Here is a 57,671-nt window from a genome sequence, read left to right on the forward strand (position 1 = left end):
CACTGATGCCAAGTCCATGTCCAAGACGATGCGGGAAGTATTCTCCAAACCCTGCATCTTTAATGACATTGCGTGCTGCAAGATCTATATCCATGCATTTTGCTCCAGGCTTTGATGCATCAAGAGCCGCAAGCTGTGCCTTTAATACAGTGTCATATATATTTTTTTGGTCATCATTAATATCGCAATATGCTACCGTTCTTGTTATATCTGAACAATATCCGTCAACGACAACCCCTAAATCAAACAGAACTAAATCTCCTTTTTTGATCTTCGTACTGCCTGGGTTTCCATGTGGAGATGCTCCGTTTTTACCTGTTAGCACCATTGTTGAAAAGGACATTTTGCCAATGCCTTTTTTCTTCAGTTCATATTCAATTGCAGCCAAAACTTCCATTTCTGTTTTGCCTTCTGCAATCTCACTGCAGCCAACCTCAATCGCGTAATCTGCCCATTTACAAGCTTCACGGATTTTTGCAAGCTCTTGCTCTGATTTCACCATTCTTACTTCATTGAGCTTTTCCTCTGCAGGAAGGAAGTCAACAACTGCTGGGAAATATTGCTTTAAAGCTTCATAACGCTGAACGTTCATATGCTCCTTTTCAACGGCAATCCTTTTTGCTGAAGCTTTTTTTGCTACCTTTTCTTGAATTGCTTCCCAAGGATTATCGGTATCGCTGTAGCCGATGATGTCATATTGCCAGCCAGCATTTCTTGCATCATTTTGCTCCATTGCTGGACAGACAAGGATAGGCTCTTCCTTCGGAAAAAGAATAAGAGCTAATAGACGTTCATGCGGGTCACTGTAAAATCCGCTTAAATAAAAAATATTATCTGTTGATGTCAAGAAAGCAAAATCAATCGCTTCCTGTTCCATCCATGTTGAAATTTCCTTTAATTGTCTTTCCAAGGAATTATTCCTCCTTTATATACAAGCATTTACTATTAAATATCACTAATAAGATTATCAACAACTCCATTGCTTGTAAACCTTTAGTAGCTCGAAATAATTATTGTTAATTAGAAAAATCAACATTTTTTAAACTTGTCCGCATAGAATGAATATAAGTGAGAAATGAGGAGGCAGAAAATGAAGAAGAATCGTTATTTACTTTGTATTTTATTATGTGGAGTCCTTCTATATTATGGAGTGCCACGACTTGCTCCATATGATGCTGGAATATCAGGTGTCTTTTCCATCACTTGGCTAGCCTTTGCTATATTTGTACTGGCAGGAAATTTAACTGCATTGCTATATGCTCCTAAAGGGAAACAAGGAAGCAAAAAAACGCTGCAGCAGCTACAGAAAAAAAGAAAGATTCGTTACTATCAATAATAAAACAAAAGCTTGCCAACCCTACATCCCTAACGGCGTTTGGAATTGCCAAATGGTGGATAAAAATGAAGGGGTTTGGTAAGCTTTTTTTTATCCAAATATTATTACAGTTGGAATTTTTGTTTATAACAAATTAACAGCTTGTTTGAATTTACATTGTGAAATAAGTGTAAAATGATTTATCAGCTAAAACTGTACTAATAATTTTTTTAATAAAATTTATACTGTTATATATATAATGGATTGAATCGAAGGATTGGACATTCTATAATAATAGGTAAGAGAAAATTTGTTAAAACATATTTTTCGAAAAAATATTGAAATGAACAATAGTAAGACATTTACATAAAAACTCAAGTTTAAAGGAGGGTGAACAGTGGCGACAAAACATGAACAAATTCTTACCTATATTGATGAGCTTCCTGTCGGAGAAAAAATTTCGGTCAGGCAAATAGCAAAGGCGCTGAGCGTAAGTGAAGGGACAGCCTATCGTGCAATAAAAGAAGCTGAGAATAAAGGATATGTTAGCACGATTGAAAGAGTAGGAACAATTAGAATTGAAAGAAAAAAGAAAGAGAATATTGAAAAGCTGACATTTGCAGAGGTAGTTAATATCGTCGATGGTCAAGTTCTCGGAGGAAGGGACGGGCTTCATAAAACACTCAACCGTTTTGTAATCGGAGCGATGAAGCTTGATGCAATGATGCGCTATACTGGTGCAGGTAACCTGATGATTATTGGTAACCGCATAAAAGCCCAGGAGCATGTGCTAAGAGCAGGGGCTGCTGTATTAATTACAGGTGGATTTGATACAGAAGATCAAGTAAAGCGGCTTGCTGACGAGCTACAGCTGCCGATCATCTTGACAAGCTATGATTCCTTTACAGTGGCGACGATGATTAATAGAGCAATTTATGATCAATTAATAAAAAAAGAGATTGTTCTTGTTGAGGACGTTCTAACTCCACTTGAAGAGACTATTTATCTCAAAACAGATGATCCTGTATCAATGTGGCAGAAGTATAATGAAGAGACGCTGCATGGCAGATTTCCGGTTGTCGATGCCAATATGAAGGTACAGGGTATGGTTACATCGAAGGATATAATCGGAAAGCAAAAGGATATTCCCGTTGAAAAAATCATGACAAAAACCCCTGTTACAGTTGGCGGCAAAACAAGTGTTGCTTCTTGCTCTCATATTATGGTTTGGGAAGGAATAGAGCTTCTTCCTGTTGTTGATGAAGCGAATCGTCTGCATGGGATTATCAGCAGACAGGATGTATTAAAAGCACTGCAGATGAATCAAAGACAGCCGCAAATTGGGGAAACAATCGATGATATTATTACAAAGCAAATGAATGTTACAAAAGGGAAGCTGAAGACAGAAAATTCCTTTACTTGTGAAGTGAGTCCACAAATGACCAATCACTTAGGAACTATTTCATATGGAGTTTTTACAACCATTGTAACAGAGGCTGCAAACAGGGCACTGAGAGGGCATAAGAAAGGCGATTTAGTTGTTGAGAATATAACTATTTATTTCATTAAACCAGTGCAGATTGACAGTACAATCGAGATAGTGCCAAAAATCTTAGAGGTCGGCCGAAAGTTTGGAAAAGTGGATGTAGAGGTGTTTAACCAAGGTGTGCTTGTAGGTAAAGCGATGATGATGTGCCAATTGATTGACAGACATTAAAAGGAGAGAAAAGACAATGAAGCAAAGTATATTAGACGCTATCAAACAGTTTGATACGATTATCCTACACAGACATGTCCGCCCAGATCCTGATGCATATGGTTCGCAAGGAGGGCTTGCTGAAATCATTAAAACCTCTTTTCCTGCTAAAAAAGTGTATACAGTTGGAAAAGAAGAGGAATCCCTTCATTTCATGCGCAGGCTCGATACAATTGAGGACAGCACGTATAATGATGCATTAGTAATTGTGTGTGACACGGCAAATCAGGCGCGTGTTTGTGACTCCAGGTATACGAAAGGGAAAATGTTTATCAAAATCGATCATCATCCAAACGATGACCCTTATGGAGATATTGTGTGGGTGGACACATCTGCAAGCTCTGTCAGTGAAATGATCTATGAATTTTTCTTGTTTGGTAGAGACCAGGGACTGCAATTAAATGATGAAGGAGCAAGGCTTTTGTATGCCGGAATTGTAGGAGATACCGGCAGATTCTTGTATCCAAGCACAACAGAAAAGACATTCAATTATGCAGGGGAATTGATTACCTATAACTTCACAAGACCTGACATGTACAACCAAATGTATGAGCTTGATCCAAATATCGTGAAGCTGAGTGGGTACGTGCTGCAGAATTTTACGATGCTGCCAAGCGGAGCAGCCTACATGAAGCTTGATAAAGAGGTATTGAGCAGCTTCCATGCGATTCCATCTCAAGCATCCTTGCTTGTCGGAGATTTGGGAAATGTGAAGGGGATAAAGGCTTGGGTATTCTTTATTGAGGAAGAAGACCAAATCAGAGTCAGATTTCGCTCTAAAGGGCCAATCATTAATGTGCTTGCTAAAAAGTATAACGGTGGTGGCCATCCATTGGCATCTGGTGCGAGCATTTTTAGCTGGGATGTCGCAGAGGAAGTTATTCGTGATTTAGAAGAGCTTTGTAACCAATAAGGAAAACAAAGAAAATCCCAAGAAGTTACTGGCTTCTTGGGATTTTTCGGCTATTTGCTAGTCTGCAAATGTGACACTAAGCTCCACATAGACTGTCGTGTAAATGATTAGCTCAGAGACCTTAAATCTGTATCGTTTTTGATCTGATTCAACCACTTTGTTTTCAATTGATTTCTTTAAAAGAGCCCTGCTTTTATAAACAAGCTCCATATCCTTTGCAACAATTGTTCTAAGATCTTCTTTTATAGCACCTTCCATTTCTAAAGCGTTAAATGGTTTAATATTGTATTTTTCCTTGTCCTTGCTGTTTATCTTTACAACTATTCCTTGTATAGTAAGTTTTTCCTCGGCTTTTTTATTCAACTCAGAAAATTCCTGCTGCCAAATTTCTTTATCTTTTTCTAGGTTATGAATGGTGCTTTTTTGGTTTTTTATTTCTGTGCTGTATCTTTCCTGCCAAACACCAAACATAAACAAAAAGACGCACCAGCTTATAAAGCCTCCTATCACCATTCCAGCGAAAAAGCGTTGAAGGGAAACATTCTTATAAAATGGTGGAATTCGCATATTAAATATACTCCTGTGTAATCCATCTTAGTATTGTCGCACCTGTATGGGCGCCGCCGAATGCGGAAACGATTAAAAGAATTTGCTTGAAAAGATCCTTAGTTCCAGCATCATAAATACCTTTTTCAATCGTATGAATAGCGTCAAATGTGCCGCCGATTGCTGTGACAATTGCCCATATCCTAATCATATCCGATAATTTTGTTATTTCTGTCAAAAGAGGCTTGCCTGTCATGAATGCAGCCAATCCTCCAAGTAATGCCCCTCCAAGTACTACCCCAAGTGCAATAAAGTAACTTTCTATAAATGCTGGAAAAAACGGTTCTTGGTTCATTTAAGTCAACCTCACAGTCCCTATTATTCTCTTAGTTATACATATGGACAAACAGAAGCAATTATGATTGCCAGTCCAAGTAAAACATGAAAAAACTAAAAGTCGAAGGTGCATGACCGAATAATGGGAGATGGAGAAGGGGAGATAAGAACATATTTTCTTTTTTTATACAATACAACTATAATAAAAGGATAATAAGTTGCTGTAGTCGAACAAATAAAAGATTGCAGCAGTAATAAGAATAGCTTAAGAAAGCTTTTGTAAAAGAGTGGTGATAAATATGTCTTATGTTCATTTGCAAGTATCGAGTGCATACAGCTTGCTGTCTAGTACGGCTTCTGTTAAACAGCTTGTTACCTCTGCAAAAAGTAGAGGCTTTAGTGCACTTGCCTTGACTGATCGTAATGTTATGTATGGAACAGCAGCCTTCTATAAGGAATGTATAGCGCATAACATCAAACCGATTATTGGTCTTACTGTCGATGTAATTAGTGAAAAGCATGTAGAGTCGGCCTTTCCGCTAGTCCTGCTAGCGAAAAATGGGCGCGGATTCCAAAATCTCTTAAAATTATCGAGTGCTATCCAAACGAAAAATAAACAAGGTATTCCAATTAAATGGTTAAAGCATTATGCTGATGGCCTTTTTGCTTTTACTCCAGGATATACTGGAGAAATAGAGCAGGCATTGCTCACAGAGGACATAGAGCATGCAAAGGAAACAACTTTATTATTTAAAGGAATTTTTGCTCAAGGGCATTTTTTCTTGTCGCTCCAAAAACACGGAATCATAGCTGAAGCAGCTTTAAATGAAAAGCTGAAGCAGTTGGCTGCACAAACAGAAACAAAGCTTGTAGCAACAAATGCTGTGCAGTACACAAACAAGGAAGACAGGTTCGCACACAAATGCTTGGCAGCGATAAAAAATGGCATCACTTTAGCAAATATAGAGCCAGATGAATGGGAGTCAGACGAGCGTTATTTGAAAAGCAAGCAGGAAATGGTGGAATTGTTCAGCGACGAACCAGAGGTACTGGAGAATACTTGGGCGATTGCTTCTGCATGCGAATTCCAACCAGGAGAAAAGGTTGCAGCATTACCGAAATACCCACTTCCTGCTGGTGAAACAGCAGCGGAATATTTATTGCGCCTTTGTGAACAAGGACTGCTGCAAAGGTATGGAAATCCATCGGAAATACATATGGAACGGCTTCGTTATGAATTGAATGTAATAAACAGGATGGAATATAGTGATTACTTTCTGATCGTTTGGGATTTCATGAAGTATGCACGAGATAATGGAATTCTTACAGGTCCGGGCAGGGGAAGTGCAGCTGGTTCGATGGTTGCATATGCATTGTTTATTACAGATGTCGATCCAATTAAATATGACCTTTTGTTTGAGCGCTTCTTAAATCCGGAACGGATTACCATGCCTGATATTGATATTGATTTTCCAGATGACAAGCGGGAACAGGTTATAGAATATGTCAAAAATAAATACGGAGAACTGCACGTAGCCCAAATCATTACATTTGGAACTTTAGCAGCTAAAGCTGCATTAAGAGATGTTGGCAGGGTTTTTGGTTTAACAATAAAAGAGCTGGAGCAGCTTTCAAAGGCAGTGCCCTCCAAGCTTGGAATCACATTGGAACAAAGCTTAAAAGAATCAAAGCAGCTACAGGTGTTTGTGGCAGAATCGCCAAAAAATAAACAGATTTTCGAGACAGCGAGCAAAATTGAAGGCTTGCCACGTCATGCATCAACACATGCAGCAGGTGTTGTTTTAAGTGAGGAGCCATTAGTACAAATCGTTCCGATACAACAAGGCAGCGAGGACGTTTATTTAACACAGTACAGTATGGAACATCTGGAAGAGCTAGGATTGTTGAAGATGGATTTCCTCGGCCTGAGAAATCTCTCTTTGCTTCAAACCATACTCGATACCATTCAACGTCAGACGAAAAGACAGATTTCTATTAAAGAAGTGCCTTTAAATGATGCTGCTGTTTTTGAGTTATTGGGCAAAGGTGAAACAACCGGGATATTTCAGCTGGAATCAGATGGAATGAGAAGCGTCCTAAAAAGACTAAAACCGACAGAATTCGAAGATATCGTCGCGGTCAATGCCTTGTACCGTCCTGGTCCGATGGAGAATATTCCACTGTATATTAACCGTAAACATGGCAACGAGAAAATTGATTATTACCATCCAGACCTACAGCTGATTCTAGAGAAAACATATGGAGTAATCGTTTATCAGGAGCAAATTATGCAAATAGCCTCGAAAATGGCTGGGTTCACACTAGGTGAAGCAGATTTGTTAAGAAGAGCAGTAAGCAAAAAGCAGCGAGATGTTTTGGCAGCTGAAAAGGTTCATTTTGTGAAGGGTGCTTTGGCAAAAGGCTATGCAGAAAGCGTTGCGAATGAAATATATGAACTGATAGTCAGATTTGCTGATTACGGATTTAACAGAAGCCATGCAGTTGCATACAGTATGATTGCCTATCAGCTTGCCTATTTGAAAGCAAATTATCCGCTCTTTTTCATGTCGTCCTTGCTTACATCAGCAGTTGGCAATGAAGGGAAAATGATGCAGTATATTCAAGAACTGAAACAAATGAATATAAAGGTGCTGCCTCCGTCCATTAATAGAAGCCATTTCGCTTTTACTGCAGAAGGAAGCAATATTTTATACAGCCTTGCTGCTATTAAAGGGATCGGAGCTTCCGTCCTAAAAGAAGTTTTTCGGGCAAGAAGGCAGAAAAAGTTTGATGATCTTTTTGATTTTTGTCTGCGAACCTCCCCGAAAATTGTCAACAGAAAAATCATAGAGGCATTCATTCATGCAGGCTGTTTGGATGAGTTTGGGGAGGATAGGGCTACATTGCTTGCGACCATTGATGTTGCCCTGCAGCATGCACAGCTTGTACATCCAGATGGAATGGAGCAGGATGACCTTTTTGGTGAGGAGGGCTTTTTCTTCAAACCGAAATATGTCCAGGTAGATCAGATGGATGCAGAAGATAAGCTTTCATTGGAGAAAAAAGTTCTCGGACTTTATCTTTCTGACCATCCAGTCTCCATATATGAAAAATACAAGAAGTCCTTGCAGTGCAAGGAGCTTGCTGAGATGAATCAAGGTGGGAAGTATCGGACTATTACCTATATAACAGACTGGAAGGCTATTCGCACTAAAAAAGGGGAGCCAATGGCTTTTCTTACTTTAAATGATGAAAGCGGAGAATTAGAGGCAGTGGCATTTCCAGCAGTTTATAAAAAAATACAACATCTTCTGCAAAATGAAAAAATTTTATTTATGGAAGGAAGGGTTGACGAAAGAAACGGAAATAAGCAGTTTGTTATTCAAGAGGCAGAAAAAGTTTCCGAAAAAGTCCAATCACTCAATAGGAATAATCATAAATTATTTATTAAGATTGTCCAGGAAAAAGATACAGACGAAATAAAAGGTAGACTATTGGACATCATTAACCAATATAAGGGGGCAGTGCCTGTCATCATTCATTATGTGCAATCAGGAAAAACGATTCAACTAAACGACGAATATCTCATTAATCCGACAAAAGAATGCATCCGCAGCTTTGAAGAATTGCTTGGGACTAATAGTGCAATCTTGTCTGATTAACTTTACATCTTCTTAAAGTTGTTATATTGTTTAATAAGTCAACTGGTCTGACCACTTTTAGCTCTTGCTTTCTTTCAAAAAAAGGCAGGTTTTTTAAGGGCGGAATGAAAGCTGGCCAGAGATTTAAGGACATGCTAACAAGAAGCAGGTGATGATGAACGGTGAATGAGTCTTCTTCCAACAGCTCCAAGCTTTACTTGGACATAGTCAATCATTTAAGGGAAATGATTGAAAAGGATGGCTTAAAACCAGGAGACAGACTTCCCTCTGAACGCTCCCTTTCCGAAAGGCTTAATGCAGGAAGATCATCTGTGAGAGAAGCACTGCGGGCGTTGGAGCTTTTAGGGCTAATTGAAACGAAAAAAGGGGAAGGTACTTTTCTTCGGGATTTTCAAGGACATAGTCTTGTACAGTTAATCAGCACCTTTGTATTGCAGGATGAAAAGGCGAAATTGGATGTTTTAGAAACAAAAGACTTTATACAATTGAATTGTTTGCAGATCGCAATGGAAAAAATGACAGAGAAGGAGCTGGCGGAAATTGCAGAGTGGGTTTACTCTGATATGGTCAGTGAAAGTGATTTTTTTTTCAGGATTGTCCAAATAGCTGATAACTACTTGCTGTTTCGCTTATGGACCATACTAAAGGATTATTATTTCTCTCTTGGTTTTCCCAATGTATATTGGTCAAAAGAAGATTATTTGCTGCTATTAGATAATATAAAAAGCAAAAATGAACAAGATTTAATCATGAATTATAGGAAAAAGAAGCAAACATAATGGAATCATACTTTTACTTTTAATATCCTGACTTTTTTTATCGTGAACATTAAATAAAAAGCAGGAACATGTCTATGCTCTTTTTTACTAAGATGTGCACCCTTAGAATTTGGGTAGTCACACAACGCAGAAAAATGGGGAGGCTTCCACATTGATGATAAAGGAAATATTTTCGAAACCGAAAAAAAAGAAATATGCAACAATCCCTTCTGAATCATCTAAAACTGATGTTCCTGAAGGTGTCATGACAAAATGCAGCAACTGCAAAAAAATTATGTATACGAAAGAATTGCAAAAAAATCTTAAAGTTTGTTTAAACTGTGGCTTTCATTTGCCAATGACAGGTTATGAGCGTTTAAGCTCTTTGCTGGATGAAGATACATTCACAGAAATGAACCAAGACATGAAAACTGGAAATCCACTGAATTTTCCAGGCTATGAAGATAAGATTGCAGGCGACCAAAAGAAGACAAATATGAATGAAGCGGTCGTAACTGGAACAGGTGAAATAAACGGTATTAAAGTAGTAATCGCAGTGATGGATTCTTCTTTCCGCATGGGAAGTATGGGTTCCGTTGTTGGCGAGAAGATTACGTTAGCAATTGAAAAGGCTGATGAGCTTTCATTGCCATTTATTATTTTCACTGCTTCAGGTGGTGCAAGGATGCAAGAAGGTGTCCTTAGTTTGATGCAAATGGCTAAAACGAGTACAGCATTGAAGAAGTTCAGCGACAATGGTGGACTTTATATTACAGTGATGACACATCCGACTACCGGAGGAGTTTCCGCGAGTTTTGCTTCGTTAGGTGACTTTAACTTTGCTGAGCCTGGCGCGCTTATCGGATTTGCTGGAAGAAGAATTATCGAACAGACAATTGGAGAAAAGCTTCCAGAGGATTTCCAAACATCTGAATTTCTATTAAAGCATGGACAGCTCGATGCCGTCATACCGAGACTGGAAATGAAAGAAAAGCTCCATTTAGTTTTAGAAATGCATCAGGCAGGCGGTGATTCAGAATGGTAGAACTAGAATTTGACAAGCCAGTAGTTGAATTAAAAAACAAGATTAAAGAATTAGAAGATTTCTCCAAAAAAGCAAATGTAGATCTTTCCACTGAAATCGAAAAGCTGGAAAAACGATTGGAAAAATTGGAAAAAGAGGTTTATGAGAACATGAAGCCTTGGGACAGGGTGCAGATTGCAAGGCATCCAAGCAGGCCGACAACTCTTGACTATATTCCTTATCTTTTCACAGATTTCATGGAGCTCCACGGTGACAGGACTTTTGGCGATGATGCTGCAATTGTTTCAGGTATTGCCAAATTTAAAGGTTTGCCAGTTACGGTAATTGGTCACCAAAGAGGGAAGGATACGAAGGAAAATATTCGCAGAAACTTTGGGATGCCACATCCTGAAGGATATAGAAAAGCTTTAAGGCTTGTGAAGCAGGCAGATAAATTCAGAAGACCAATCGTATGCTTTATTGATACGAAAGGAGCTTATCCAGGTAAGGCTGCTGAAGAGCGAGGCCAAAGCGAAGCAATCGCAAAAAACCTGTTTGAGATGGCTTCCTTGAAAGTACCTGTTGTATGTATCGTAATTGGAGAAGGCGGCAGTGGCGGTGCTTTAGCATTAGGTGTCGGAAATTATATGCATATGCTAGAAAACTCCACTTATTCGGTAATATCTCCGGAAGGTGCTGCTAGTATCTTGTGGAAGGATTCAAACCAGGCGAAGCAAGCTGCCGAAAGAATGAAAATCACAGCTCCTGATTTAAAGGAAATGGGTATTGTCGATACAATCATTCCAGAGGTAAGAGGCGGAGCACATCATGATGTTGAGGCACAAGCAAAAGAAATTGAAACAGTGCTGTTTGCTTCCCTTAAGGAATTAAAAGCAATGACAGAAGCAGAACTTGTTGAACATCGCTACAATAAGTTTAAAGCAATTGGAGAACATATTTCTGAGTGAGCCAATACGGGAGCTTAAATGGGGGGCATGAGCTTTCTTATTTAAGCTCTTTTCTTTTGTAATGAAAAAAACATAAAAATTTGTATGAATTGTAGCATTTATTAGCGGAAAATGAGAAAATGCAAAAGGGAAGTAAAAAAAGCACTGGAAGATATGTTAAAATAGCATGCAGAATGGTTTAAGCTTCTTTATTCGGGAAAAGATAAAAGGGTGAGTGAAAAAACTTGCTGACAATTGCGTCTTTTATTTTTTTTTTATATAAAGTTGAGATAGATGAGCCTTCGTGATATGTTAGAATTGTTATAGTCAAATGTAATTAGAATGAAAGCTAAATTATCATAATTAGGAAAAGGTACCTTGAAAATTATCTTTTTTTCGGAATGTTTATCTTTTTATTTGTAATATTTGTGACAGATATTGCAGAATGATGTTATATAATTTAGTATATGTATGTTTTTATCTACATAGAAGTAGATTAAATTGTATGAGGTGATTGTAATGGTGAAAAGAATTGGGGTACTAACTAGCGGCGGTGATGCGCCAGGAATGAATGCAGCAGTAAGAGCGGTTGTGCGTAAAGCGATTTATCACAATTTGGAAGTATACGGAGTTATTGGCGGATATGCAGGTCTTATCAGTGGAAACTTCAAGAAATTAGAAGTTGGTTCTGTTGGTGATATCATCCATCGTGGGGGAACTTTCTTATTTTCTGCGCGCTGTGAAGAGTTTAAAACAAAAGAAGGTCAGCAAAAAGGGATCGAACAGCTTAAGAAGCATGGTATCGACGGTCTTGTAGTTATTGGCGGAGATGGTTCCTACATGGGGGCGAAGGCGCTTACAGAGCAAGGGTATCCATGTGTCGGCGTGCCGGGAACTATTGACAATGATATTCCAGGAACAGAGCTGACAATCGGCTTTGACACTGCTTTGAACACAGTTATTGATGCAATTGATAAAATCCGTGACACAGCAACATCTCATGAACGCACATTCATTGTGGAAGTAATGGGAAGAAACGCTGGTGACATCGCGCTTTGGTCAGGTTTAGCTGGCGGTGCGGAAACAATCCTAATTCCTGAAGAAGGCTTCCATATTGATGAAGTAGTGGACCGACTGAAAAAAGGTAGCGAGCGTGGCAAAAAACACAGTATCATCATTGTTGCTGAAGGTGTATGCTCAGGCGTAGAAATCGGCAGACAAATCGAAGAGCACACTGGCTTTGATACTCGCGTATCTGTATTGGGACATATGCAGCGCGGAGGATCTCCAACTGCAGCAGACCGTGTGCTTGCAAGCAGACTAGGGGCTTATGCTGTTGAGCTTCTTGTCGAAGGAAAAGGCGGACGAGCAGTCGGTATCGAAAAGAACCAATTGGTGGATTATGATATAATTGAGGCTTTATCACGCAAACATACAATTGACAAGAACTTATATCGCCTATCAAAAGAACTATCCATCTGATGATAGAAAAGGAGACTCGAATTAGATTTATTCTACTTGGAGTCTCTGCCATGAATACAAAGTACTAATCAGTAAAAAAATTATTTTAACGGAGGCATATATAATGCGTAAGACAAAAATAGTATGTACAATCGGTCCTGCTAGTGAAAGTGTTGAAAAGCTTACACAACTTATGGAAGCTGGTATGAACGTAGCAAGATTAAACTTCTCACATGGTGATTTTGATGAGCATGGCGCACGTATCAAAAACATTCGTGAGGCATCTGAAATCACAGGTAAAAACGTTGCTATTCTACTTGATACTAAAGGCCCGGAAATTCGTACAAACAACATGAAGGACGGAGCAGTTGAGCTTGTAGCTGGAAATAACATTATTGTGTCTATGACAGAAGTAGAAGGTAATGCTGATAAGTTTTCCATCACTTACGAAGGACTTATCGATGATGTGGAAGTAGGAAGCAAAATTCTTTTAGATGACGGTCTAATCGGACTTGAAGTAACAAGCATTGACAAAGCAGCTGGAGAAATACATACAAAAATCTTAAATACAGGCACACTTAAAAACAAAAAAGGTGTTAACGTGCCAGGCGTATCTGTTAAGCTACCAGGAATCACTGAAAAAGATACTAACGACATTCTTTTTGGTGTGGAACAAGGCATTGACTTTATTGCAGCATCTTTCGTACGCCGTGCGTCTGACGTTCTTGAAATTAAGCAATTGCTTACAGACAATAACGCTTCACATATTCATATCATTCCTAAAATCGAAAACCAAGAAGGTGTCGACAATATCGATGAAATCTTGGAAGTTTCTGATGGCTTAATGGTAGCTCGTGGTGACTTAGGTGTAGAAATTCCTGCTGAAGAAGTTCCATTGGTACAAAAGTCCTTAATTAAAAAATGTAATATTCTAGGAAAACCAGTTATCACTGCGACACAAATGCTTGACAGCATGCAACGCAACCCACGCCCAACAAGAGCAGAAGCAAGTGACGTTGCAAATGCAATTTTCGATGGCACAGATGCTATCATGCTTTCTGGTGAAACTGCTGCTGGAACATACCCAATTGAAGCTGTTCAAACAATGAACAACATTGCTTCAAGAGCAGAAACTGCACTTAACTATAAAGAAATTCTTTCGAAGAGAAGCAGAGATGTTGAACCTAATATCACTGATTCAATCGGACAATCAGTTGCTCACACTGCATTGAACCTTGATGTAAAAGCAGTTATCACACCAACAGCAAGCGGTCAAACAGCAAGAATGATCTCTAAATATCGTCCGGAAGCTCCAATTGTAGCTGTAACATATGATGCACATATTTTGAGACAGCTTGCTTTAGTTTGGGGTGTATATCCTCGTTTAAGCACAAGAAGTGAGTCTACAGATGAAATGCTTGATGTTGCAATTCAAGAAAGTGTAAACAGCTCAATCGTTACACATGGTGATACTGTTGTTATTACTGCTGGCTTGCCTGTAGGTGAAACAGGAACAACAAATATCATGAAAATCCATGTTGTTGGTGATATTTTGGCAAAAGGTCAAGGAATCGGCCGTAAAACAGCTTATGGTAAAGCAATCATTGCTAACAATGCAAAGGATGCTCTTGATAAAGTAACACAAGGTTCTGTTTTGGTTACTACAGGAACAGATCGTGACATGGTGCCTGCACTTGAAAAATGCAGTGCGTTAATAACAGAAGAGGGCGGTTTGACAAGCCATGCTGCTGTTGTTGGACTTAACCTTGGTATACCTGTTATTGTTGGAGTGGAAAATGCAACAGAAATCTTCACTGACGGTCAAGAAATCACAGTTGATTCTCGCATTGGAACAATCTACAGCGGACATGCAAGCGTACTTTAATATTTGAGTAAACGCCGAAAAGCTCACCTTGTTTTTTAGAAAGCAAGGATGTGCTTTTCGGTGTTTTTTTTCTGGGAATAAATGCATGCTGCTAATATTTTTCTATTTGCAAGGAAAAAGCTATAATGGAGGAAAGAAGTATTAAAGGAGGAGCGTCATTTGCGTAATCTCTTTATTGCATTATTGATTCTGCCGCTTGTCGAACTAGCTGCATTCCTGTTATCAGGAAAGTTAATTGGCATTCCGGAGACGTTAATATTAGTTGTAGTAACTAGCTTGCTTGGAGCTTTTATTTTGAAGAAGGAAGGCGTTAAAGCAATCAGAAATGTTCAGGAACAGCTCAGTCTTGGAAGTCTGCCTGGTGACGCCATTTTGAATGGCTTTTGCGTATTAATTGGCGGGATTTTTATGCTGCTGCCAGGATTTCTGTCTGATATTGTTGGTGCTTTGCTGCTGCTTCCGCCAACTAGAAAGCTTTGCAAAAAGCTGTTGCTTCATTATATGCAGAAAAAGCTGCTGCAAAAGAACAGGATTATTATCCATCAATAGACAGAACAAAACAGCGGCATGGAAAATCCATGGCCGCTGTTTTGTTCTGTTATTTTTCTGCTCCTTTAATGAAGCTCCATAGATCAGCGAAAACACCAGCTTTATTTAACGTGCTGATAATTACAAGTGTTACTGGACCGACAATTAATCCTAGAAATCCAATTAGCTTAAAGCCGACAAATAGCGCAACTAAGGTTGCGAGGGGATCAAGTCCGATGCTGGATGACAATATTTTCGGCTCCATAATTTGCCTTTGGACAAGAACTACTATGTACAATACAGTTAGTCCAATAGCTTGAGGCATTTGCCCAGTAATCACTTCGTAAATAATCCAAGGAACAAATACGAGTCCTGTACCTAAATACGGAATTATATCAACTATTCCAGTGACTAACGCTATCGTAATGGCATAATCAACACGGAGGATGATTAACCCGATAAGAATGATAACAGTTGTAATGGATACTAATGTGAGCTGTGCTTTTAAAAAGCCGAGCAAGGCCCTTTTTAAATCGACAAACACTGATTTTCCGCTTTTACTCAAGCGGGGAGGCAGCAGGTTCGTTAACTTCCGTATTAGACGGTTCCAATCCTTGCTTATAAAAAATGTTGCCAATAAAGAGAAAATAATCACAGTAGCAGCATTCGGAAACCAAGATAAGATAATCGGGATATTCTGAAAGAAGGATTGGATAAACGTACCGACACTTGATCCAATCTGTTCACCAACATTTTTAATATTAGTAATAATCGTATTTTGCTGGTTTGTCCCTAAATTATTAAATGTGCTGGCAAGTTGGTTATATAACGGAATAATTTGCGCTGTGAAAAAGTCTTCGATGTATTCAATGAGTACATTAATATGCTCTGGTACCACATTCGCTAAATAAGCGGCACCTGTTACAATTTCTGCAACCAGCAAGGTGATAAGTCCTGCAAATAAAGATAAAATAATAATAATGCTTAAGATTACTGCAAAGGCTCTAGGTAATTTGCACTTGAATTGTAGAAAGTTAACAAGCGGGTTCATAAGAAATGCAATCAAAAAGCCTATAATAAATGGATAGGTTATTTTTGATAAATAAAAAAATCCAACAAATACTAGTATCGTCACTGCAATGACAAACAGCAGACGAAGTGAACGGTGAATCAAAGTCATGTTCAACCAATTGTCCTCCCATTCTCGCTTAAAAATACATATTAGTTTGTTTAATCTTTGTTATTCATATGTATACAAATCAAAAATAACCATATAAAAAATGTAAGCTCACTATGGCTCATCCATGCTATATCATTGATTATAGAGGAAAAGAAAAGGATGGGTCAATTAATGGTCATTTAGTTTTCGAAAAGGAGTAATTAACTATGTTCAGTCAATCATACCTATTTTTGTATTTATTAATTCTTATAGCTCTTATTGCAAAGAATACTTCCCTGCTAATTGCAGTTGGAGCCTTATTATTTTTGAAGGTGATTGGGCTTGATGCCAAATCCTTCTCCTTCATCCAGTCGAAGGGTATTAATTGGGGAGTGACCATCATTACGATTGCCGTGCTTGCACCAATTGCAACAGGAGAAATCGGATTTCGGGACTTGTCAGCGGCTTTTAAATCACCTTTTGCATGGATCGCCCTATTATCAGGTATAGCAGTTGCATTGCTGGCAAAAGGCGGCGTTAATTTATTGTCATCAGATCCGCAAATCACTACTGCACTTGTGTTAGGGACAATATTGGCAGTCTCTTTGTTTAAAGGAGTTGCGGTTGGTCCTCTAATAGGTGCTGGTATTGCTTATATGGCGATGCGTGCAATGGAATGGTTTAAATAACTTCTGGGAATCAGTGCTGATTCCCTTTTTTTTATTCCAAAATTACATGCTTTGTCCTTTTTATTATTGAATTTCGAGTTCTTCTACATATTGTAAGAAAATCTTTCGTGAAAATGCTATCAATATTCGTTTCGAAATTAAAAGTTATATAATAATTACAATTTGAAATTATATAAAGATAATTGTTTTCAAAACGAAAAAACCATGTCAGAAAATCTGACAGAATACATTTCCTTTTGCTTTTAACATGGTACTATTATGTCAACATTTTAGTTAAAGGAGACTTGTATATGAAAAAAACACGTCCTGCACTCACTATCTTTTTATTCTTTTTAGGCTGGGTATTTATGTATGCTGACAGGAATATTTTATCGCCTGTTATGGGAAGCATCGGGGAGGAATGGAGTTTAAATCAAACACAGCTAGGTCTAATGTCAACTGTTTTCTTTGCTGCATATGCATTCATGCAAATCCCGACAGGAATTTTGGCAGACAAATTTGGCCGTGTGAAAGTTCTTGTTATCGGCTTTATCGTTTTTGGTATCGGAACATATTTGAGCGGTGCATCTGCAACGTTCGGGATATTTTTAATGATGCGCGCTCTGACTGGATTAGGAGAAGGCACCTATTACGGGTCCCAATATGGTATTTCCTCCACAATTACACCGAAAAAGTATCGAGGACTTGTTTCTGCCATCATTAATAGCGGTATGGCATTTGGTATTTCGCTAGGGTTCATGTCATCAAGCTATTTTACTTATACATTGAATAAAGGATGGCAATTTCCCTTTTATGTATTTGCAATACCAACGATTATCGTTGGTATCTTGATTGCTATTTTTGTCCGTGACAACTCGCATAAAGAGAAAAAACAGAATGTTCAGACAACGGAAAAAGTGGAGTTGAAAAAAATCTTCACAAAAAACCATATTTTCGTTTATATTTTGATTTTCTGCTCTTTATATGGATTTTTTGGAATGCTTACATGGCTTCCCTATTATTTACAAACAGCTAGAGATATTGAAGCATCACAAACAGGAATTATTTCTTCTTTAGTACCATGGGCTTCTATCCCTGGAGCAATTCTTTTCGGTTTCTTATCTGATCGAATCAAAAGCAGAAAACCGCTTATTATCGGCCTTGCTTTAGCAGGTGCATTATGTCAATTTATCATCCCGTATACAGAAAATTATTCATTTTTAATTGTCGGCTTATGCTTGTACGGTTTACTTGGAAAATTGGCGTTAGATCCAGTTTTGATTTCCTATATGGCTGACATAACTCCACAGTCCATGTATTCAAGAGTGTATGGATTCTTTAACTTCAGCGGAATGCTTTCATCCATTTTCGCACCATATATTACAGGGTATTTTGCTGATAAAACAGGAAGCCTTGAATTTGGGTTTTATTTAGCAGGAGGACTGTTAATAATCGGTGCTTTGTTGTTTTTATTCACGACTGATAAAAATCAAGCTAGTTCCAATTCCGTTCAGCCTGTCAGCTTAAAAAGGGAGGAGAAGCTAGTTTGAATAAAGTAATTGTTGGTACAAAAACAATGGTTGTAAGTCCACATTATTTAGCATCTCAGGCTGGAGAAAGGATATTGGAGAAGGGCGGAAACGCCTTTGATGCAGCTGTTGCAGTCAGCGCCTGCCTTGCTGTTGTTTATCCTCATATGACAGGGCTTGGCGGAGATTCCTTCTGGCTTGCTTATGGAGCAAAGGAAAAGAAAATTCGCTCCTATAATGGAAGCGGCAAATCCGGTGCTGTTGTGACTAGGGATAAATATAAAGGAAGGGATTCAATCCCTTTTAGAGGCATAGAAAGTGTAATAACAGTGCCGGGTATGGTGGATAGCTGGGATGCCATATTGAATGAATTTGGAAGTATGTCGCTTCAAGAAGTACTCGCGCCTGCGATTGAATATGCAAAGCACGGCTTCCCATTATCTAATGACCAATACGAAAATACAGTAAAGAATGTGGAGCTGCTTAAGAAAGATAAAGATACAGCAGCTATCTTCTTACAGGGCGGGGAAATTCCGCCTGCATTTCAAAAGTTTGTACAAACGAATCTGGGACACACATTATCCCAGTTGGCGGAAAAGGGAAGAGATGATTTCTATAAAGGCGATCTGGCAAAAAAAATCATTTCAAGTCTGCAGGAAAAAGGAAGCCTTTTGACAGAAGCAGATTTTGCAAGCCATCAGGGAGAGTGGGGGGACCCGCTTTCGAGCACTTATCGAGACTATTCTATATTCCAAGTACCTCCTAATTCACAAGGATTTGTTGGCTTGATGATCCTTAATATTTTGGAAAATTACGATTTATCAACAATACCTCATGGTTCTTATCAGTATTATCACTTATTGGTGGAGGCAATAAAAGTGAGCTTCCAAGACCGAAATAAGCACTTAACAGATCCGAATTGGCATAATATCCCTTTGGAAAGGCTCTTAAGCAAGGAATATGCGAGGAAACTTGCAGCATCCATATCATTTGAAGAAACAAGTCATTTATCAACACAGCCTGTCGGCAGCGATACAGCACATGCTGCAGTTGTAGATAGTGAAGGCAATGCAGTTTCCTTCATTCAAAGCCTTTATTTCGAGTTTGGTTCTGGAATTGTTGCTGGAGAAACAGGAATAACTATGCAAAATAGAGGCTCCTTCTTTTCTTTAGATGAACAACATATTAATGCATTGGAACCACAAAAAAGAACTTTTCATACATTGATGCCTGCAATGGCTTTCAAAAACGATAAACCATATGTATTATATGGGACACAAGGAGGAGAGGGACAGCCGCAAACGCAAACTGTCATGATTACGAGAATGCTTGATTATGGCATGAATCCTCAAGAGGCAATTAGTGGACCAAGGTTTGTATGGGGCAGAACATGGGGGGAAAAGACAGAGGAACTGAAAATAGAAAGTCGCATACCAACAGATGTATTAGAAAAGCTGCAAAAGGCCGGTCACATTGTTAACAGGGTAGAAGCATATGACGGAATTATGGGTCATGCTAATGCAATCCTTATTGATGATCAGGGATATCTGTATGGTGGAGTCGACCCAAGAAGTGATGGGGCGGCTATCGGAAAGTAATCAGAAGAATTAGGCACAGTCTCATGGAAGCTGTGCCCCTTTTGGATGCAATATTATTGCACCATATTCATTTTTTTATGAACAAAAGGTTACTCCTGTCCATTTGTTCTATAAGCTATTTCATGAAAATTCCGGAATATAAGTGCTGTGAAAAGAATATATTTTACAAGCGAGACAGTAACTATGTAATATTTTTTACTATATTGATAGTTTATAGGTGTAAAATATGAGACATTTTGATAATTTTTAGGTATAATAAAAATGTAGTTACGGAAAACCCGTATTTTCGAAATGGAACCACTTATTTTTTTTGATGAAAAATGTAAGCATTTACAAATCCTTAATATGACAAAATAGCAAGTAGCTTACAATTGAAAATGTTAAAAAAAGTCCCTCAATATCTGGTCTTAAAAATCTGCGCTATAATTTTTTATTGATTTTTAGGTACATAATCAGTTAATCTTACAAAATAGTGAACTTTTTTCACGGCAGTCTTGCGGCCGGCACTAAAACTTTATTAAATGGCTCCAAACAAGCTTAATCAACTTCATTCGGAATAATCAAAAAATTCAATGTAGAGGCAAGATTCATTTAAAAATTTTTAAATATATTCGTAACTACATTCATGAATAATATGGGTATTTAACTTATTGTGATGTATTGGAGAGAAGTAAGGAGAAAAGGAGAGATAGTTTATGGCAGTAACAAGAGGTCTTGAAGGAATAATTGCAACAACTTCTTCTATTAGCTCTATCATTGATGATTCATTATCCTATGTTGGTTATGATATTGATGTGTTGGCAGAAAACTCCAGTTTTGAAGAAGTAGTTTTTTTGCTGTGGAACAGAAGGTTGCCGACAGAAGCAGAATTGAATGAGTTAAAGCAAGAATTAGCAGACAATGCAGAGCTGCCTGCTCCGCTGCTTGAACAGCTGAAGCTAATGCCGCTTAATAACGTGCATCCAATGGCTGTTCTTCGTTCAGTAGTATCCCTTCTTGGTGTGTATGACAAGGATGCTGACTTTATGGATGAAAGCTCAAACTACCAAAAGGCATTGCGATTACAAGCCAAAATCCCTACTATCGTTACAGCCTTTTCTAGATTAAGAAAAGGGCTTGATCCGATTGCACCTAGAAAAGATTTAAGCTTTGCAGCTAATTTTTTATATATGCTGACAGGGGAAGAACCTGAGAGCATTGCGGTAGAGGCATTTAATAAAGCATTAGTGCTTCATGCAGACCATGAGCTGAACGCCTCCACCTTTACAGCAAGGGTATGTGTGGCAACATTGTCTGATGTTTATTCAGGCATTACATCTGCAATAGGTGCATTAAAGGGACCATTGCACGGCGGTGCTAACGAAGCTGTTATGAAAATGCTGACAGAAATCGGCGGTGTCGATAATGTTGATGCGTATATTTTCAAAAAAATGGAAAAGAAAGAAAAAATCATGGGCTTCGGTCACCGTGTATACCGTAAGGGTGACCCGCGTGCTAAGCATTTGAAGGAAATGGCAAGCAAGCTGACAGAATTGACTGGACAATCAGAGCTTTATGATATGAGCATAAGAATTGAAGAGCTGTTAAAGGAGAAGAAGAATCTTGTTCCTAATGTGGATTTCTTTTCTGCTTCTGTTTATCACAGCTTGGAGATCGATCATGATTTGTTCACACCAATCTTTGCAGTGAGCAGGGTTTCCGGCTGGCTTGCCCATATTTTGGAGCAATACGAAAACAATCGCTTAATCAGACCTAGAGCTGATTATACAGGACCTGAAAGAGCGGTTTACATTCCTGTTCATGAACGCTAAGTTTAAGCGTCTATGATATACTAAATCTAGCATAGAACAAGCAGAGTCCAACTCTCCTTTTGGAGGGTTTGGTGGGATGACCCCGGCATACTTTTGCCAAAGCGCCCTTCTAAGACGAAGCCAATATGCTCGAGAACTTACTTTAGCCATTTCTGCAAAAGGAGGAAAGTACCTTTTGCAGGAAATACTTTTTTAACGGAGGGATACATATGAAAGGCGAAAAAATTTCAGTAGTTGATGGTGTATTAAATGTACCAGCTAATCCAATCGTACCATTTATCGAAGGTGACGGAATCGGTCCTGACATCTGGGCTTCAGCTTCAAGAGTGCTTGATGCTGCCGTGGAAAAAGCATACAGCGGCGAGCGTAAGATTGTGTGGAAAGAAGTTTTAGCTGGAGAAAAGGCATTCAACGAAATAGGCGAATGGCTGCCATCTGAGACATTGGAAGAAATAAGAGAATACTTGATTGCTATAAAAGGTCCATTGACAACTCCTGTCGGCGGCGGTATTCGTTCATTGAACGTTGCGCTTCGTCAAGAGCTTGATCTATATGTATGTTTACGTCCTGTTAGATGGTTTGAAGGCGTTCCTTCTCCTATTAAACGTCCACAGGATACTGACATGGTTATCTTCCGTGAAAATACAGAAGATATTTATGCAGGAATCGAGTATGAAAAAGGCTCTGAAGGCGTGGCGAAATTATTGAAATTCCTTCAAGATGAGATGGGTGTTAACAAAATCAGATTCCCTGAAACTTCTGGATTAGGAATCAAACCTGTTTCTGAAGAAGGAACAAGCCGTTTAGTGCGAGCAGCAATCAACTATGCCATTAAAGAAGGCAGAAAGTCTGTGACTCTTGTACATAAAGGCAATATCATGAAATTCACTGAAGGTGCCTTCAAAAACTGGGGCTATGAATTAGCTGAGAAGGAATTTGGGGACAAGGTGTTCACATGGGCACAATATGACCGCATTAAAGAAGAGCAAGGCTCTGATGCTGCAAATAAAGCACAGGCAGAAGCTGAAGCTGCTGGAAAAATCATTGTGAAAGATTCCATTGCTGATATCTTCCTGCAACAAATCCTAACTCGTCCAACAGAGTTTGATGTAGTTGCTACAATGAACTTGAATGGAGACTATATTTCCGATGCACTTGCTGCTCAAGTAGGCGGAATTGGAATTGCTCCAGGAGCGAATATTAACTATGAAACAGGACACGCTATTTTCGAAGCTACACATGGTACTGCACCGAAATATGCTGGTCAGGATAAAGTGAATCCTTCTTCCGTTCTGTTGTCAGGTGTTTTATTGCTTGAGCATTTAGGCTGGAATGAAGCAGCTCAGTTAATCGTTTCTTCTGTTGAAAAGACTATCGCTTCAAAAGTGGTAACTTACGATTTCGCTCGTTTAATGGACGGAGCTACAGAAGTGAAATGCTCTGAATTCGGTGATGAATTAATTAAAAATATGGACTAAAGATTGCTTATTTGTATGAGTTTGACTGGTGTTCCTAAGCAAGGAATACTCGTTGAAATTGTGCGGCTTAGTCTATTTGAGGGAAGAGTGTGAGGGGCCTCTTCCCTCTTTTATTGGAAAAAGGAGGAATAGCAAATGAGTTTACGTAAAAAGATTTCCATTATTGGCAGCGGGTTTACTGGAGCTACGACAGCATTCCTGTTAGCACAAAAGGAGCTTTGTGATATTGTGCTGGTTGATATTCCGCAGATGGAGAATCCAACAAAAGGTAAAGCACTAGATATGTTTGAGGCAAGCCCAGTTCAAGGATTTGATGCTAATATTAAAGGCACATCTGATTATAAGGATACAGAAGGATCTGATATTGTTGTAATCACTGCAGGAATTGCAAGAAAGCCAGGAATGAGTAGAGATGATTTAGTTCAGACAAATCAAAGTATCATGAAATCGGTCACAAAAGAAGTGGTCAAATACTCTCCGGATTGCATTATTATTGTTCTTTCAAACCCAGTCGATGCGATGACCTACACTGTGTTCAAGGAATCAGGCTTTGCAAAAACAAGAGTAATTGGTCAATCAGGTGTGCTGGATACTGCTCGATTTAGAAGCTTTGTGGCAATGGAATTAAACCTTTCTGTTAAGGATATTACCGGTTTTGTTCTCGGTGGACATGGGGATGATATGGTGCCTTTAATCCGCTACTCCTATGCTGGAGGTATACCGCTTGAGACATTAATACCGAAGCACCGCTTAGAAGAAATTATTGAAAGAACAAGGAATGGCGGAGCTGAAATTGTTAATCTTCTTGGAAATGGAAGCGCTTATTATGCACCTGCTGCTTCACTTGCGGATATGTGTGAAGCGATTATTAAAAACCAAAGAAGAGTATTGCCGACGGTTGCTTATCTTGATGGAGAATATGGCTATTCGGATATTTACCTTGGTGTTCCGACAATTCTCGGTGGTAATGGGATTGAACAAGTGATTGAGCTTGAATTAACGGAGGAAGAAAAAACAGCATTAGACAAATCGGTGTCTTCAGTGAAAAATGTATTAAAAGTTCTTACATAATGTTTTGAAACCATGACCCATCATTATTGATGGGTCTTTTTTCGTATAAATAGCACAAATGATTATGATATATGTAGAAAGGAGGATGGATAGGATAAGCTTAGCTTGTTGTTCATCACTTGCTGATTTATACTATAATAGACATGTAATATTTGGGGGACTTAGGGGAAACTTTTAAACTTGGAGGCACTATATGAAGAAGAAAGTTCTTGTAGTTGATGATGAGCAGTCTATCGTAACACTGCTAAAATATAACCTGCAGCAGGCGGGCTATGATGTAATTACGGCAATGGATGGAGAAGAAGGGCTAAACTTAGCCGTAACGTCGAATCCTGACGTCATCCTTCTTGATTTGATGCTTCCGAAAATGGATGGAATGGATGTTTGCAAGAATTTAAGGCAGCAAAGAATATTTACGCCGATTCTTATGCTGACAGCAAAGGACGATGAGTTTGACAAGGTGCTTGGGTTAGAGCTAGGTGCCGACGATTATATGACAAAACCATTCAGCCCAAGGGAAGTTATTGCCCGTATTAAAGCTGTTTTGAGAAGATCTCAGCTACAGTCGGAATCCTCTGAGCAAGAAAAAGAAGAGAAAGACACATTAAAAATCGGGGATCTTAAAGTCATGCCTAATCACTATGAAGCATATTTTAAGGAAGAGCTACTCGAACTGACTCCAAAAGAGTTTGAACTGCTTCTTTATTTGGCTAGAAACAAAGGTCGTGTGCTTACTAGAGATCAGCTCTTAAGTGCTGTTTGGAACTATGATTTTGTTGGAGATACAAGAATAGTAGATGTTCATATAAGCCATTTACGCGAAAAGATGGAGCATAACACGAAGAAACCAATTTATATTAAAACAATCCGTGGACTAGGATATAAGCTAGAGGAACCAAAATAAATGATAACTTTTAAATCCAGGCTGCTTGCCAGTTTGCTTTTGATCGTCGCCATTGTTTTTTTGGTGCTTGGTCTGTTTATTTATCAGCTTAATAAGTCTTCTTACATAAACTCATCTAACATCAGGCTGGAGAGGGAAAGCACCTTGCTTGCAGCAAAGATGGCTAAACTTGACAGCATGGATGATATAGATGCAAATGAGATTAAGGAATATAGCGAGCTGCTTGATTTACAAATAACGATAACTGATGCAAAAGGAAATATTTTCATGGATGAGGGCGATAAATCACATGAAGAATTTTTGAAGAGCCTGAGTACTGTTGTCAGCAAAATGTCGAGCCAGCCACAGAACGAGTACACAGGCGGAGATACAGATTTCCATTATTACTGGAAAGAGTTAGCTTTTAATGGTGAGAAGCAAGGCTATTTGTTTTTAGGTATTGATTTATCTTCACAAGAAGACGCCTATCAAAAGATGAATACATATGTCCTTGCTGCATTGCTTATCGCTTTTGTGTTGATTTTTGTCATCGGCTTGACACTAGTATTCCGTTATATGAGACCAATTGAATCAGCAGCAAAGGTGGCTGTTGATCTCGCCAAAGGAAATTATCATGCACGTACATATGAAGATAATATGGATGAAACAGGAATTCTGAGTTCCTCCTTAAATAAGCTGGCGAAAAACCTGCAGGAGATGGTCAAAGCACAAGAAATCCAACAGGACCGTCTTGGTACGCTTATCGAGAACATTGGCAGCGGATTACTGTTAATAGACAGTAGAGGCTATATTAATCTTGTAAATAGAGCTTACAAGGATTTATTTATGGTTAATTCATCCGAATATTTGTATAAGCTGTATTATCACGTTATTGAGCATAGGGAAATATCTGATTTGGTCGAGGAAATTTTCATGACAGAGCATAAGGTCGTTAAGCAATTGCAGCTTAATATCCACTTTGAGAAAAAAAGTTTTCAAGTGTATGGTGTGCCGATTATCGGTACAAATGATATGTGGATGGGGATTTTGCTTGTATTTCATGATATTACAGAGCTAAAGAAACTCGAACAAATCAGGAAGGACTTTGTTGCAAATGTGTCCCATGAGTTGAAAACGCCAATTACCTCTATTAAAGGATTTTCGGAAACGCTGCTAGATGGAGCCATGGATAATAAAGAGGCACTGGTAGAGTTTCTACAAATTATCTTAAAAGAAAGTGACAGGCTTCAATCGCTCATCCAGGATTTGCTTGATTTGACAAAGCTGGAGCAGCACAATTTTTCCTTGGTGAAGGAGCCTATTAATATTGTGGATATTTTAGAAGAGGTCCGCAAACTCCTTTCAAACAAAGCAGAGGCTAAAGGAATACAGCTTGAATTTGAACGGCTTAGTAATGAGGTTTGGATGGAAGGGGACAGAGCCCGACTTATTCAGGTGTTCATGAATTTAATTTCAAACGCCATTTCTTACACAGCAAACGGAGGCACAGTTACGGTTTCTGTTGAGGAAAAGGAGAAAAACATTTCCGTTTCAGTAGCAGATACTGGTATAGGGATTGAAACAGGAGAAATTCCGAGGATTTTTGAACGTTTTTACAGGGTGGATAAAGCGCGAAGCAGGAATTCTGGTGGAACTGGACTTGGACTCGCTATCGTGAAGCATCTTGTGGAACTCCATAAAGGAGTTATAAAGGTAGACAGCGAGGTAGGAAAAGGAACCATTTTTACCGTTTTATTGCATAAAAGATTCCCGTATTAATTGTACAAGTTTACATTACTTTTACATAGGGTTTGCAAAGCGTTTACAAGGGTTTGCTACAATACAAGAGAAGACCCCCCTTATCCATTAGGTTAAGAGTGAAGCCGAAAGCCACCCCGCTTTCGGCTTCTTACATTTATATAAGAAAAGATAGAGATTATTGTTAAGTAAAATTAGTCCATTTCATTGCGCCCTCGTCCTCTATTTCTCTTAGTAGTCGAGTGGTCTCCGCTTCATTCCACTAAGATTATTTTAGAAAACACCACAAAAAAAGAAATTAACTATATAAGATTCGTTTTAGGGATGATAAATGATGTTTTATCTCATCGATCTTTTGTTTTTTTGGTGTTACAAATCCTTTTTCTTCCGGCTCTTAAACAAGGGCAATTTCTTACATTCTATAATTACTCATGGTAAAATATAAAGGATTAGACCATAATAGTACTACTTATTTTGCTGTTAAAGCCACAAGGCTGATATAGAGGGAAATTATGAATGGAGGAAACAAAATTTGAAGAAAAAACTGATCCTAATTGATGGGAACAGCATCGCATATAGGGCATTTTTTGCCTTGCCGCTGCTGAACAATGACAAAGGTGTACATACAAATGCTGTTTATGGATTTACAATGATGCTTATGAAAATATTGGAAGATGAAAAGCCGACACATTTGCTCGTTGCTTTTGATGCAGGCAAAACAACATTCCGCCATAAAACATTCAGTGAGTATAAGGGAGGCCGTCAAAAGACACCGCCTGAATTGTCAGAACAATTCCCATATATAAGAGAACTCTTGCAATCATATGGAATTAAACATTATGAGCTTGAAAACTATGAAGCGGATGATATTATCGGTACACTTTCTCTGCAAGGAGAAAAAGATGGGTATGAGGTTATTGTCATTTCAGGAGACAAGGACTTGACACAGCTAAGCTCGGATAAAACGACTGTTTACATTACAAGAAAAGGAATTACAGATATCGAATCATATACACCGGAGCATATCCAAGAGAAATACGGCTTGACTCCGGATCGAATCATCGACATGAAAGGACTGATGGGAGATTCATCTGATAATATTCCAGGAGTTCCGGGAGTCGGAGAAAAAACGGCCATTAAGCTTTTAAAGGAATTTGAAACACTTGAAAACCTGTTGGTATCCATCGATAAGGTAAGTGGAAAGAAACTAAAAGAAAAGCTTGAAGAATTTAAGGACCAAGCGTTAATGAGCAAGGAGCTTGCCACCATCACAAGAGAGGCACCGCTAACTGTCGGCTTGGGTGAACTCGAATTTCCAGGTATGAACGAAGAAAAGCTGCGCCCGTTTTTCAAAGAGCTTGGCTTTAATTCTCTTTTGGACAAGCTGGGAGATGCACCTGTTGAAGAAGAGGAAGAGCTTGAAGCAATTGAATACGAGCCAGTGAAGGAAATTACGAAGGAGATTTTTGCAGACGAAAATACCCTTTATGTTGAAGTGCTGGAGGACAATTATCATTATGCTCCTATAATCGGGATCTCGTTAGTTAATGAAAAAGGCGCATTTTATCTGCCGATTGAAGCAGCACTTGAATCAGCAGCATTTAAGGAATGGGCAGAGGATGAAACAAAGCAGAAGACTGTATATGATGCGAAAAGGTCTGAGGTAGCCCTCCGTCATAAAGGAATCCATTTGAAGGGAATCACATTTGATTGTTTGATTGCCGCATATCTTGCAGATCCATCTGCATCGATTGACGACGTAGCATCTGTTGCAAAAAAATACGGCTTTACGAACATTCAGGCAGATGAAGTGTTTTATGGAAAAGGAGCAAAACGCAAGGTGCCAGCAGAGGAGATGCTAGCAGATCATCTTGTTCGCAAAACGTTTGCACTTGTCGCTATTCAGGAAAAAATGGAGGAAGAGCTTAAAGCAAATGGACAAGAGGAGCTGTTCCATCAGCTTGAAATGCCACTTAGTCTTGTGCTTGCAGATATGGAATCAACAGGAGTTCAGGTTGATGTAGAACGACTTCAAAAAATGGGTGCAGAAATCAATGACAGGCTGAAAAGTATCGAAAATCGCATTTACGATTTGGCTGGAGAAACATTTAACATTAATTCACCTAAGCAACTAGGCGTTATTTTGTTTGAGAAGCTTGGACTGCCTGTAGTCAAAAAGACGAAGACTGGTTATTCCACTTCTGCCGATGTATTAGAAACGCTGGCAAGCTCTCATGATGTTATTAAGGAGATTCTTGAATTCAGACAGCTAGGCAAGCTTCAATCTACTTATATTGAAGGACTTCAAAAAGTAGTTCACAATGGCAAGATTCATACACGCTTTAATCAGGTGCTGACACAAACAGGACGTTTGAGCTCCATTGATCCTAACCTGCAAAACATTCCAATCAGATTAGAGGAAGGTAGGAAAATTAGACAGGCCTTTGTTCCTTCTGAAAAGGATTGGATCATATTCGCGGCAGACTACAGTCAAATTGAGCTTCGTGTGCTTGCACATATTGCAAACGATGAAAAGTTGATTGAAGCATTCAGAGAAGATCATGACATTCATACGGAAACGGCTATGTCTGTCTTCCATGTCGAAGCAGATGAAGTTACTTCCAATATGAGAAGACATGCTAAAGCGGTCAATTTCGGGATTGTATACGGTATAAGCGATTACGGCTTATCCCAAAGCTTGAATATAACGAGGAAGGAAGCTGGGAAATTTATTGAAAGATATTTGGAAAGCTATCCTGGTGTTAAGACATATATGGAAGAAATTGTGGCAGATGCTAAACAGCAAGGCTATGTATCCACATTGCTTCATAGAAGAAGATATTTGCCTGATATAACAAGCAGAAACTTTAACTTGCGCAGCTTCGCTGAACGGACAGCAATGAACACACCGATACAAGGAAGTGCAGCAGACATCATTAAAAAAGCAATGATTGAAATGGCGAACCGCCTTGAAGCGGAAGGCTTAAAAGCGAAGCTTCTTCTGCAAGTGCATGATGAATTAATTTTTGAAGCTCCAAAAGATGAAATTGAAAAGCTGAAGGAAATTGTGCCTGATGTTATGGAAAACGCCGTAGAATTAAGTGTACCGCTGAAGGTAGATTATTCGTATGGTGATACATGGTTTGATGCTAAGTAATAGAAAAGAGGAAATAAAGTGCCTGAATTACCAGAAGTAGAAACGGTCAGACGTACTCTTAAAGAGCTCACACATAAAAAGGTCATTAAAGAAGTAGTTGTTTCGTGGGCGAAAATGATAAAAAGACCTGAAAATGTCGAAGAATTTTCCGATGCTCTTGTTGGTCAAAGAATAGAAGATATTAAGCGGAGAGGTAAGTTTCTTCTTATTGAAACGACCGATTTTACAATCGTTTCCCATTTGCGGATGGAAGGAAGATATGGCTTATTTTCAAAGGATGATCCTGTCGATAAACATACACATGTGATTTTTTATTTTGAAGACGGGTCAGAGCTGCGCTATAAGGATGTCCGGAAATTTGGAACGATGCATCTGTTCAAAAAAGGGGAGGAGCATCTAACACTGCCCCTTTCCCAGCTTGGACCAGAGCCTTTTGATTCATCCTTTACAATTGGAAACTTTAAGGAAAGACTGTCGAAAACGACAAGAAGTATTAAAACCGCTTTGCTGGATCAAAAGATTGTCGTTGGATTAGGTAATATTTATGTAGACGAAGCATTGTTTCGCAGCGGTATTCATCCAGAAAGAATTGCCAATACGATTAATGACACTGAAGCTGACACACTATATAGGGAAATTATTGCGACACTTTCAGAGGCTGTTGAAAAAGGTGGAAGCACTATACGCTCTTATGTTAATACACAAGGGCAAATCGGAATGTTCCAGCTTGAATTATTCGTGTATGGACGAAAAGGTGAAGCGTGTAAAAACTGCGGCACCGAATTAGAAAGAATTATTGTTGGAGGCAGAGGGACTGTATTTTGTCCACGCTGTCAGAAATAAGCTTTATATATTGCATTAACATTGGATGGGCTCCTTCCATATAGTATATTACTATCCGTTAGGAAGGAGCTTTTTTACGATGTCACAAATACTTTCTCTTTTCCTCTTAGCCTTGGCTGTCAGCATTGATAATTTTAGTGTCGGATTCACTTACGGCTTGCGAAAGATGAAAATCCCATTTAAATCGATTTTCATCATCGCCTGCTGCTCAGGTTTGACACTTTTAGTTTCCATGCTGGTGGGGCATGTGATTGCACAAGTATTCTCTTCTGAATTTGCCGAAAGTATTGGCGGCGGTATTCTCATTATTTTAGGATTATGGATATTGTATCAATTTTTTCAGCCGGATAAAGAAAGAGAGATTATCACAAAAGAAAAAAATTTGGTGAACTTTGAAATAAAATCGCTAGGAATTGTTATTAATATTTTAAAGAAACCAATGTCAGCGGATTTTGACAATTCTGGAACGATTACAGGAGTGGAAGCAATCGTCCTTGGATTCGCCCTTTCATTAGATGCGTTTGGGGCAGGAATCGGGGCTTCCATGCTTGGGTACTCCCCGCTCTTTCTGACGATTGCAGTCATTATTATGAGCACGTCCTTTGTATCGTTAGGCATGGTTGGAGGCGCGCTCCTTTCTAAAAAAAGCTATATGGAGAAATTTTCGTTTATTCCAGGAATCATCTTAATTATCATAGGTATATTTAAGCTCTAAACATTGCTATAAAGAAACCATTGAACAAAGGCAGGAAAAAGCAAATGACTTTAATTATAGGCTTAACAGGCGGCATTGCAAGCGGGAAAAGCACCATTTCCAATTATTTGAGATCTCTCAGCTTACCGATTATAGATGCAGACGTGGAAGCGCGTTTGGCTGTTGAGAAAGGGGAGCCTGGTTACAGCAAAATCGTGGAGCATTTTGGCACGAAGATTTTGCTAGAGGATGGAAGCCTGAATCGCGCTAAGCTTGGCGAAATAGTGTTTCGTGATGAAAAGCAAAGAGCTGTGCTGAATGGCATTGTTCATCCAGAGGTGAGAAACAGGATGAACAAAAAGCAAAATGAAGCCATTGCAGAAGGGCATATGGCAGTCATTTTGGATATCCCGTTACTATTTGAAAACAAGCTGGACAGCACTGTCGACAAGACAATCCTTGTCTATGTGGATACAGAGACTCAAATAAGCCGTCTGATCGATAGGAACAAATTGTCTTTTGAGCAAGCAAAATTAAGAATCGAAGCACAAATGCCTTTGCAGGAGAAAAAAGCGCTGGCAGACAGAATAATCGACAATAATGGAACGGTCGAAAACTCTCAAGACCAGGCGCTTAAGATTCTTCAAGACTGGAAGGTAATTTAAAGCGTGCTGTCTCATCGATTCGATGGGGCAGTTTTTTAGGAGAAATTTTTTTGTTTTTCCTTTTTTTCATCAAGAAATGGACATAATAAGGCGTACATAAGTGAATTAATTCATTCTATCACTTGTACAAACTAGCACTTTTCTATAAGATATTATTAATGGGAATCAATACATTGCGAACAATGAATTCGGAGCTGATATAGATGAGATGTCCTTCATGTCAACATAATAATAACCGTGTTCTTGATTCACGACCTGTTGATGACAGCCGCTCTATTCGCAGGAGAAGAGAATGCGAGGAGTGCGGTTACCGCTTTACTACTTTCGAAAAAGTAGAAGAAATACCGTTGATCGTTGTGAAAAAGGAAGGTACCCGTGAAGAATTCAGTCGTGATAAAATCCTGCGCGGCCTAATTAGGGCTTGTGAAAAAAGACCAGTTGCCTTAAAGCAGCTTGAGGAGATAACGGCAGAAATCGAAAAGGAGCTTAGAAGCAACGCCGTTTCGGAGATTAATAGTGAAGATATCGGTGAAATGGTCATGGATCGATTGGCGAAAGTAGACGAGGTGGCGTATGTCCGCTTTGCGTCTGTTTATCGTCAATTTAAAGATATAAATGTTTTTATAGAAGAACTGAAAGAGCTGATTAAAAAGGGGTAAGACAGCGGTGATTTCGCGCTGTTATTAGTGAATGCAGATGCATTCCACACATGATAAAAGGAGCTGAAGGATTCTTTGGCTCTTTTTTGACTTGTATATTCGCTAAAAAAATCATGCATTACAGCTAAGTCGAGCAATAATAGCAAAGGAGTGACTTAGTTTATGTCACAGCATTGGCAGGACTTGCTTCCAATAGATAGATATCAAGTATCGACAAACGGACTGATAAGTGAGTATGATCGCAAGGTAATTACCTTTTTGTATCAGCCCCTTATCGGATCCGCCTGTCTTGGATTATATATGACGTTATGGGGTGAGGTGGAGGAAAACAGACTATGGTCTGCTGACCATTCACATCACAGCCTGATGAATTTTATGGATTGCGGCTTAAAAGAAATTTATCATGCACGGTGTAAGCTTGAGGGCATCGGTCTGCTTAAAACGTTTATGAAAAAAGAAGGGGAAAACCGCTCGTTCATCTATGAATTACAGCCGCCATTGACACCAGAGCAGTTTTTTCTTGATGGCATACTGAATGTTTACCTTTACAGAAAAATAGGAAAAGCACAATATAATAGGCTGAAAAAATTCTTTGCAGAAGAGCGTAAAGCAGACGAGAAAGAGTTTAGGCAAGTTACGAAGGCGTTTCAGGATGTGTTTATGTCAGATCATTCTAGTGTCGTCCGCTCCACCTATGAGTGGGAAGGCGGAGAAGCACTTGAACAGGATGCTGTGCTGATTGGGAAAAAAGACCAGACGAACATGAAGATTGAAAATGCCAATTTTGATTTTGATCTGCTTCTTGCGGGGCTGAACGATTCATTCCTGTCTAAAAAGGCGTTGACAACCAAAGTGAAAGAAGCAATTCAGACATTATCCTTCTTGTATGGAATCAATCCGATTGAAATGAAAAATATTGTGATGAGTGCGATAAATCCTAACGATGAAATTGATTTAGAGGAGCTGCGAATAGCGGCAAGAGATTGGTATCAATTCCAAAATGCCGGCAAGCTGCCGTTACTAGTGGACAGGACACAGCCGCTACAGCTTCAGTCCCAAATTGAGGCACCGAAAACAAAGGAAGAGGAGCTTCTTAATTATTTAGATACTACTTCGCCAAGGCAGCTTTTAAGGGATATAGGAGGAGGAGCAGAACCGTCAAAGGCTGACCTCCAAATAATAGAAGAAGTCATGTTTGCACAGAAACTGCCTTCTGGTGTTATTAATGTATTAATTCAATATGTTATGCTTAAGACAGATATGAAGCTGACGAAGGGCTATGTGGAGAAAATAGCAGGACAATGGGTAAGAAAAAGGATTCAAACAGTCAAGGACGCTATGGATTTAGCTAAAAAGGAACATCAGCAGTATCTTGATTGGGCAAATGGCAAAAATACGACAAGCTCTAATAAAGGTTCGAAAAAAGTCATCCGTAAGGAAAAGATTCCAGAGTGGTTTGGACAGGACAAGCCATCCAATACAGATGAAAATAACATAGACGAGGCAAATACCGACGATGTGAATAACGACTTCCTTAAAGAATTAGAAGAGGAAATAAAAAACTTAAGAAAATAGGTGGTGAGTAGTATGGAAAGCATTAACGATACACTTCGCAAGCTTGGAGCAAACGGCGGATTTCAAGAGCGGTATAAGGCGATGAAGGAACAGGTGCTAAACCATTCTGATGTGAAAACCTTCCTGCAGGAAAATGAGGAAGCAATCACACCGCGTATGCTGGAAACAGGCATGATGAAGCTGTATGAATACGCAAACCAAAGTAAAGAATGCCAAAAATGTCCGAGCCTAGGTCAGTGCATCAACATGATGCAGGGGTATCATCCTAAATTGGTAATTAACAGGGGAGCAATTGACATTCAATATGATGTTTGCCCTCGCAAAATAATGGATGACAGCCAAAAGAAAAAGGAAAAACTTATTCGGAGTCTGCATGTACCGAAGGATATCCTGAAGGCTTCCTTCAACACTTTGGACATTGGCCAAGAACGTGCGCAAGCGGTGAGAGCAGCCATAAATTTCGTCAAGCAATACGAACCGGGTCAAAGGCAAAAGGGGTTGTATTTCTTTGGTGAATTTGGTGTGGGAAAATCATATTTGCTTGGAGCAATTGCTAATGAGCTATCGCAAATGCAGGTTTCCTCGATGATTGTATATGTGCCGGAATTATTCAGGGAAATGAAAAGCTCTATTGCCGACAATACATTAAATGACAAGATTGAAAGTATTAAAAGAGAGCCTGTTCTTATGCTTGATGATATTGGTGCTGAAACCATGTCAAGCTGGATAAGGGATGAAGTTCTAGGACCAATTCTTCAATTCAGAATGCTGGAAAATTTACCGACATTATTCAGCTCCAACTTTGATTTTGGTGGGTTAGAATACCATTTGACATACTCTCAGCGTGGTGAAGAGGAAAAAATGAAGGCGATGCGGGTAATGGAAAGAATTAGATATCTGGCAGATCCAATTCATGTAAAAGGTGAAAATAAAAGAAAATGACGCTTTCAAGGCAGCCCTATTATTAGTGGCTGTCTTTTTATTTGCGAAGATTCCCGTCGTGACTTCTATTTTTTTGTGTATCCCCATATACATTCTAACAAGGATTTTTTTCATAAAGGGGGGTTACGATTGATTGAAGTCATTTTTCAGAAAAAAGGCGATGGAGAAAAATTGCTTAGACTGATCAATCTTAAATATAAAAATACAGACTGGGCTATTAGCTCCATTCAAGAAGAGCATGAGTTTCGCTTAAAGTTCAGTTGGGAAACTGGGCAAAACAGTTTGTTTATGCAAACATTGAAAATGGTATTAGCAGAGTTCATTCTTCATTACAAATCAGAGGAATGGGCAAGGCAAGTATTGGTTGACAGGTATTATTATGCAGATGAAGCAGAGCAGCGACTTATACTTGAAATATTGCACAGCCTGCTTGAGAAGGAAAGAAGAGACCTTGCAAGCCTTCTTGGCAAAATCCATTTGCATGAATGTCTGGATAAGGCGCTTGGTGACCTGTTAAAGGACAATTTCTCCTTTTCCTTCGACAGCTTTGTTACATTCAGACTGCAGGATTATACCCAAAAGCTGAACAGCTATGTCGAAATTGCCATTGATGAATATAAAATGGAGCAGGAATATCAAGTGTTTATTCATACTTTACGGGACTTCCTGGAAAATCGCAGCCCGAAAATCCAGGCGATCCATGTGCTTGTAGATTTAGAAATTCAGTTTTATGACTCGGAGTACAGGGAATTGTCCCAGCAGGACTTAATGAAAATACTGGACAGAAAGATGTTCACATACCAATCTGTTTATATTGATCCATTTTCGATTGGGCCGCTGCTCTCTCTTGCCCCGAAAAATATTTATTTGTACACAGAAGACCGAGAACAGCCAATCGTTCGCACAATCATGAATATTTTCGAAGAACGGGTTAATATTATGGAGAAAGATGCGTTTTTCCATGGGACACCACATACTTTTTAATTCCTTTTTAAAATTATGAATGGCTACTTGCATTTAATGTCCATAAAGCATATAATAACGTACATAAAATACCTATATCGAATACATGTTATGATAAGGACAATAGTTTTCTTGTACGGTTTTAAGAGAGGGAAGCACATGCTGGGAGCTTCCTAACACGATGAGAAATGCTTACCACCTTTAAACTTTAGCCAGGAACAGGGCAGCCCCTTACTATTGGTTAACGGAGGCAGCCGTTATCTGTTTTTCTAAAGCCGTTTGGACCTTTGAAAGGGAAAAGCGGGAATTAGGGTGGAACCACGTGATTATTTCATATAAACTCGTCCCTTTCTACAGGGACGGGTTTTTTTGTGTTTTGGTCCTTTAGCATGAAGAGATAAACAAGCATTTGAAGGAGGAAATAGTTATGTCAGAAATGATAAAAATTACATTTCCAGATGGAGCGGTTAAGGAGTTTTCTGCAGGTACAACTACAGAAGAAATTGCCGGATCAATTAGTCCTGGATTAAAGAAAAAAGCCCTTGCAGGTAAAGTGAATGGTGAACTATTTGACTTAAGAAGACCTATTGATAAAGATGCTTCTTTTGAGATCATTACACCTGAAAGAGAAGAGGCGCTGGAAATTCTTCGCCACAGTACTGCTCACTTGATGGCACAAGCAATTAAAAGGCTGCATGGAAATGTAAAGCTTGGAGTAGGTCCTGTAATTGAAGGCGGTTTTTACTATGATATTGACTTGGAGAAATCACTTACTCCAGAGGATCTGCCTTTAATTGAAAAGGAAATGGCAAAAATCATCAATGAAAACTTGGAAATCGTTCGTAAAGAAGTAAGCCGTGATGATGCGGTTAAGCTCTTTACTGAGATGGATGATGAATACAAGCTAGAACTGATTGAAGCCATTCCGGCTGACGAGACAGTAACATTATATGAGCAAGGCGAGTTTATTGACCTTTGCCGCGGTGTGCATGTGCCTTCTACAGGTAAATTAAAGGAATTCAAGCTATTGAATATTGCAGGAGCATACTGGAGAGGTAATAGTGACAATAAAATGCTGCAGCGTATTTATGGAACTGCCTTCTTCAAAAAAGCAGATCTTAATGAGCATCTTCGCTTATTGGAAGAAGCAAAGGAAAGAGATCACCGTAAAATCGGTAAAGAGCTTGATTTGTTTATGACTTCTCAAAAAGTCGGACAAGGTCTTCCATTGTGGTTGCCAAAAGGTGCAACAGTCAGACGAATTTTGGAAAGATATATTGTTGATAAAGAAGAAAGATTAGGCTATCAGCATGTATACACACCAATCATGGGTAGTGTTGATCTTTACAAGACTTCTGGTCACTGGGATCATTATCAAGAGGATATGTTCCCTGTAATGGACATGGACAATGAGCAGCTTGTTCTTCGTCCAATGAACTGTCCACACCATATGGTTGTGTACAAAAATGACATCCACAGCTACAGAGAGCTTCCAATACGTATTGCAGAGCTTGGAACAATGCACCGCTACGAGATGTCTGGTGCCCTATCTGGACTTCAGCGTGTTCGCGGGATGACTTTAAATGACGCTCATATTTTCGTTCGTCCTGATCAAATTAAGGATGAGTTCAAACGTGTTGTTAACCTTGTGCTTGATGTATACAAGGACTTTAACCTGACAGATTATTCTTTCCGTTTGTCTTACCGTGATCCACAAGACACAGAGAAATATTTCGATGATGATAATATGTGGAACAAAGCACAAAGCATGCTGAAAGAAGCAATGGATGACCTTGGCTTAGATTATTACGAAGCAGAAGGAGAAGCAGCATTCTATGGTCCAAAGCTTGATGTTCAAGTTAAAACTGCTTTAGGCAAGGATGAGACACTTTCAACTGTGCAGCTTGACTTCTTATTGCCAGAGCGCTTTGATCTGACATATGTTGGCGAAGACGGCAAGCAACATCGCCCTGTTGTTATCCACAGAGGTGTTGTATCAACAATGGAAAGATTCATTGCCTTCTTGATTGAAGAATATAAAGGAGCGTTCCCTACATGGCTTGCACCTGTTCAAGTTCAAGTGATTCCAGTATCGCCATCTGTTCATTTTGATTATGCGAAAAAAGTACAAGAGCAGCTTCAAAATCAAGGGTTCCGTGTGGAGCTTGATGAGCGTGACGAGAAAATAGGCTACAAAATCAGGGAAGCACAAATGCAAAAAATCCCTTACATGCTTGTTGTAGGTGATAAAGAAGTGGAAGAGAATGCTGTCAATGTGCGTAAATACGGAGAGCAAAAGTCTGAAACAATTCCTTTCGATGCTTTTCTTCAAGGTCTTTTGGCGGAAGTAAAGAGATAAAAAACTTTTCCAAAATACGGAGTTAGACCGAAAAAACAGGAAATTATGCAAAAAGTATTGCAATAACGTAAGAATTTTGATAAAATTTTTTTCGTTGTGATAATTCTTTCGTTGACTTATCCATTTCGACTGTGATATAGTTACTAAGGTAAATTGAATATAAAGTTTGAGGAAAAGAAGAAGCACCCGCTTCTCACCTGATTGACACGGATTCCAAGTAGTTAACAGGTATTACGTAAACAATTTAGGTCTTACTATGGTTATCGTAAGTGTGGGTGATTTTTGAATCGTCCACACTTTTTATTTTGGATGCAAGTCCAAATATGCGATTTCAACTGGGGAGTCAAGTGTCAATTGGTACTTAGCACGAAAAAGAATCGCGAAGCTTTTCTTGTTAAGTTCTTGACCCGAACGTTGTATTCGTCAATTAACCTTGGAGGTGTTTAACTATTAGCAAAGATATGATTTTAAATGAAGGTATTCGTGCTAGAGAAGTTCGTCTTATTGACCAAAACGGTGAACAACTTGGCATTAAAACGAAATTTGAAGCTCTTGAAATTGCAACACGTGTAAATCTTGATGTAGTTCTTGTTGCTCCAAATGCCAAACCACCAGTAGCTCGTATCATGGACTACGGTAAATATAAGTTTGAACAGCAAAAGAAAGATAAAGAAGCACGTAAAAATCAAAAAATCATTAATATCAAAGAGGTTCGCCTTAGTCCGACAATTGATGAGCATGACTTTAATACAAAGCTTCGCAATGCAATCAAGTTCTTGGAAAAGGGCGATAAAGTTAAGGCATCCATCCGTTTTAAAGGACGTGCCATTACACATAAAGAAATTGGTCAACGTGTACTAGTTCGATTTGCAGAAGCTTGTACAGAAGTTGCCACAGTGGAATCACACCCGAAAATGGACGGCCGAAGCATGTTTATGACTTTAGCGCCTAAAAACGACAAGTAAACGAGGAGGAATACGAAATGCCAAAAATGAAAACTCACCGTGGAGCAGCTAAGCGTTTCAAAAAGACTGGCTCTGGTAAACTAAAACGTTCACATGCTTACACAAGCCATTTATTCGCTAACAAATCTACAAAACAAAAACGTAAGCTTCGTAAAGGTGCTATTGTATCTTCAGGAGATTACAAACGCATCCGTAATTTATTAGTAAACATTAAGTAATTTTTCCAAATAGGAGGGAAATAATATGCCACGTGTTAAAGGCGGTACAGTTACACGCAAACGTCGTAAAAAAGTTCTTAAATTAGCTAAAGGTTATTTCGGTTCAAAACATACATTATACAAAGTTGCTAACCAACAGGTTATGAAATCCCTAATGTATGCATACCGCGATCGTCGTCAGAAAAAACGCGACTTCCGCAAACTTTGGATTACTCGTATCAACGCAGCTGCACGCATCAACGGTCTTTCTTACAGCCGTTTAATGCACGGTTTGAAAGTTGCTGGTATCGAAGTAAACCGCAAAATGCTTGCTGAGCTTGCTGTAAGCGACGAAAAAGCATTTGCTGAATTAGCAACAGTAGCAAAACAAAACATTAAATAAGCTTTTTAAGCTTAAAACAAGAAGGCATATATCATGCCTTCTTTTTGTTTATAAAGAAAAGATTAGGAGGAAGAAAATGACTATCCAAATCATTTGTATATATTGGCTTCTTATTAATCTGTCCGGATATTTTGTTATGAAAATAGATAAGGATCGGGCTAGACGGCATGCTTATCGGATCAGCGAAAAACAATTATGGACTGTTGCCTTTTTGTTCGGAGCTTTAGGCATGACACTCGGAATGAAGCAATTTCGTCATAAGACGAAGCATACAGCCTTTAAACTTGGTCTTCCAATGCTAGCAATAGTGGAGACGATAGTACTCCTATATATATTAAATGAATTAGCATAAATTCGAAGGTTTGGCTATACACTTAAGTAACAGCATGATTCTCACAAACTGAAGGTGATAGAATGGAAGATCAATTATCCATGCTTTTTGTTATGGTAGAAATAGGCGGGGTACTTGCACCGATAGCGTTTATTCTCTTTCATACCTTAAGGCAAGTGTTGTTCATCCCGCCAATGCTAGTTTGTATAGCCGGTGGAGTCCTTTTTGGTGTAACATTCGGAACCATTTATTCGGTCATAGGTCTGACAATAAACTGTCTGTTTTTCTATATTGTCATTCACCGAATGCCCAAAACGCATCAAAAGCTAAGTGTCTTAAAGAAAAGGTGGTTCGGTGAATACCGCAATCTTACAACAGGTCAAGTAGCTGTTTTGAGGCTAATCCCTTTTATTCATTATCATCTCTTAAACTTTTGCCTTCTGGAGCGGACAAAAACTTTTAAAAATTATTTAAAATCCTCTTTTGCCACAAATATCCCGCTTGCCTTTTTTTATACTATTTTTGGGCAGTTTATCAGCCAGTTTTCACCGACGATGATTATTGTTATTTTATTTGCATTAGCTGTATTAGTGTATATTTTGCGAGAGAAAATGACCATTATTAAATGGCATGAGTTTTTTAAAGAGAATAAGCAAGAAAAAAAAGCTAAACACTCCGTTTAGCTTTTTAATTTTTATTAGGATTTTTTCCAGTCTATTTTTGAATTAGGATAAACAGCTTTTAATGATTCCTCCAAAAAACGGACATCAGCTTCCATTAGCTTCGTGTCATAAGGTTCAGTCGGCCATAATAAAATCCTGCTTACCGTTTTATTGTCAACAGGGTGTACATATTTTTCCCCTTCAAATAAAAATCCTTTATAAGTGACAAGGAGATTCATTCTGACATTTTTTCGGTCGTCAATCAAATAAAACCTATTGCCTCTTTTAGCAAATTCAAGCCTTCGTACAGGGCTAGCAGCAAATGAAATGATACGATAAACAATAAAGATGATAAGAGCCAATAACAGCAAACGCAAGAGCAACATCATATATAAAGCCTCCAAATTTTTTAAATAAAACTTTAGCTAATTCTATACGTGTAAAAACAAATAAGGTTTCAAATTTTAGAAAATATTTTTTAAAATACGAAAGAGACTTTTAAAACAGCGAATTTAAAGCATAATATTAATGATTACATCACTATCTCAGCATAATACTAGGAAGATTTTTAATTTATTAGTATAATAAGAATGATTTGAATGATTAATATTAAGGGAGTCGAAGTATAATGAAGCTAGATGAAACATTATCAATGCTTAAAGATCTGACAGACGCTAAAGGCATACCAGGCAATGAAAGAGAACCAAGAGAAGTAATGAAAAAATACATATCAGCATATGCGGATGAAGTGACCACAGATAATTTAGGGAGTCTTATTGCCAAAAAGACAGGTAAAGAAGACGGTCCGAAAATCATGGTGGCAGGCCACTTGGATGAAGTAGGCTTTATGATCACAAGGATTGATGATAAAGGGTTCCTATACTTTCAGACAGTAGGAGGCTGGTGGTCACAAGTAATGCTGGCACAGCGTGTGACGATTGTAACAAGCAAAGGAGATATCACTGGTGTAATCGGTTCAAAACCACCGCATATTCTGTCTCCAGAAGCCCGTAAAAAGCCGGTTGAAATTAAAGATATGTTTATTGATATCGGTGCTGCTTCTAAAGAAGAGGCACATGAATGGGGAGTTAAGCCAGGAGATATGGTCGTACCATATTTTGAGTTCACTGTTATGAACAACGAAAAGATGCTGCTTGCTAAGGCATGGGATAACCGTATTGGCTGTGCTATTGCCATTGATGTACTAAAAGGCTTAAAGGACAGTGAGCATCCTAATACTGTTTATGGTGTCGGAACAGTTCAGGAAGAGGTCGGCTTGCGTGGTGCAAGAACGGCAGCGCAGAAAATTCAGCCTGACATTGCATTCGGCGTGGATGTTGGTATCGCTGGAGATACACCTGGCGTAACAGAAAAAGAAGCATTGAGTAAAATGGGTAAAGGTCCTCAAATTATTTTGTATGATGCTAGCATGGTTTCTCATAAAGGCTTAAGAGACTTAGTGACAGACACTGCAGATGCTCAAAATATACCTTATCAATTTGATAGTGTGCCTGGCGGAGGTACTGATTCAGGTGCCATTCACTTAACACATAATGGTGTGCCGGCATTGTCTATAACAATTGCAACGCGCTATATCCATTCACATGCAGCAATGCTTCATCGTGATGATTACGAAAATGCTGTTAAGCTTATTATCGAGGTTATTAAAAAGCTCGACAGTGAGACAGTGAAAGAACTTACATTCAAATAATTAGAAAAGAGACCAGGGAAAATAAACTGGTCTCTTTTTTTATTTAGTAACACTAGATGGTTTTTTCTTCGGCCAAAGACAATAGCTGAAACTGATTAGAAAGTCGATACCAAGGACAATTGTCCATACCTGAATAAGTGGAAGTAAGGTTTTTATATCTTCTTTAGGAATAAATAATGTCATCAAATAAAGCAAACAGGCACCTATTGCAAAAGCAACAAGATGGCGCAGCCAACCAACCATCTCTTGTATTGCATGCGCCCGTCCGTATTTTTTTACAGGCTTTTCTCCACCTGCAAACCGGAAGCTGAAATGGGCATCCATCCATTTAATCATACTGTGTCCGAAGGCAATGGTGACACCGATATATACAGCAGCCAGCCCATGGAATACCGTGATTTCACTGCCCTTATTGATGTCTATAATCGTAAAAGCGATTAAAAAGTAAATCGATAATTGGTGTGGCGAGAAGAAAAGCTGCACTTAGTTTTTTTTTCTTCCACATATACCGGCAAAACAACCCCAATAGTACAAATATCCAAAAAGCAATTTCGCATATAATAATTAAAAAGCCAATCACCTAAGAACACTCCTTTTAATAAGTAAAAAATGATTAAAGGTATATTAGTGATATGCACAAAGCAGTTAATCATGAACTAAAAAATAAACTTTTTAAATGATAGGCAGAAACCAAAAACGGTTTGCCCGATTACTGGACAAACCGTTTTAAATTAACTTAAATCGATTGGCGGTGGTGGGGGCGGAGTATTGTTTAATATCGCCGCTTTTCGTGCCTTTAAGAATCGATTGATGTTTAAGACAATTGTTTTTGCTACAGCGTAGGTTGGTACTGCCAAAATCATTCCAAGTATGCCTGCAAGGTTTCCTGCAACAAGCAACAGAACAATAATGGTAGCAGGATGGGTATCTAGCCTTTTACCTAAAATAAGTGGTGAAAGGATATTACCTTCGATTTGCTGAGCAATCGTAATGACGAGAATGACTAAAAGAGCCTGTGTTGGTGAAGTAAATAATGCGATAATAACAGCAGGCGCTCCGCCGATTAATGGTCCAACATATGGGATAATGTTAGTTACAGCAACAATCAATGCCATTACTAAAGCATAGTCAAGACCAATGATCCAGTAACCAATTAAAGCAAGTGTACCTACAAACAGGGCAACCATTACTTGTCCTTGAATATAAGCAGCTAAAGTGTCACCAGTATCTTTTAGAATTTTTGTAGCTTCCTTGCGGTAAGAAACAGGGAAAAACTTCGATAAGGCGGAAGGAAACTTACTGCCGTCCTTGAAGCTGTAAAAGAGCAAGAAAGGAACAGTAACAATCGTTATCGTAATATTTGTCATCGTACTGATGATGGCACTAATGCTGTTTGTTATGCTGCTTGGAATTGTTTGAGCATAGTCATTCAGCTTTTCGGTAATGTCGCCCATTGTGACATATTCCTGATTAAGGAGCCATTTGTATTGCTTCGTATCATTTAGAGTATTAAAGAATTTAATAGCTTGATCCGCATAGTTTGGAATATTACTGAAAAGCTCAGTGATCTGCTTGCTAATTAGCGGAATGACACTGCCGACAGCTAAAATAATTAATCCTATTACTACTACATAAATAATAATAATGGCTAATGTTTTCGGCACTTTATATTTTTGCAAGAAATTTACGATCGGGTTGAGCAGGAAATACAAAAAGCCTGTGATGATAATGGGGAAAAACAAAGTAGTGAACAATACAGCTACAGGCTGGAATAAAAACGATATTTTTGTGCAAACATATATGATTGCTACAATCAATAATACTTGCAAAAGCCAATAATGAAACTTCTTTTTCGTCAAGTTATCTTCACCTTTTTTCTTTAATTATTACATTGCATCTATGTAAAAATATATGTAACGTAGTATAGCACAAAAAACTATTAGAATTATACCCTGATATACCAAGATTATAACATTACAAATGAATGCTAGTATGGAAATACGAATGACTAATAAATAAGTTTCATAAATAAGTAATAAATTTTTGGGGACAAAAAAAATAGGAGGAATATATTCTCCTCCTATACGGTGATATGAATAAGTTTTAAGTGAAGAAATTCTGTCTTGGCTGTGTTGCACCCTATAGCCAAGAAGCTTTTACGGATCAGTTGATCTTTTTTTTAAGTCTGGGAAAATTAAATCCCCCAAATTTATTTTAATCCAGTCTCAAGTGTCTGCAGCATTTCTGTTTTATCTTGATCAGAAGAATTTTGCCAGATTACTTCAAACAGCACACCAAGACCTGGTAGCATTTTCTCTTCGCCATTTTGGATAGCGTCAACAATTGTTGCTTTTAGCTCATCTTGTGAATTACCTGAAACATTATGGATAATCGCGTTTCGTAAGTTTAAACTCATGGATAGCACTCCTTTTTTCTATTATAAGAAAGCCCACACTATATCATTTCTCATTTGCCGTTTATTATGTATATTCTTTACGCTATAATAAAAAAATAGGAAGCAATGGTTAGTTTAAGTGAGGAGACATGCAATTTGAAACATATACTTTCTGCCAAAAACCCTCAAGTTAAAGAGTGGAAAAAATGCCTGACCAAAAAGGAAAGAGACAAAACAGGAACATTTCTTGTTGAAGGATTTCATTTAGTGGAAGAGGCGCTTAAAGCAAATGCGATAAAGCATTTAATTATTTCTGAGGAAATAGAAATGCCAGCATGGGATTATGGAGATATTTCCGTTACAATTGTAACAAAAGAAATTATTTTACAGCTGACTGACACAGAAACACCGCAAGGAATTGTAGCGCTGTGTGAGCAATATAGAGATGAGCAAGCATTATTAACAGGTAAGTCCTTTATTGCCCTTGATCAGGTGCAGGATCCGGGGAATCTTGGGACAATAATCCGCACAGCAGATGCTGCAGGAATTGACGCAGTAATCGTTGGGGATGGCACTGTCGATATATATAATCCAAAAGTAGTCCGTTCTGGACAAGGAAGCCATTTTCACCTGCCTATCATTAAGCAGAACCTGCCGGAATTCATAGAAGGCTTGAAGGAAAAGGGAGTTTCTGTTTATGGGACAAGCTTGGAAAATGGCGTTAATTACCGAGAAGTACCCGCAGCAGAATCCTTTTGTTTAATTGTTGGTAATGAAGGAAACGGTGTAAGTAAAGAAGTGCTTTTGGCAACTGATAAAAATTTATATATTCCGATTCATGGTAAAAGTGAATCATTGAATGTGGCCGTAGCTGCAGGAATTTTAATGTATCATTTCGTTTGAGTGTGGCCTAATTACAAAATGGGTTTGAAATGCGCTTTAAAATATACTATAATAGTGGCAAATTGCATGATGAATAAACGTTGATGGAGAAAAGTAGTTTATAGCCCTGCTGATAAAGGGAGAAAATGCCTTGACTGAAAGCATTTTTATCTGGCAGCATGAATGAAGTTCACCTCCTGAGTTGGCATCGGGACCAATTTCTTTATGGAAATTGTAAAGATGTTCCGGCATTTATGCCGTTATCCAAATGAAGTGAACTTGAATGCTGAAATTCAGGTTAATTAGGGTGGTACCGCGAATACATAAACCTCGTCCCTTTTATAGGGATGGGGTTTTTTTATGTTCTAATTCAAAGTAAAGCGAATTTAAGCTTGTGCAATTCATGCAAAATTACAAGGAGGAAACGAACATTGGAAGCGAAATTAAAGGAACTGCAAGAAGAAGCTTTAAAAGCAATAGCAGCCAGTGAAAGCGTAAAAGAGTTAAATGACATAAGAGTAGCTTATCTTGGCAAAAAAGGTCCCATTACAGAAGTATTAAAGGGAATGGGTAAATTATCAGCAGAAGAACGTCCGAAAATGGGTGCTTTAGTCAATGTCATTCGTGATGAGATTACAAGCCATATTGAAGAGAAGCAAACGATGCTGGAAGAAGCAGAGGTTCAAAAGAAAATCGCTTCTGAAACAATCGATATTACACTTCCAGGGCGTCCAGTTGCGGTTGGGAATCACCATTCCTTAACAAGAGTGATTGAGGAAGTAGAGGATTTATTTATTGGAATGGGCTATACGGTAGAAGAAGGTCCAGAGGTAGAAGTCGATTATTATAATTTCGAAGCATTGAATCTGCCGAAAAACCACCCAGCAAGAGATATGCAGGATTCCTTCTATATCACAGAAGAACTGCTTTTAAGAACACATACTTCACCAGTTCAAGCACGTACAATGGAGAAGCATAAAGGAAAAGGCCCTGTTAAAATTATATGTCCAGGAAAAGTGTATCGCCGTGATAATGATGATGCGACACATTCCCATCAATTTATGCAAATTGAAGGACTTGTTATTGATGAAAATATTCGTATGAGCGATCTTAAAGGTACACTTGAAGTTTTCGCGAAAAAAATGTTCGGAAATGACAGAGAAATCCGTCTGCGTCCAAGCTTCTTCCCATTCACAGAGCCTTCTGTAGAAGTGGATATTTCTTGCAGTATTTGTAAGGGAGCAGGCTGCAGTGTATGTAAAGGCACTGGCTGGATTGAAGTGCTTGGAGCAGGGATGGTTCATCCAAATGTACTGGAGATGGCAGGGTTTGACTCGAAGAAATATTCTGGTTTTGCCTTTGGAATCGGTGCAGAACGTATCGCTATGCTGAAGTATGGAGTGGACGACATTCGCCATTTCTATACAAATGATATCCGTTTCTTAAAACAATTTTCAGTGCCAGAATATTAAGGTTGGAGGAGAAAGCAAATGTTAGTTTCTTATAAATGGTTGCAGGAATATATAGATTTAAATGATATAACACCAGAAGAATTAGCTGATCGCATCACAAGAAGCGGTATTGAGGTTGAAGGTGTTGAAGTATTGAATGAAGGCATGAAAAATATCGTCATCGGACATGTGCTAGAGCGTGAGCAGCATCCGAATGCAGATAAATTAAATAAATGCTTAGTGGATGTCGGTGATGGTGAGCCAGTACAAATCGTCTGCGGCGCACCGAATGTTGATGCTGGTCAAAAAGTGGCTGTCGCTAAAGTTGGAGCAGTCCTGCCAGGCAACTTCAAAATTAAAAAGGCAAAGCTGCGCGGTGAGGAATCAAATGGAATGATTTGTTCCCTTACGGAGCTTGGCATTGAATCGAAGCTAGTTGCAAAGGATTTCTCAGAGGGTATTTTCGTGTTCCCAAGTGATGTGGAAGTAGGAAGAGACGCACTTGAGTATTTACAGCGTGATGATGCGGTCCTTGAATTAGGGCTGACACCAAACCGTTCTGATTGCTTAAGCATGATTGGAGTTGCCTATGAAGTTGCAGCAGTGTTAAGCAAGGATGTAAAGCTTCCTGCAGTTGATTATCCGAAAGCAGCAGAAAAAGCAGCTGATTATGTTAGTGTTAAAGTGGAAAACAGTGAAGATGCTCCATTATACACTGCTAAAATTATTAAAAACGTTAAAGTTGCTCCATCGCCATTATGGATGCAAGGAAGACTGATGGCTGCTGGTATCCGTCCACATAATAATGTTGTTGATATCACGAACTATATTCTTCTTGAATACGGTCAGCCTCTTCATGCATTTGACTATGATCGACTTGGCTCAAAGGAAATTCTTGTGAGAAGAGCAAAAGCTGGCGAAACAATTACTACATTGGATGACGCGAAAAGAACATTATCTGAAGATAATCTGTTAATTACAAACGGTGAAACTGGTGTGGCTGTAGCTGGTGTTATGGGTGGAGCCAACTCAGAGGTTCAAAATGATACAACGACAGTTCTTCTTGAATCTGCGTATTTTGAAGCTGGAGTTATCCGTAAATCTTCCAAAACATTAGGGTTAAGAAGTGAAGCAAGTGCAAGATACGAAAAAGGGATTGATCCGAATCGTGTCCGTCAAGCTGCAGAAAGAGCAGCACAACTGCTACAGCTTTATGCTGGAGGTGATGTGTTGGAAGGTGAGGCAGCAGTTGATGCACTTAAAGCTGAGCCAAAGGTTGTATCCATCACGCTAGAGAAGCTGAACAATGTATTAGGAACTTCTTTAACAGAAAATGAAGTTACTGATATTTTCAAAAGACTGCAATTTGAAACGTCTTTGGAAAACGGCAGCTTTACAGTGACAGTTCCGACGAGAAGAAATGATATTACTATTCCAGAAGACTTAACAGAAGAAGTGGCAAGACTTTTTGGCTATGATGATATCCCAACAACTCTGCCAATTGGTGCTTCTATCCCTGGAGCATTAACAGAGTATCAGAAGAAGCGTCGTTCTGTTCGCAAATACCTAGAAGGTGCTGGCTTGTATCAAGCTATCACATATGCATTAACAAGCGACAAGAAGGTGCAGCAGTTTGCACTAGAAAAAAGAAATCCAGTTCGTTTGGCAATGCCGATGAGTGAAGAGAGAGCATTGTTAAGACAAAGCATTATTCCACAGCTACTTGAGGTAGTTAAGTATAACGCAGCACGTCAAAATGACAGTCTTGCCGTGTACGAAACAGGAGTTGTGTTCTTAGAAACGGAACAAAATCAGCTTCCAGAAGAAAGAGAGCATGTTGCCGGAGCAATTACTGGTTCTTGGGTATCTCATGTTTGGCAAGGCGAGAAAAAGCCAGTCGATTTCTTCGTTTTAAAAGGGGTGCTTGAAGGACTTTTCCAAAAGCTTGGAGTAGCTAAGTCAATCGAGTTTACGCGCGGAACAATGGATGGAATGCACCCTGGAAGAACAGCTGAAATTCTGTTCAACGGTGTATCAATCGGCTTCGCAGGCCAAGTGCATCCACAAGTTCAAAATGAGCTTGATTTGAAGGAAACATATGTCTTTGAATTAGACTTAAGCAAACTGCTGGCAACAGAAGTAAACGAGCTGCAATATACAACAATTCCAAGATTCCCAAGTGTAACAAGAGATATTGCACTTGTTGTCGATGCAACAATTCTAGCTGGCGACATTCAGAACATCATCGTTGAAGCAGGCGGCTCCTTGTTGAAAGAAGTGCAAGTATTTGACCTGTACGAAGGCGACAAAATGGAAGAGGGCAAAAAATCAATTGCATACTCTCTGAAATACTTCGATCCAGAACAGACTCTAACAGATGAAATGATTACAAAATCACATGACAAAGTGCTAGAAGCTGTTAAAGAAAAAGCAGGAGCAGTATTAAGAGGTTAATCTTTTATAGGAAAACAAACTTCTCTTTTAAAAGTTAGTTCGTTAACAAAGAAGCTGGCCATTACGGCCAGTTTTTTTGTGCGCTTTAATAGGGAGAAGCTGTAAAACTTGCCCCATTTAATATGCAATGACTTCCCACCTAAAGTCACTTCATGGTATGATATAGAATAGGATTCTTAAGAATTGGAGGCAATATAGTGTCAGATGTACAAAAAAACCGTACGAATGTGAAAATATATGGAACGGAATATGTAATAGTTGGCCAAGAATCTTCTAATCATGTTCGATTGGTTGCCTCTATCGTAGACAAAAAAATGCGCGAGATAAATGGGAAGAATACTTCCCTTGATTTGAATAAATTAGCAGTGTTGACAGCTGTGAATATTGTAAATGACTATATTAAATTAATAGATCGCGTGGAAGAACTGGAGAATGAATTAAATAGAGAAAAGGGCTGAATAAAGTTCATGTTAGATATAATCGTCATTATTCTGCTGATTTTTGGTCTATTGAGAGGACTGAAACGAGGCTTTATCCTGCAAATCATTCATTTGACAGGATTTATCGTTGCTTTTATTGTGGCAACGAAATATTATATACCATTCTCAAAGAAATTAAATTTGTGGATACCTTATACGAATACAAGTGAGAACAGTTTCGTTCAAGGACTTTTTGGCAGCATGAATTTAGAAGAGGTATTTTATCGCGCAATCGCCTTTGCGGTGATTTTTTTTGCTGTGAAAATAATTTGGCAAATTATCGGAAGCATGGTGGATTTTGTTGCGAGTCTTCCTATTCTTAAACAGCTTAATACTTGGGCTGGTGCAGTATTAGGCTTTGTTGAGACATATTTAGTGCTGTTTATTTTGCTGTATATTGCCGCACTGCTGCCTGTCGAATTTATTCAGACACATTTAAACACTTCCTTTATTGCAGCAGGCATTATCGAGAACACCCCGTATTTCTCGGAAAAGATTAAAGAAATATGGTTCGAATATGTTGGCTCCTAATGGGCAGTTAAACTCTTCCGGCAAAATGAGGCTGGGGGAGTTTTTCTGTTGTCATTTAAGCATCAACATATTATAGAAAAGCAGCAGAACATGTTATGATATTATTGTTTGACAAAATTAGGGGAAACATACTAATCAATAACAGGATTATGTAGGTGATTATAATGACAACAAAAAAAGATGTAGTACGGCAATTAGAACAAATTGCGATATATATGGAATTAAAAGGAGAAAATTCCTTTAAAATAAGTGCATTTAGAAAAGCAGCTCAAGCGTTAGAGACAAATGAACATACACTTGAGGAAATAGAGGACTATACTGCATTGCCTGGTATAGGCAAAGGAACGGCTGGAGTGATAGAGGAATTTATCGCAACAGGAGAGTCCTCTGTTTTAAAGGAGCTGAAGGAAGAAGTACCAAAAGGCTTAATTCCTTTATTGCAGCTCCCAGGTCTTGGCGGCAAAAAAATTGCGAAGCTCTACAAGGAATTAGGAATTGAAAATGCAGAGGACTTAAAGCTTGCTTGCCAAAACAAGAAAGTGCAAGCACTTAGTGGCTTCGGCAAAAAAACAGAAGACAAGATACTAGAAGCACTCGACAGCTTTGGTTCAAGACCAGATCGCTTGCCGCTTGCCTATATGCTCAGGGTAGCATTTTCGATTGAATCTGAGCTGGAAAAAATGGCGGAAATCGAAAGGTTTTCTCGTGCGGGAAGCATAAGAAGAATGCGGGAGACTATCAAGGATTTAGACTTTATTATTGCCACAAATTCACCGTCTGAGGTGAAGGATAGCTTGCTGGCATTAAACGGAATAAAGGAAGTCATAGGTGCAGGCAAAACGAAGGTAAGTATTGTTCTTGAATTAGAGTTTGATGTATCTATTGATTTCCGTCTTGTGAAGCCAGAGGAATTTGCTACAACACTTCATCATTTTACAGGAAGCAAGGATCATAATGTAAGGATGAGACAGCTCGCCAAGGAGCGGGGCAAAAAAATCAGTGAGTATGGTGTGGAGGATACGGAGACAGGGGAAGTGGAAACATTCTCGACAGAAGCAGAATTTTACAACTATTTCGGTTTGCCTTTCATTCCTCCAGAAATGCGGGAGGACGGAAAAGAAGTCGAGGATTACAAAGAAGACTTGCAAATTGTTTCTCTTGAAGACATCAAAGGTGACCTACATATGCATACAACTTGGAGTGATGGTGCATTTTCAATCGAAGAAATGATTGAAGCAAATAGACAGCGCGGCTACAAATATATGGCAATCACCGATCACTCTTTTTATTTGAAGGTAGCAAACGGCTTATCCCCTGAGCGTTTGAAAGAGCAGCTAGATAAAATTAAAGCACTTAATGAGAAATATGATGATATTACCATTCTTGCAGGTGTTGAAATGGATATTTTGCCAGACGGTTCACTCGACTATGACGACGAGCTTCTTGAGCAAATGGATATTGTTATTGCATCCATCCATTCGGCCTTTTCACAGCCTAAAAAGAAAATAATGGAACGTTTGGGGACGGCTCTTCGTAATAAGAATGTCGATATTATTGCACATCCGACAGGCAGGAAAATCGGCAAAAGGGACGGCTACGAGGTCGATATGGAGGATTTAATTAAGCTGGCTAAAGAGACAAATACAGTGCTTGAGCTTAACAGCAATCCGAACCGCCTTGATTTAAATGCAGAATATGTCAAAATGGCGCAAGATGAGGGAGTTCATCTCGTCATTAATACAGATGCCCATCATACGAAGGAGCTTGCCTATATGGGGATTGGTGTGTCAACAGCAAAAAAAGGCTGGATAAAAAGAGATACTGTGATAAATACATGGGAAACAGATAAGCTATTGGATTTTTTAAAGAATCGCCATCAATAAGTTTTAAAGATAAAAGATCATAACTATGGCATTGCTAAAAAAGGTAAAGGAGAAAACTCCATGCAAGAAAGAGCTTTAAAGACATTAGAATTTGATAAGATTATAAGTCAGCTGCTAGAGCATGTCTCTTCCTCACTAGGAATGGCGAAGGCAACTGAGTTAATGCCTTCCACAAATTATGAAGAAGTCGTGCAATGGCAGGAAGAAACAGATGAAGCAGCAAAGGTAGTCCGAATGAGAGGGAATATCCCGTTAAGCGGCATCCATGATATCCGTCCACATGTTAAACGCTCAACCATTGGGGGGATGCTTAGCCCTATTGAATTAAATCAAATAGCAAGCACCGTTCATGTGAGCAGGCAAATAAAAAGATTCACAGAGGAATTTCATCACGATGAGCCAATTCCGATTTTGTTTGGGCTTGCTGAGCAAATTATAGTCCTTGCAGAGGTTGAAGAAGAAATTAAGATGGCAATTGATGAACAAGGAAGCGTAATGGATAGCGCTAGTGAAGCACTGCGTGCCCTTCGCAATCAGCTAAGAAGGAATGAATCAAAGGTCAGAGAAAAGCTGGAAAGTATGATACGTTCATCTAGTGCTGCTAAGATGCTGTCAGATACTATCATTACTATCCGGAATGACCGTTATGTTATTCCAGTAAAACAAGAATACAGAGGTCATTATGGAGGAATAATCCACGATCAAAGTGCCTCTGGCCAAACATTGTTTATAGAGCCCCAATCTGTTGTAACCTTGAATAATGAGCTTTCAGGAATTCGTGTAAAGGAACAACAGGAAATAGACAGGATTTTGGCACAGCTGACAGTGCTTGTAGCAGAGCATCGTGAAGAACTTCTGTCCATTGTAGAAATACTGAAGGATATTGACTTTATGTTTGCAAAAGCAAAATACGGTCAACGGATTAAAGGCACGAAACCAAAGATAAATAATGAAAGAAGAATTAATCTTTTTAAAGCAAGACATCCGTTAATTCCACTCGATCAGGTTGTAGCAAATGATGTTGCCTTAGGTGATTCGTATTCCGCTATTGTTATTACAGGACCGAACACAGGTGGTAAAACAGTAACACTGAAAACAGTTGGGCTTTGCACATTAATGGCACAAGCGGGCTTGCAAATACCAGCACTTGATGAATCCGAAATGGGTGTGTTTGAGGCAGTTTATGCAGATATTGGCGATGAGCAGTCCATCGAGCAATCATTAAGTACTTTCTCCTCCCATATGGTTAATATTGTGAGTATCTTAGAAGATGTAAACAGCAATAGTCTTGTGCTGTTTGATGAGCTTGGTGCAGGAACAGATCCACAGGAAGGGGCAGCACTTGCCATTTCCATTCTAGACGAAGTGAACAAACAGGGTGCAAGAGTAATAGCGACTACCCATTATCCAGAACTGAAGGCTTATGGCTATAACAGGGAAGGGGTTGTGAATGCTAGTGTTGAATTTGATGTAGAGACATTAAGCCCGACCTACAGGCTGTTAATCGGTGTTCCTGGCCGAAGCAATGCCTTTGAAATTTCGAAGCGCCTTGGCTTAAAAGAGGATGTTATCGATACAGCCAGATCTCATGTGAGTGATGAAACTAACAAAATCGAAAATATGATTGCATCTCTCGAAGAAAGTCGCAGAGCAGCGGAAATCGAGCATAAAGAAGCGGCAGAATTGCTGAAACAGGCAGACATGCTGCACCGTGACTTGCAAAAGCAGGTTATGGAGTATTATGAGAAAAAAGAAGCGCTTGAAGAAAAGGCGAAGAAAAAAGCAGCGGATATCGTTGAAAATGCGCGAGCAGAAGCAGAAACGGTTATTTCTGATTTGCGGAAGATGCAGCTGGAAAAACGGGCAGAAATTAAAGAGCATGAACTGATTGATGCTAGAAAACGTCTTGAGGATGCTGCTCCAAAGACTGCTATCAAACGAAAAGAAGCAGCAAAAACGAGTCATGAATTCCAGCCTGGCGATGAAGTTAAGGTGCTGACATTCGATCAAAAGGGTCAGCTCATTGAAAGGGTTTCTGCTAAAGAGTGGCAAGTTCAAATCGGCATTATGAAGATGAAAGTGAAAGAGCGTGACTTGGAATTTATTAAAGCACCTAAAGTGGTGGAAACAAAACCGCTGGCAACAATCAGAGGTAAAGACTTCCATGTAAGCCTTGAGCTGGATCTTCGCGGGGAAAGATATGAAAATGCGTTGGCACGTGTGGAAAAATACATTGATGACAGTTTGCTTGCAGGCTATCCAAGAGTCTCTATCATACATGGTAAGGGAACAGGTGCATTAAGGACAGGTGTGCAGGAATACCTGAAAAACCACCGTTCTGTCAAAAGTATTCGTTTCGGTGAGGCAGGAGAAGGCGGCAGCGGCGTTACGGTTGTTGAGCTTAGATAAGAGTTTTTAGAAATAGGAGAGGAGATGCCAGATGAATTCCTTTTGGAGTAATGAATATGTGAACACCGCTGGCGATTATAGTGTTGTCATCCTTAGCATTGTTGTGTTTTTAGCCGTGTTTGAACTGGTGACAAAATACAATAACTGGGAAGAAATAAAAAAAGGGAATGTTGCTGTTGCGATGGCCACAGGCGGAAAAATATTCGGGATAGCAAACGTGTTCAGACATTCCATCATGCAAAATGACTCATTGCTGACAATGATTGCTTGGGGAATATTCGGTTTTTTCCTATTGCTAATCGGCTATTTCATCTTTGAGTTTTTAACACCAAAATTCAAAATTGATGAGGAAATCAAAAATGACAACAGGGCGGTTGGCCTTATTTCCATGATTATTTCCATCGGCTTATCTTATATTATAGGTGCAGGAATATCCTAAGCACACAAAATAAAGACTTGTTCCATATTGGAACAGGTCTTCTTTTTTATAAAAGGAAACTGCCCTTTTTTATTTTGGGCTTATTTTAAATATCCATTGGTATCTCCCCGCCATATAATAAGCTAGTACAATTTATAATATGTTAGGAGGAGTCGGTTTGGAAACGGAAAAACCATGGCTGGCGCTTTATCCAGGTGAAACAGCCAAGAATGTCTATTATAAAGCAGAAACCTTGCCACAGCTTTTACGTAACGCAGCAAAGGAATATCCAAAGCATAAAGCCATTCACTTTATGGGGAAGGAATTAACCTTTAAACAAACATTTGAAAAAGCGAGTAATCTCGCAGCATATCTGCAAGAAATAGGAATCACAAAAGGAGACAGGGTTGCAGTCATGCTTCCCAATATCCCGCAAACGGTCATTAGCTTTTATGCTATTATGCTTGCAGGCGCCATTGTAGTACCAGTTAACCCACTTTATAAAGAAAGAGAAATAGAATTCATTCTCAACGACTCAGGCGCAAAGGCAATTATTACCCTCGATATCCTATATAACCGCGTGAAAAGTGTACAAGAAATGACAAGTGTAGAGCAAATTCTTGTTACCTCCATCAGTGAATTTCTTCCATTCCCTAAAAATCTATTTTACCCATTTATCCAAAAGAAAGAGTATGGTTATATCCCTTCTGTTAAGCACGAAGGAAATACCCATTTATTGAAAAATATTTGGAGTTTGCCAACAGCAGACTTAAAAGAGGTCAGCATCGACTTTGAAGAAGACTTAGCAATCATTCAGTACACTGGGGGTACAACAGGATTTCCAAAGGGTGTTATGCTGACACACCAAAACCTTGTTGCAAATACGTCTATGTGCCGTCAATGGCTGTATAAGCTCGAAAAAGGCAAGGAAAAGCTGCTAGCAATTATGCCTCTCTTTCATGTTTATGGCATGATGACAGTTCTCGTCCTTTCTGTAATGGAAATTTATCAGATGATTTTACTGCCGAAATTTGATGCCACTACTGCTTTAAAGACAATTGAAAAACAAAAGCCAACTGTTTTTCCAGGGGCACCGACAATCTATATTGGCCTCTTAAACCATCCGGACATCAATAAATATGATTTATCCTCTATTGATGCCGCAATAAGCGGTTCTGCTCCACTACCTAAGGAGATTATTGACCGCTTTGAAGAAAAGACTGGTGGGAAGCTTGTCGAAGGGTATGGGCTAACGGAAGCATCACCAGTAACACATGTTAATTTTGTCTGGGATCATGAAATTGTCAAAGGAAGCATCGGAGTGCCATGGCCTGGTACAGATGCTGCTGTGTTCTCTCCAGAAACAGGGGAAGAGCTGCCTCATGGTGAAATTGGTGAATTGGCAGTGAAGGGGCCACAAGTAATGAAAGGCTATTGGAATAATCCAGACGAAACAGAGCTTGTTTTAAAGGATGGCTGGCTATATACGGGCGACCTGTGTTACATGGATGAACGAGGCTATTTCTATATTGTGGACCGGAAAAAGGACACGATTAT

The 57,671-nt window shown here is 38.9% G+C and carries 50 protein-coding genes and 2 other annotated features (2 of these 52 running past the window's edge); of the genes, 42 read left to right on the forward strand and 8 right to left on the reverse strand.

Annotated elements, in window-relative coordinates; genetic code table 11:
* Window positions 1-910 carry the 5' portion of a M24 family metallopeptidase gene (locus tag EM808_RS05440; RefSeq protein ID WP_127737028.1) on the reverse strand. Its footprint begins 188 nt before the window's first position, so the window shows 910 of its 1,098 coding nt (coding positions 1-910); the start codon lies at window positions 908-910; the stop codon falls past the left edge of the window.
* 180 nt (window positions 911-1,090) lie between these two features.
* Between EM808_RS05440 and EM808_RS05445 the strand changes: the two genes are divergently transcribed.
* From EM808_RS05445 to EM808_RS05455, 3 genes are all read left to right on the forward strand, one after another.
* Complete coding sequence (locus EM808_RS05445) at window positions 1,091-1,336, forward strand: hypothetical protein (protein WP_127737030.1); 246 nt, start codon at window positions 1,091-1,093, stop codon at window positions 1,334-1,336.
* A gap of 376 nt (window positions 1,337-1,712) precedes the next feature.
* Window positions 1,713-3,032: a DRTGG domain-containing protein gene (locus EM808_RS05450; protein ID WP_127737032.1), complete on the forward strand. Its 1,320-nt coding sequence runs from the start codon at window positions 1,713-1,715 to the stop codon at window positions 3,030-3,032.
* A 16-nt stretch (window positions 3,033-3,048) separates the two neighbouring features.
* Window positions 3,049-3,984, forward strand: coding sequence for a DHH family phosphoesterase (locus tag EM808_RS05455; protein ID WP_127737034.1), 936 nt, complete (start codon window positions 3,049-3,051; stop codon window positions 3,982-3,984).
* Window positions 3,985-4,041: 57 nt separating this feature from the next.
* Here EM808_RS05455 and ytrI read toward each other — a convergent pair whose 3' ends face one another.
* Together ytrI and ytrH are read right to left on the reverse strand one after the other, a co-directional pair.
* The gene (ytrI, locus tag EM808_RS05460; RefSeq protein WP_127737036.1) at window positions 4,042-4,551 is read right to left on the reverse strand and encodes a sporulation membrane protein YtrI; all 510 of its coding nucleotides are present in this window, start codon (window positions 4,549-4,551) and stop codon (window positions 4,042-4,044) included.
* Window position 4,552: 1 nt separating this feature from the next.
* A complete protein-coding gene (gene ytrH / locus EM808_RS05465; RefSeq protein ID WP_127737038.1) occupies window positions 4,553-4,885 on the reverse strand; it encodes a sporulation membrane protein YtrH in 333 nt (110 codons plus the stop codon).
* Between the two features lie 280 nt (window positions 4,886-5,165).
* Between ytrH and dnaE the strand changes: the two genes are divergently transcribed.
* The 7 genes from dnaE to EM808_RS05500 all read left to right on the forward strand — a co-directional run bounded on the left by dnaE (window position 5,166) and on the right by EM808_RS05500 (window position 15,152).
* Entirely contained in the window at window positions 5,166-8,528 is a 3,363-nt protein-coding gene (dnaE, locus tag EM808_RS05470; protein ID WP_127737040.1) for a DNA polymerase III subunit alpha, read from the forward strand.
* A 161-nt stretch (window positions 8,529-8,689) separates the two neighbouring features.
* Window positions 8,690-9,307: a FadR/GntR family transcriptional regulator gene (locus EM808_RS05475; protein ID WP_127737042.1), complete on the forward strand. Its 618-nt coding sequence runs from the start codon at window positions 8,690-8,692 to the stop codon at window positions 9,305-9,307.
* Between the two features lie 154 nt (window positions 9,308-9,461).
* Window positions 9,462-10,331 (forward strand): acetyl-CoA carboxylase, carboxyltransferase subunit beta, encoded by an 870-nt coding sequence (gene accD / locus EM808_RS05480; protein WP_127737044.1) that lies wholly within the window; start codon window positions 9,462-9,464, stop codon window positions 10,329-10,331.
* On the forward strand, window positions 10,325-11,278 hold the full coding sequence (accA, locus tag EM808_RS05485; protein WP_127737046.1) for an acetyl-CoA carboxylase carboxyl transferase subunit alpha: 954 nt from the start codon (window positions 10,325-10,327) through the stop codon (window positions 11,276-11,278). Before accD ends, accA begins: the two co-directional genes overlap by 7 nt.
* 501 nt (window positions 11,279-11,779) lie before the next feature.
* Window positions 11,780-12,739, forward strand: coding sequence for a 6-phosphofructokinase (gene pfkA, locus EM808_RS05490; protein ID WP_127737897.1), 960 nt, complete (start codon window positions 11,780-11,782; stop codon window positions 12,737-12,739).
* Window positions 12,740-12,842: 103 nt separating this feature from the next.
* The gene (gene pyk / locus EM808_RS05495) at window positions 12,843-14,603 is read left to right on the forward strand and encodes a pyruvate kinase (protein WP_127737048.1); all 1,761 of its coding nucleotides are present in this window, start codon (window positions 12,843-12,845) and stop codon (window positions 14,601-14,603) included.
* A gap of 159 nt (window positions 14,604-14,762) precedes the next feature.
* Window positions 14,763-15,152, forward strand: coding sequence for an FxsA family protein (locus tag EM808_RS05500; protein ID WP_127737050.1), 390 nt, complete (start codon window positions 14,763-14,765; stop codon window positions 15,150-15,152).
* A 49-nt stretch (window positions 15,153-15,201) separates the two neighbouring features.
* Here EM808_RS05500 and ytvI read toward each other — a convergent pair whose 3' ends face one another.
* Window positions 15,202-16,311, reverse strand: a complete 1,110-nt coding sequence (gene ytvI, locus EM808_RS05505; RefSeq protein WP_396897911.1) for a sporulation integral membrane protein YtvI — start codon at window positions 16,309-16,311, stop codon at window positions 15,202-15,204.
* 206 nt (window positions 16,312-16,517) lie between these two features.
* Between ytvI and EM808_RS05510 the strand changes: the two genes are divergently transcribed.
* From EM808_RS05510 to EM808_RS05615, 22 genes are all read left to right on the forward strand, one after another.
* On the forward strand, window positions 16,518-16,979 hold the full coding sequence (locus EM808_RS05510) for a DUF441 domain-containing protein (RefSeq protein ID WP_127737055.1): 462 nt from the start codon (window positions 16,518-16,520) through the stop codon (window positions 16,977-16,979).
* A gap of 290 nt (window positions 16,980-17,269) precedes the next feature.
* The gene (locus tag EM808_RS05515; RefSeq protein ID WP_127737057.1) at window positions 17,270-18,508 is read left to right on the forward strand and encodes an MFS transporter; all 1,239 of its coding nucleotides are present in this window, start codon (window positions 17,270-17,272) and stop codon (window positions 18,506-18,508) included.
* Window positions 18,505-20,085, forward strand: a complete 1,581-nt coding sequence (gene ggt / locus EM808_RS05520; RefSeq protein ID WP_205685838.1) for a gamma-glutamyltransferase — start codon at window positions 18,505-18,507, stop codon at window positions 20,083-20,085. The genes EM808_RS05515 and ggt overlap by 4 nt, the downstream gene beginning before the upstream one ends.
* Before the next feature lie 695 nt (window positions 20,086-20,780).
* The gene (gene citZ / locus EM808_RS05525) at window positions 20,781-21,896 is read left to right on the forward strand and encodes a citrate synthase (RefSeq protein ID WP_127737059.1); all 1,116 of its coding nucleotides are present in this window, start codon (window positions 20,781-20,783) and stop codon (window positions 21,894-21,896) included.
* 209 nt (window positions 21,897-22,105) lie between these two features.
* The gene (gene icd / locus EM808_RS05530; protein ID WP_127737061.1) at window positions 22,106-23,374 is read left to right on the forward strand and encodes an NADP-dependent isocitrate dehydrogenase; all 1,269 of its coding nucleotides are present in this window, start codon (window positions 22,106-22,108) and stop codon (window positions 23,372-23,374) included.
* 135 nt (window positions 23,375-23,509) lie between these two features.
* Window positions 23,510-24,445: a malate dehydrogenase gene (gene mdh / locus EM808_RS05535; protein WP_127737063.1), complete on the forward strand. Its 936-nt coding sequence runs from the start codon at window positions 23,510-23,512 to the stop codon at window positions 24,443-24,445.
* A gap of 193 nt (window positions 24,446-24,638) precedes the next feature.
* Entirely contained in the window at window positions 24,639-25,349 is a 711-nt protein-coding gene (locus tag EM808_RS05540; RefSeq protein WP_127737065.1) for a response regulator transcription factor, read from the forward strand.
* Complete coding sequence (gene pnpS, locus EM808_RS05545; RefSeq protein ID WP_127737067.1) at window positions 25,350-27,107, forward strand: two-component system histidine kinase PnpS; 1,758 nt, start codon at window positions 25,350-25,352, stop codon at window positions 27,105-27,107.
* 511 nt (window positions 27,108-27,618) lie between these two features.
* Complete coding sequence (gene polA / locus EM808_RS05550; protein ID WP_127737069.1) at window positions 27,619-30,243, forward strand: DNA polymerase I; 2,625 nt, start codon at window positions 27,619-27,621, stop codon at window positions 30,241-30,243.
* Between the two features lie 18 nt (window positions 30,244-30,261).
* Window positions 30,262-31,086 carry a DNA-formamidopyrimidine glycosylase gene (gene mutM, locus EM808_RS05555; RefSeq protein ID WP_127737071.1) on the forward strand — a complete coding sequence of 275 codons (825 nt, stop codon included), beginning with the start codon at window positions 30,262-30,264 and terminating at the stop codon, window positions 31,084-31,086.
* Window positions 31,087-31,165: 79 nt separating this feature from the next.
* Window positions 31,166-31,801 (forward strand): sporulation membrane protein YtaF, encoded by a 636-nt coding sequence (gene ytaF / locus EM808_RS05560; RefSeq protein WP_127737073.1) that lies wholly within the window; start codon window positions 31,166-31,168, stop codon window positions 31,799-31,801.
* A gap of 44 nt (window positions 31,802-31,845) precedes the next feature.
* Window positions 31,846-32,445 carry a dephospho-CoA kinase gene (coaE, locus tag EM808_RS05565; protein WP_127737075.1) on the forward strand — a complete coding sequence of 200 codons (600 nt, stop codon included), beginning with the start codon at window positions 31,846-31,848 and terminating at the stop codon, window positions 32,443-32,445.
* 203 nt (window positions 32,446-32,648) lie between these two features.
* Entirely contained in the window at window positions 32,649-33,104 is a 456-nt protein-coding gene (gene nrdR, locus EM808_RS05570) for a transcriptional regulator NrdR (RefSeq protein WP_127737077.1), read from the forward strand.
* 162 nt (window positions 33,105-33,266) lie between these two features.
* Complete coding sequence (locus tag EM808_RS05575) at window positions 33,267-34,679, forward strand: replication initiation and membrane attachment family protein (RefSeq protein WP_127737079.1); 1,413 nt, start codon at window positions 33,267-33,269, stop codon at window positions 34,677-34,679.
* A gap of 12 nt (window positions 34,680-34,691) precedes the next feature.
* Complete coding sequence (gene dnaI / locus EM808_RS05580) at window positions 34,692-35,621, forward strand: primosomal protein DnaI (protein ID WP_127737081.1); 930 nt, start codon at window positions 34,692-34,694, stop codon at window positions 35,619-35,621.
* A 129-nt stretch (window positions 35,622-35,750) separates the two neighbouring features.
* On the forward strand, window positions 35,751-36,605 hold the full coding sequence (ytxC, locus tag EM808_RS05585) for a putative sporulation protein YtxC (protein ID WP_164849582.1): 855 nt from the start codon (window positions 35,751-35,753) through the stop codon (window positions 36,603-36,605).
* A 406-nt stretch (window positions 36,606-37,011) separates the two neighbouring features.
* Window positions 37,012-38,943 carry a threonine--tRNA ligase gene (gene thrS / locus EM808_RS05590; RefSeq protein WP_127737085.1) on the forward strand — a complete coding sequence of 644 codons (1,932 nt, stop codon included), beginning with the start codon at window positions 37,012-37,014 and terminating at the stop codon, window positions 38,941-38,943.
* 168 nt (window positions 38,944-39,111) lie between these two features.
* Window positions 39,112-39,252 (forward strand) — a sequence feature (ribosomal protein L20 leader region).
* Between the two features lie 152 nt (window positions 39,253-39,404).
* Window positions 39,405-39,908, forward strand: a complete 504-nt coding sequence (gene infC, locus EM808_RS05595) for a translation initiation factor IF-3 (RefSeq protein WP_127737087.1) — start codon at window positions 39,405-39,407, stop codon at window positions 39,906-39,908.
* 17 nt (window positions 39,909-39,925) lie between these two features.
* Window positions 39,926-40,126 carry a 50S ribosomal protein L35 gene (gene rpmI / locus EM808_RS05600; protein WP_127737089.1) on the forward strand — a complete coding sequence of 67 codons (201 nt, stop codon included), beginning with the start codon at window positions 39,926-39,928 and terminating at the stop codon, window positions 40,124-40,126.
* 25 nt (window positions 40,127-40,151) lie between these two features.
* Window positions 40,152-40,508 carry a 50S ribosomal protein L20 gene (gene rplT, locus EM808_RS05605; RefSeq protein ID WP_127737091.1) on the forward strand — a complete coding sequence of 119 codons (357 nt, stop codon included), beginning with the start codon at window positions 40,152-40,154 and terminating at the stop codon, window positions 40,506-40,508.
* Window positions 40,509-40,584: 76 nt separating this feature from the next.
* Window positions 40,585-40,860, forward strand: coding sequence for a DUF1294 domain-containing protein (locus EM808_RS05610; RefSeq protein ID WP_127737093.1), 276 nt, complete (start codon window positions 40,585-40,587; stop codon window positions 40,858-40,860).
* Between the two features lie 62 nt (window positions 40,861-40,922).
* Window positions 40,923-41,522, forward strand: coding sequence for a TVP38/TMEM64 family protein (locus EM808_RS05615; RefSeq protein WP_127737095.1), 600 nt, complete (start codon window positions 40,923-40,925; stop codon window positions 41,520-41,522).
* Between the two features lie 14 nt (window positions 41,523-41,536).
* On the opposite strand, the gene EM808_RS05620 is transcribed toward EM808_RS05615, so the two are convergent.
* The gene (locus EM808_RS05620) at window positions 41,537-41,890 is read right to left on the reverse strand and encodes a sigma-w pathway protein ysdB (RefSeq protein WP_127737097.1); all 354 of its coding nucleotides are present in this window, start codon (window positions 41,888-41,890) and stop codon (window positions 41,537-41,539) included.
* 236 nt (window positions 41,891-42,126) lie between these two features.
* On the opposite strand from EM808_RS05620, the gene EM808_RS05625 reads away from it, so the two are divergent.
* The gene (locus EM808_RS05625) at window positions 42,127-43,212 is read left to right on the forward strand and encodes a M42 family metallopeptidase (RefSeq protein WP_127737099.1); all 1,086 of its coding nucleotides are present in this window, start codon (window positions 42,127-42,129) and stop codon (window positions 43,210-43,212) included.
* Between the two features lie 39 nt (window positions 43,213-43,251).
* Here the strand turns inward: EM808_RS05625 and EM808_RS05630 are convergent, their stop codons facing one another.
* The 3 genes from EM808_RS05630 to sspI form a co-directional block, all read right to left on the reverse strand.
* On the reverse strand, window positions 43,252-43,695 hold the full coding sequence (locus EM808_RS05630) for a hypothetical protein (protein ID WP_328590369.1): 444 nt from the start codon (window positions 43,693-43,695) through the stop codon (window positions 43,252-43,254).
* Window positions 43,696-43,943: 248 nt separating this feature from the next.
* Window positions 43,944-45,071, reverse strand: a complete 1,128-nt coding sequence (locus tag EM808_RS05635; protein ID WP_127737101.1) for an AI-2E family transporter — start codon at window positions 45,069-45,071, stop codon at window positions 43,944-43,946.
* A gap of 350 nt (window positions 45,072-45,421) precedes the next feature.
* On the reverse strand, window positions 45,422-45,628 hold the full coding sequence (gene sspI, locus EM808_RS05640; protein ID WP_127737103.1) for a small acid-soluble spore protein SspI: 207 nt from the start codon (window positions 45,626-45,628) through the stop codon (window positions 45,422-45,424).
* Between the two features lie 135 nt (window positions 45,629-45,763).
* Here sspI and EM808_RS05645 point away from each other — a divergent pair, with 135 nt between their 5' ends.
* The 9 genes from EM808_RS05645 to EM808_RS05685 form a co-directional block, all read left to right on the forward strand.
* On the forward strand, window positions 45,764-46,510 hold the full coding sequence (locus EM808_RS05645; RefSeq protein WP_127737105.1) for a TrmH family RNA methyltransferase: 747 nt from the start codon (window positions 45,764-45,766) through the stop codon (window positions 46,508-46,510).
* A gap of 71 nt (window positions 46,511-46,581) precedes the next feature.
* Window positions 46,582-46,830: a binding site (T-box leader), on the forward strand.
* Between the two features lie 90 nt (window positions 46,831-46,920).
* Entirely contained in the window at window positions 46,921-47,961 is a 1,041-nt protein-coding gene (pheS, locus tag EM808_RS05650) for a phenylalanine--tRNA ligase subunit alpha (RefSeq protein WP_127737107.1), read from the forward strand.
* Window positions 47,962-47,979: 18 nt separating this feature from the next.
* Window positions 47,980-50,394, forward strand: a complete 2,415-nt coding sequence (gene pheT, locus EM808_RS05655; protein ID WP_127737109.1) for a phenylalanine--tRNA ligase subunit beta — start codon at window positions 47,980-47,982, stop codon at window positions 50,392-50,394.
* Between the two features lie 197 nt (window positions 50,395-50,591).
* A complete protein-coding gene (gene zapA / locus EM808_RS05660; RefSeq protein WP_127737111.1) occupies window positions 50,592-50,852 on the forward strand; it encodes a cell division protein ZapA in 261 nt (86 codons plus the stop codon).
* 9 nt (window positions 50,853-50,861) lie between these two features.
* Window positions 50,862-51,404, forward strand: a complete 543-nt coding sequence (locus EM808_RS05665) for a CvpA family protein (RefSeq protein WP_127737113.1) — start codon at window positions 50,862-50,864, stop codon at window positions 51,402-51,404.
* Window positions 51,405-51,565: 161 nt separating this feature from the next.
* Window positions 51,566-53,287 (forward strand): DNA polymerase/3'-5' exonuclease PolX, encoded by a 1,722-nt coding sequence (gene polX, locus EM808_RS05670; RefSeq protein ID WP_127737899.1) that lies wholly within the window; start codon window positions 51,566-51,568, stop codon window positions 53,285-53,287.
* A gap of 60 nt (window positions 53,288-53,347) precedes the next feature.
* Window positions 53,348-55,696, forward strand: coding sequence for an endonuclease MutS2 (locus EM808_RS05675; RefSeq protein WP_127737115.1), 2,349 nt, complete (start codon window positions 53,348-53,350; stop codon window positions 55,694-55,696).
* A 31-nt stretch (window positions 55,697-55,727) separates the two neighbouring features.
* The gene (locus EM808_RS05680; RefSeq protein WP_127737118.1) at window positions 55,728-56,135 is read left to right on the forward strand and encodes a DUF350 domain-containing protein; all 408 of its coding nucleotides are present in this window, start codon (window positions 55,728-55,730) and stop codon (window positions 56,133-56,135) included.
* Window positions 56,136-56,292: 157 nt separating this feature from the next.
* Window positions 56,293-57,671, forward strand: partial view of a long-chain-fatty-acid--CoA ligase gene (locus tag EM808_RS05685; protein WP_191965075.1) — the 5' portion only. The gene runs 304 nt beyond the window's last position; the window shows 1,379 of its 1,683 coding nt (coding positions 1-1,379); its start codon is at window positions 56,293-56,295; its stop codon lies off the right edge, out of view.

It is taken from the genome of Niallia taxi, from assembly GCF_004005475.1.
GTDB lineage: Bacteria > Bacillota > Bacilli > Bacillales > Cytobacillaceae > Niallia > Niallia taxi.

Coding starts and splice junctions, on each gene's coding strand:
- EM808_RS05445 (WP_127737030.1), top strand. CDS start 1,091: ATGAAGAAGAATCGTTATTTACTTTGTATTTTATTATGTGGAGTCCTT.
- EM808_RS05455 (WP_127737034.1), top strand. CDS start 3,049: ATGAAGCAAAGTATATTAGACGCTATCAAACAGTTTGATACGATTATC.
- ytrI (WP_127737036.1), bottom strand. CDS start 4,551: ATGCGAATTCCACCATTTTATAAGAATGTTTCCCTTCAACGCTTTTTC.
- ytrH (WP_127737038.1), bottom strand. CDS start 4,885: ATGAACCAAGAACCGTTTTTTCCAGCATTTATAGAAAGTTACTTTATT.
- dnaE (WP_127737040.1), top strand. CDS start 5,166: ATGTCTTATGTTCATTTGCAAGTATCGAGTGCATACAGCTTGCTGTCT.
- accD (WP_127737044.1), top strand. CDS start 9,462: ATGATAAAGGAAATATTTTCGAAACCGAAAAAAAAGAAATATGCAACA.
- accA (WP_127737046.1), top strand. CDS start 10,325: ATGGTAGAACTAGAATTTGACAAGCCAGTAGTTGAATTAAAAAACAAG.
- pyk (WP_127737048.1), top strand. CDS start 12,843: ATGCGTAAGACAAAAATAGTATGTACAATCGGTCCTGCTAGTGAAAGT.
- ytvI (WP_396897911.1), bottom strand. CDS start 16,311: ATGACTTTGATTCACCGTTCACTTCGTCTGCTGTTTGTCATTGCAGTG.
- EM808_RS05510 (WP_127737055.1), top strand. CDS start 16,518: ATGTTCAGTCAATCATACCTATTTTTGTATTTATTAATTCTTATAGCT.
- EM808_RS05515 (WP_127737057.1), top strand. CDS start 17,270: ATGAAAAAAACACGTCCTGCACTCACTATCTTTTTATTCTTTTTAGGC.
- citZ (WP_127737059.1), top strand. CDS start 20,781: ATGGCAGTAACAAGAGGTCTTGAAGGAATAATTGCAACAACTTCTTCT.
- icd (WP_127737061.1), top strand. CDS start 22,106: ATGAAAGGCGAAAAAATTTCAGTAGTTGATGGTGTATTAAATGTACCA.
- mdh (WP_127737063.1), top strand. CDS start 23,510: ATGAGTTTACGTAAAAAGATTTCCATTATTGGCAGCGGGTTTACTGGA.
- EM808_RS05540 (WP_127737065.1), top strand. CDS start 24,639: ATGAAGAAGAAAGTTCTTGTAGTTGATGATGAGCAGTCTATCGTAACA.
- pnpS (WP_127737067.1), top strand. CDS start 25,350: ATGATAACTTTTAAATCCAGGCTGCTTGCCAGTTTGCTTTTGATCGTC.
- ytaF (WP_127737073.1), top strand. CDS start 31,166: ATGTCACAAATACTTTCTCTTTTCCTCTTAGCCTTGGCTGTCAGCATT.
- coaE (WP_127737075.1), top strand. CDS start 31,846: ATGACTTTAATTATAGGCTTAACAGGCGGCATTGCAAGCGGGAAAAGC.
- nrdR (WP_127737077.1), top strand. CDS start 32,649: ATGAGATGTCCTTCATGTCAACATAATAATAACCGTGTTCTTGATTCA.
- EM808_RS05575 (WP_127737079.1), top strand. CDS start 33,267: ATGTCACAGCATTGGCAGGACTTGCTTCCAATAGATAGATATCAAGTA.
- dnaI (WP_127737081.1), top strand. CDS start 34,692: ATGGAAAGCATTAACGATACACTTCGCAAGCTTGGAGCAAACGGCGGA.
- thrS (WP_127737085.1), top strand. CDS start 37,012: ATGTCAGAAATGATAAAAATTACATTTCCAGATGGAGCGGTTAAGGAG.
- infC (WP_127737087.1), top strand. CDS start 39,405: ATGATTTTAAATGAAGGTATTCGTGCTAGAGAAGTTCGTCTTATTGAC.
- rpmI (WP_127737089.1), top strand. CDS start 39,926: ATGCCAAAAATGAAAACTCACCGTGGAGCAGCTAAGCGTTTCAAAAAG.
- rplT (WP_127737091.1), top strand. CDS start 40,152: ATGCCACGTGTTAAAGGCGGTACAGTTACACGCAAACGTCGTAAAAAA.
- EM808_RS05610 (WP_127737093.1), top strand. CDS start 40,585: ATGACTATCCAAATCATTTGTATATATTGGCTTCTTATTAATCTGTCC.
- EM808_RS05615 (WP_127737095.1), top strand. CDS start 40,923: ATGGAAGATCAATTATCCATGCTTTTTGTTATGGTAGAAATAGGCGGG.
- EM808_RS05620 (WP_127737097.1), bottom strand. CDS start 41,890: ATGATGTTGCTCTTGCGTTTGCTGTTATTGGCTCTTATCATCTTTATT.
- sspI (WP_127737103.1), bottom strand. CDS start 45,628: ATGAGTTTAAACTTACGAAACGCGATTATCCATAATGTTTCAGGTAAT.
- pheT (WP_127737109.1), top strand. CDS start 47,980: ATGTTAGTTTCTTATAAATGGTTGCAGGAATATATAGATTTAAATGAT.
- EM808_RS05665 (WP_127737113.1), top strand. CDS start 50,862: ATGTTAGATATAATCGTCATTATTCTGCTGATTTTTGGTCTATTGAGA.
- EM808_RS05675 (WP_127737115.1), top strand. CDS start 53,348: ATGCAAGAAAGAGCTTTAAAGACATTAGAATTTGATAAGATTATAAGT.
- EM808_RS05680 (WP_127737118.1), top strand. CDS start 55,728: ATGAATTCCTTTTGGAGTAATGAATATGTGAACACCGCTGGCGATTAT.